Raw genomic sequence first — 57,671 nt, forward strand, 5'->3', positions numbered from 1 at the left:
GTCCGGCCGACGAGCGTCGCGCCGCCCTGCTTCTCGATGACCGCGAGCGTGTCGTCGACGCTGTCGACGTCGAGCACGATCACCGGGCCCGACGCGGGGCTGAACTCCTTCGCCAGCATGCCGCCGTTGATGTAGCCCGGCTCCGAGGGCATGCCGGTCTCGGCGGTCGGCCCCGAAGCGACCATCGTGTAGTCCATCCCGGGCATCGTGTCGGCCTTCCAGCCGAAGACCTCCCGGTAGAAGCCGCGTGCGCGTTCGCCGTCCTCGAACGGAATCTCGAAATGCACGACCCGTCCGGCCATGGTCATCAACTCCTGTCGTGGCGTCGGATTCGGAACGCCACCAGCCAATAACCGCCGGACCTGGCGCGCTAGAGGACTTCGCCCTCTCCGAACCACCGGCGCAACGCCTCGGCCAGCTCGTCCTGGTCTTCGCCCACCCAGGCCACGTGTCCGTCCGGGCGCAGCAGTACCGCGGGTACCTCGAGTTCCTCGCTGGTGTCGACGACGTGGTCGACCCGATCCGCCCAGCCTCGCGCCGAGAGCGAGCCGGTCTGGTCGAGCAGCAGGCCGCGGCCGCCGCGGGTCAGTCCGTAGAGGTGGCCCTGCTTGAGCTCCAGATCCCGCATGCGGCGGCCGAGCAGTTCGTGTCCCTCGCCGAAGTCGTAGCGGATCGCGGTCGCGGTGATCTTCTCGGTCAGATACCGGCTGACGTCCTCGAAGTCCATCAGTTCCGCCAGTAGCCGCCGGACCGCCTGCGAGCCCGGATCGAGCGACATCAGCTGCATCTGCGCGCGGGTGTTGTCGAGTACCGCTGCGGCCACGGGATGCCGTTCGGTGTGGTAGGTGTCCAGCAGGTCGTCCGGCGCCCAGCCCTTGATCGCGCCCGCGAGTTTCCAGCCGAGGTTGAAGGCGTCCTGCACGCCGAGGTTGAGCCCCTGCCCGCCGACCGGCGGGTGGATGTGCGCCGCGTCGCCCGCCAGGAACGCGCGTCCCGCCCGGTAGCGCTCGGCCAGCCGTGTCGCGTCGCCGAAGCGGGAGAGCCAGCGTGGCGAGTGCACGCCGAAGTCGCTTCCGGCGACCACTTTGAGCTGTCGTTTGATCTCGTCGAAGGTCGGCGGGATCCGCGGGTCCTCGGCGAGGCCTTCGGCGGGCACGCCGACCCGGTACACCCCGTCGCCGATGGGGGAGAGGCCGAACCGGAGCTGGGTCTTGCGGACCTCGGTCATCACGGCGAGCACCGTTTCCCAGTCCTCGGTCAGTTCCATCTCGCCCAGGAGTGTCTCGGCGGTGGCGGGCTCGCCGGGGAAGTCGATCCCGAGGAGCTTGCGCACGGTGCTGCGGCCGCCGTCGCAGCCGACGAGGTAGCGCGAACGCAGCCTCGTCCCGTCGGCCAGTTCGACGTCCACGCCGTCCTCGTCCTGCGTCAGGCCGACCACTTCACAGCCGCGCCGGATGTCGACGCCGACCTCGGCGGCATGGTCGATGAGCAGGCGGTCGGTGACGGTCTGGGGGATGCCGAGGATGTAGGCGTGCGCGCTGTCCAGCACGGGCGCCGGTTTGATGATGCCCGCGAAGGAGCCGCCGACCGGATACTTCTTGCCGTGTTCGAGGAAGCGCTCCAGCAGACCGCGCTGGTCCATCACCTCGATACTGCGCGCGTGCAGGCCCATCGAGCGGACGACCTTGGACTGTTCCGGATCCTTTTCCAGGACGACGACCTGCACGCCGTGCAGTCGCAGTTCGGCGCCCAGCATCATGCCGGTCGGTCCGCCGCCGGCGATGATCACGTCGATCAAGAGTTCCCCCGATTGTCGAGCTCGTGTTGTCCGGCGGGGGATTCTGCGGCATGACCGGGGTCTTGCCGCAAGCCCCCAGGTGCGTTATACGTTAGAAGTGGCAGGGAGAGTCGATCTCTCTGCCGTTGTCGTTTTCAGTCCGCGGTGGACGGACAAACCCCCGTTGGAGGCAGCAGGGCATCGCTGTGACCTGTGACGAACTTGTTCGTAACGAACATGTTCGCTACAGTGGTGGCATGGCACCTGCGAAGAGCCGCCGGGAGCGACCGGCCAAACCCGCGCTGACCCGCGACGGCATCGTCGCCGCCGCGGTCGCGATCCTGCGCGAGGAAGGCCTGCGCAAGGTCACGATGCGCCGCCTGGCGCAGGAACTCGACACCGGCGCGGCCTCGCTCTACGTCTACGTCCGCAACACCACGGAACTGCACGCGGCGATCCTGGACGAACTCCTCGGCACCATCACGCCGCCGCCGGCCGAAGGCTCCTGGCGTGACCGGCTCGAACGGCTGCTCACGGCCTACACCAAAACGCTGCTGGAGTACCCCGGTCTCGCCCTGTCCGCGCTGGTGGCCCGCCCGAGCGGCGAGAACTACCTCGGCCTGGTCGAGAACCTGCTCGCCCTGCTCGCCGAGGGCGACGTGCCCGCCGAGCGGCGCGCCTGGGGGATCGACATCCTCCTGCAGCACGCGACGTCGACCGCGGCCGAACACGCCGAGCAGGACTCGCCGGACGACTGGGACGCACTGGCCCGCGCCGTGCGGGACGCCGACGAGACGACCCACCCCCAGATCGCCGCCCACGCGGCCGACCTGCTCACCGGACGGCCCGAGCAGCGGATGTCGTGGGGACTGCAGGTGCTGATCACCGGAATCACGCACACCGGCCTGCCGCCGGAAAGGAACCCGACATGACCACACACCACCCGATCGCGATCATCGGCGCCGGCCTCGGCGGACTCACCCTGGCCCGCGTCCTGCACGTCAACGGCATCGAAGCCGCGGTCTTCGACCTCGACGCGTCGCCGTCCGCCCGCACACAGGGCGGCATGCTCGACATCCACGAGGATTCCGGACAGGTCGCGTTGCGCGCCGCCGGTCTCCACGACGAGTTCCGCACGCTGGTGCACACCGGCGGCGAGGCCATGCGCATCCTCGACCGGCACGCGGTCGTGCACCTGGACGAGACCGACGACGGAGACGGCGGGCGCCCTGAAGTCGCCCGAGGCGACCTCCGCGACCTGCTGCTCGGCTCCCTGCCCGACAGCACCGTGCGCTGGGGCGCCAAAAGCACCGGCGCACGCCCGCTCGGCGACGGCAGGCACGAGGTGACCCTGACCGACGGCACATCGTTCACCACGGACCTGCTGATCGGTGCCGACGGCGCGTGGTCCAAGGTCCGCCGCCTGGTCTCAGAGGCCGAACCTGCCTACGAGGGCATCTCCTTCGTCGACATCCACCTCCACGACGCCAAGGAACGCCACCCCGCGAGCGCCGCGCTCGCCGGCGACGGCATGTTCTTCGCGCTCGGTGCGGACAAAGGACTTCTGGGGCACCACGACAGCACCGGCAGCCTCCACGTGTACATCGCGCTCAAGATCGCCGAGGACTGGATCTCCACCATCGATTTCAGCGACACCGTTGCCGCGAAGGCCACCGTATTGGACCACTTCGACGGCTGGGACGCCGGTCTGCGCGCCCTGATCACCGACGCCGACGGCGAACTGATCCCTCGGCTGATCCACGCGCTGCCCATCGGTCACCGCTGGGATCGGATACCCGGTGTCACCCTCCTCGGGGACGCCGCCCATCTGATGTCGCCGTTCGCCGGCGAGGGCGCCAACCTCGCGATGCTCGACGGCGCCGAACTCGGCCTCGCGCTCGCAGCGCATCCTGGCGACGTCGAAGCCGCACTGAAGGCCTACGAGACGGAACTGTTCCCGCGCAGTGAGGCGTCGGCGGCGGAATCCGCCGAAAGCCTCGTCCTCTGCTTCACCGAAGACTCCCCGAAGCCGTTGCTGGAGCGCTTCGCGTCCTACCGCTGAGCCGACCCCGCCGGCTGGGAGCGCCTGGCGTAGGCGCGGGCGGCACGGGCCCGGTCGCCGCAGCGCACGGAACACCACTGGCGCCGCCCGTTGCGCAGGAAGAACCGCGTGCACGGCGGGGAACCGCAGGCCGCGATCCGCTCCGCGTCCGGCCCGGTCAGCAGATCCGCGGCGTTGGCGGCGAGGGTCGCCAACGCGTGCTCGACGATCTGGGTGATCGGATGCGACGCGGTGCGGTACAGCCCCCGGGCCGGGTCCCAGCGCAGCAGTTCGGCGGTGGGCGCCTTGCTCAGCGCCTCGTTGACGGCGTTGAGCGCGCTCTGCGGAGCCGGATCCGAACAGGAACGCGACGCGAGCAGGATCCGCACCTGCTCACGCAACGAGCGGACCAGGCCGGCGCACAGCTCCTGAAGACCGGCGTCGACCGGGGCGAGGCCCCGTTCGGCGAGCCAGTCCGTCGCGGCCGCCGGAGTGCCGAGCAAATCGGTGAACTGGCCGCCGGGCAGCGCGATCGTGGTGTTGGCGAGCGCCAGCGCGACGTACTGCTCGGCGCCCGGGGCAGGAGGAAGGGCAGCGGTGTCGTCCACGTTCTCATGGTAGGCGCTGAGTTCATCCATGAGAACTCTCACGGAAGTAGTTGCGGTCTTCCGTGACAACTGGATAAGGTCACTCACGGAAAGAACAATACCTATCCGTGAGGTGAATGATGAACCAGATCAGCGACCAGCTCTCCGTCCAGGTCTTCGGCGGGCCGACCGCCCTGATCGAGTACGGCGGCCTGCGGTTCCTGACCGACCCGACCTTCGACGAGCCCGGCCACTACCCGAGGCCCAACGGGAGACCCGGCCTCACCAAGACGGCGCCGTCGTCGGCGAACCCCGCGGACCTCGGCCACCTCGACGCCGTCCTGCTCTCCCACGACGAGCACCCGGACAACCTCGACCACTCCGGCCGGAAACTGCTCGCCGACGTGCCGCTGACCCTCACCACGGCCAGCGGGGCGGGAAGGCTTGGAGGCACCGCGAAAGGGCTGGAGAACTGGGAAACCGTCGAACTGGACCGGCCGGGCGGAGGAGTCGTGACCGTGACCGCCGCACCCGCGGTCCACGGACCTTCAGCGGACAAGGTCAGCGGTGACGTCGTCGGCTTCGTGCTCACCGGCGACGGCCTGCCGACGGTCTACGTCAGCGGCGACAACGCCTCGCTCGACGTCGTCCGGGAGGTCGCGGAACGATTCGGGCCGGTCGACACCGCCGTGCTCTTCGCCGGGGCCCCGCGTCTGAAGCCGGTCTTCGACGGCGCCCTGCTCGTCCTCGACAGCGAGCTTGCCGCCGAGGCGACACGCATCCTCGGCGCCCGCACGGTCGTCCCCGTGCACATCGACAGCTGGAACCACTTCACCGAAGGCCGCGACGAGCTGGTGGCCGCGTTCACCACGGCCGGGCTGGCCGATCGGCTGCGCCTGAGCCGGGCTTGATCGTCTACGTTCGGGGGACGCCGACGAGAAAGCGAGCACCGCCATTCCCTCCGCCACGCTGAGCATCCCCACTCCCGACGGCCGGTCCGACGCCTTCGCCGCCTACCCCGGGCAAGGCGGAACGCATCCGGGTCTCCTCCTGTACCCGGACGCGTTCGGGCCACGCCCCGTCCTCTGGGACATGGCCCGCGAACTGGCCGACCACGGCTATTACGTCCTGGTTCCCAATGTCTTTTACCGGCACCGCCCGGCGCCGGTGTTCGACCTTCCCGACCACATCACCGCCGAGCATCGACCCGCGCTGTTCGGCCAGATCATGCCGCTCATCGAGGCGCACACCACCGAACGCGCCCTCGGCGACGCAGGCGCCTACCTCGACTTCCTCACCGCTCAGCCCGAGGTCGGCGCCGGACCCGTCGCCGCGATCGGTTACTGCATGGGCGCGGTCCTCGCGATGCGCACCGCGACGGCCCATCCCGACCGGGTCGCCGCCATCGCCGGATTCCACCCAGGCGCCCTCGTCACCGACCAACCCGACAGCCCGCACCGGCAGATCCCTGGCCTCACCGCGAAAGTGCACCTCGGCCTCGCCGAGGGCGACATGACACCCGAGGCGATCGCCGAGATCAGCCGCGCGTTCGACGCCGCCGGAGTCGACTACAGCTGCGAGATCTATCCCGGCACGGTCCACGGCTACACGATGTCCGACACCGACGCCTTCGACGCCGCCGGATCGCGACGCCACTGGGAGCGGCTGTTCGCCCTCCTTGAAAGCACGTTCAAGGCGTGAGTTCTTCTGGGCGACAGCGCAATCTCTCCGTGACGCGGTCGAGCGGGGAGGATTCGGGACGTTGAGCGCCCCAAACCCTCCCCGCTCGAATCACCTGACCGGTCCGACTTGACTGCTCGGCGTGCCAGGTGTCGACGATGTGGGAATTGGGACGTTGAATGTCCTAATTCCCACATAGTCGGGGGCCGCACGGGTCTCGAAGCTTGATCAACGGAGGATTCGGGACGCTCAACGTCCCGAATCCTCCGTTGATCAAGCTCCCGCCCAGCGGGCGGGCAAATACAGGTCCACCAGAACCGTCCTTGCCACTCACGACCACCCAGCGGAGTGCTAGGTCAGGGCGCGGCCGACGGAAGATCCATGATGCCGGTGGCCTGCGACCAGACACAACGCCACGTGCCGCCGGCGTCGGTGTACACGTCGGTGTGCCAGGCCTCGTGCCGCGGGATGTCCGCGCCGTCGACGGTGAGTTCGACGAAGCACCGGTAGCGGAGGACGACGACGTCGGTGCCGACGATGGCGTCCACGTCACCAGTCAGCTCCAGTTCCCGGTAGACGACCCGCCCGGTGGTCAGGAGATCCAGGTACTCGGCCTTCGTCCACACCGTGCCGGTCGGGTTGCACAACCGGTACTCCTCGGTGTGCAAGCGATCGTAGGTGCCGCGATCCACGTCGAGGAGACATCGGATCCGATCCCGCTCGGCCTTGATCACCCGGCCGGCCACATCGTCAGTCATACCCGCTCCTGTTCACTCGTTCTTGGTCACGGCGAGGACAATCCGGTCGGCGGCCCACAACGCGACGCCGATGACGCCGGGCCAGGTCAGCCCGACGGCGATCAACCCGGCCCCGACGCCGAGGAACAGCGCCGTTTCCAGGACGAACCGGATCGACTCTGCCAGCACGACGCGTGCCTTCTCGGCGAGGAACAGTCCCCAGAACACCGCGACGGCGAGCGGAGCGAGGACCACGGCCACCCACCGCCATCCGTCCGGCCCCAGCCGCCAGGCGACGACCGCCGCACCGGTCAGCATGGCGAGTTCGAGGAGGAACCGCACGATCAGCGCGGCACCGCGCACACCGTGGAGTGGTTCGGACAGCTGCTCGCTCATGGCTTCCCCTGTGTGCTCAGCCGAGGTGGACAACGGTACCGAGCCCCTCCTCCCGGGCCTTCGCGGAGACCGCCGCGTACAGCGCGACATCGAGGACTCCCATGCCGAACGGGTTCAGCACCACGTACGGCGACGCGACCCCGTCCGCGCTGTGCCGTCCCGTGAGGATCCCGCCCAGCGTGCCGTCGAGGGGACGTGCGGACCCGGCGGAACCGGGGCGTCCGAACATGCCTTCCGCCATCAGGCGGCCCAGCGGCCGGCGCGGGTTGTCGGCGACCAGGTCCACGTCGTCGACGTACACCGCCGCCGCGTCGCGGAACGCCGCGTCCGTCAGGTCGCCGAGGGAGACGTTGATCAGCAACGCGCTCGGCGACGCCCAGTCCGGCTCGACGTAACCCACGTCCATCGTGGTCGTGAACACGGCGATCTCGGCCGCGGACACCGCTTCCCGCGCGGTCGGGCAGACCTGCGCCGAAATCCCCGGCAGGGTGGCGGCCAAGGCCCGCGCGGCCTCCGGGGACCGGTCGTACAGCATGATCTTCCGCACTGACGGCAGCCGTTCGGTGAGCAGCGCCGCGTGCATCCGGCCCTGCGCGCCGCATCCGACGACGGCCAGCGAAACCGCGCCGCCGTACCCGAGCGCGTCCACCCCCACCGCGCTCACCGCCGCCGTCCGGACCGCGCTCAGCAGACCGGCCTCCAGGATCGTGGTGATACGGGCGGTCTCCGCGTCGAAGCACAGGCCGATCCCGCCCGCGCGTTCCAGCCCGCGGGCGGGGTTCGACACGCTGGCGTTGATGATCTTCATGCCGTACGACGACCGCACCGCGCCCGGCATCCCGATCGACCGGGTGTAGGCGCCTTGCGAGTTCTCCCAGCGCAAGTACGCCTCGGCGGGCAGGAGACCGACGCCGCGGTCGTGGTCGGCCAGGGTTTCGCGGACGACGTCGACCGGGTCGAGGTTCGTCAGGCATTTTCGGACCTCTTCGCGGGACAGCATCGTCACCTCGCCCGCACCGGACAGGCCGCTGTCGGCCACGTCGAACCAGCTCATGCCAGGTCCTCTCCGCCACACCACTCGAGCGCGGCCATCGCGCTGTACAGCTTGTTCTCCGCCTGGGCGAAGGCGATGGACCGCGGCCCGTCGAGCACGTCGGCCGTGACCTCCTCGCCCCGGTGCGCGGGCAGGTCGTGCAGGAACACCGCGTCCGGGCTGGTCCGCCACAGGTCCGCCGTCACCTGGAACGGCGCGAACACCGTGCGCCAATCGGGATCCGGTTTGGCCGTTCCCGTGGTCTGCCATCGGGTGGTGTAGACGATGTCGACGCCGCCGGGCAGATCGTGGACATCGTGTCGCTCCACAAGGGACGAACCATGGCGGGCGGCGTGCTTGCCCGCGCGCTCCAGGACGTCCGGGTCGACGCCGTAGCCCGGCGGGGTGCGAAGGTGCAGTTCGGTGCCGGGGAACCGGCTCAGCGCCAGCGCCAAGGCCGCCGCCGTGTTGTTGCCCTCGCCGACGTACAGCATGCGGACGCCGTCGACGCGGCCGAAACGCTGGACGATCGTCGTCAGGTCCGCCAGCGCCTGGGTCGGATGCTCGTCGGCGCTCATCGCGTTGACGACCGCCATCCGGTCCTGCGCCGCGATGGCCCGCAGCTCCGCCGGATCGGCCGCGGTGCGCGCCACCAGGAAGTCCAGCATCGACGACAGCACCCGTCCGGTGTCCTCGATCGACTCCCCGGTGTTGGTCTGCAGATCGTTCGGGCCGTACGCGATGATCCGGGCGCCCAGCCGCAGCGCGCCCGCGGAGAACGCGGTGCGCGTGCGGGTGGAGGTCTTGCGGAAGTGGATGCCGACGACCGCACCGTCCAAAGTGGAGTATGTCGCGCGCGGCCGTTCCGCCAGGCTGACGGCACGGCGGACGATGGCGCGCAGGTCGTCGTCGGTCAGGTCGTCGAGTGAGATGAGGTGACGCAAGGGAAGGCTCCTCAGGAGATGGTGGCCAGGGCGCGGGCGGTCACGTCAGGCACTTCGCCGAAGTGACCGCGGACCCACGCGTCGGAGTAGATGGTGTCGAGATAGCGGTTGCCGTCGTCGGGGAAGACGAGCACGCACCGGGAGCCGGGCGGGATGCGGTCGCGCAGCTTCGCGAGCGCGGCCACGGTCGCGCCGGAGGAACCGCCCGCGAGGATGGCTTCGCGCGCGACGAGCGTCCGGCAGGCCCGCACGCATTCGAGATCGGTCACGTGCACGACCTCGGCCACCGCGGACGTGTCGACCAGCGGCGGCCGCCGTCCGGCGCCGTGGCCCGGGATCCGGCGTTCTTCCGTCGGCACGTGGAAGATCGCGCTGCCCGCGGCGTCGACCGCGATCAGTTTCGTGCTCAGCCCTTCGCGCCGGATGTGGTCGGCGCAGCCGCGCATCGTGCCGCCGGTGCTGACCGCGCAGAACAGATAGTCGACGCGGCCGTCGAGCGCGTCCGCGATCTCGCGCATCGTGTGCTCGTGCGCCGCCGGGTTGAGCGGATTCGCGTACTGATCGGGCCAGAACGCGTCCGGCAGCAGCGCGAGGAGCTCCCGCACCCGGGCGATCCGGGCGCCGAGCAGGTCGCCGTCCAGCGGGGCGGTGACGACCTCGACCGTGGCGCCGTAGGCCCGCAGCAGCGCGAGGGTCTGCGCGGTCGTACGGGTGTCGACAACACACACCAGGTCGAGCCCGAAATATGCGCACATCTGGGCGAGGCCGACGCCGAGATTGCCCGACGTGGACTCGACGACCACCGATCTGCCCGGCACGAGCCTGCCGGAGCCGATCTCGCCGCGCAGCATGTTCAGCGCGGTCCGGTCCTTCACGCTGCCGCCGGGATTGAACTTCTCCAGCTTCGCGAACACCCGGGAACCCGCCAGTGGGACGACCCGGTCCAGGGCGACCAAGGGAGTGTTCCCGATCGTGGCGAGCACACCGCCGATTTCAGCCGTGCTCAACGGACACCTGCTCTCTCCTTGCCCCCAGTGGTGGCGCGGCGACGTTCCCGCCGGAGACGACGGCGACCGTCGCCCTTCCCGACGACCCGGCGCGCCCGGTCAGATGGGCGGCGGTCGCCACCGCACCGCTCGGCTCGGCGACCACGCCGAACCGGTCGAACAAGAACGCCTGCGCGGCGACGATGCTCTCCTCGTCGACCGTGACGACGTCGTCCACGAGCGTCTTGACGTGCTCCCACGCCAGCTCGCCGAGCACCGGGGCACGCAAGCCGTCGGCGATCGTCCGGTAGGTCCGCGAGACCGGCCAGCGCGCCAGGCGGCCGGTGCGGAACGAGTCGGCCGCGTCGGCGGCGAGTTCGGGCTCCACGCCGACGACCCGCGTCCCCGGCGAGTACGCCTTGACCGCGACGGCGACGCCCGCGAGCAGGCCGCCGTTGCAGACCGGGACCAGGACGGTGCCCGCGTCCGGCAGATCCGTGACGATCTCCGCGCCGACCGTGCCGTGGCCGGCGATCACCGCGAAATCGGCCGACGTGATCAGCGTGGCACCGGTGCGGGCCAGCAGTTCGGCCGTCGCGGATTCCCGTTCACCCGGTGGCACGACGACCACCTCGGCACCGAGCGCGCGGACCGCGTCGACCTTCAACGCGGGCGCCGTTTCGGGCAGCACCACCGTGGCCTTCACCCCTTGGCGGGCCGCGGCGTAGGCGACCGCGCGGCCGTGATTGCCGGACGACTGGGCCAGCACGTGGCCCGTCAACCCGTCGACCGCGTTGAGCGCGCCACGGACCTTGAACGAACCGGTCCGCTGCCGGTTCTCCGGTTTGATCCACAGTCCGTCGACCGGCCCGAGTACGGGGGTGCGGCGCACGGAGTACCGGATCCGGTCGGCCGCCCGCGCGACGTCGTCCCCGGTCACCAGGCGCGTCATCGGGCCACCGCCCGGTCGGCGAGCGCCTGGACACGGTCGAGGTCGGCGTCGACCTCGGTGGGCGGGGCGGCGTCCGGCAGGAGGTCCTCGATGTCCCGCAGCCGCCGGTACCGCAGCCCGAGCACACCCCAGACGACCAGGACGATCCCGGAGAACACCATCAGCGCGGCGACCCCGGCGTGGGCATCGTTGGCCGTGACCGGATCCAGCGCGCCGATCCCGCGGGCGAGCGGACCGAACCAGTCGGACAGCGCACCGGCGGTGAGGAACCCGAGCGGCGACATGGCCGTGGCCAGCATGACGTTGATGGCGAGCACCCGGCCCTGCAGATGCTGGCCCACCTTCGTCTGGATGATCGACAGCCAGTGCGCGTTGCCGATGCTCATACAGGCCAGCCGGATGAACAGGCCCGCGGCGATGACCAGAGCCGACGGCCAGATCCCCATCAGCAGCACCCCGAGACCGGAGCCGATGACGAACCCGATCATCCCGGTGGCGCGGCGTTTCGTTCCGCCCCACCAGATCACCACCACGGCTCCCACCGCGGCACCGACACCACCGGCGGCGCTGACGAACCCGAGCTCGCCGGGACTCCCGATCGACAGCACCAGCGGCGTGATGACCACCCACATCAGCGCGGTGAAGTAGTTGACCACGGCGAAATAGCCGACCATCGCCAACAGGGGTTTGCGACGCAGCACGAACAGGAAGCCGCCGGTGAGGGCCTTGCGGAACGGCTCCTGGCGGGTGAAAAAGAGCCGGTCTGGGAAGCGCACGGCCAGGAGTGTCACCACGCCGACGGCGAACGTGGCGGCGTCGACCACGACGACCGAGGTGAGACCGGACAGTCCCATGAGGACACCGCCGAGGATCGGTCCGAGCACGGTACCGAGCCCGATCCCGATATCGGCCAGCGCGTTCGCCTGCGGCAGGTACGGCTTCGGCACCAGCTGGGCGATCGCGGCGAGGTACGCGGGCCGGTGGAACGCCGACGCCAGCGACGTCACCCCGACGATCACGCAGACCGTCGGCAGGTCCAGCCGCCCCAGCGCGACGAGGACGGCGAGCGCGACCATCGCCGCCCCGCTCACCAGATCGCAGGCCAGCATGATCCGTCGGCGGTCGAACCGGTCGGCCAGCGCGCCGCCGACCGGGGTCAGCAGCATGCTCGGCAGCCGGGCCAGGAGCACCACGAGCGCGAGGTCGAACACCCGACCGCTGCGTTGGTAGGCCCAGACACCGAGTGCGAACGAGCTGAGTTCGTTGCCGATCATCGACATCGCCTGGCCACCGGCGACGGTGTAGAACGCGCGCAACCCGCGGCGGCCGTCGGCCACCGGGACGTCGTTCACCCGCGGCGGCAGTTCCCCTGCGGCCCACTGGGTAAGCCGCGTCCGCAAGATGCCGGCGACCTCCGCAGCCTGGTGGCGAAGGAAGTAGTGGCCCGCCTTCGGGAGGACGGCGAGATCGACGCGGTCGGCGAAGGCACCCCACTCCCGGTGGCGTTCCCGATACAGCTCGGTCGCCGGATCGCTCGCTCCGACCACGCACAGGATCGGCGCGGACAGCCGGGTCTCGGTACCGAGTTCGCGGCCGAACCAGGCCTGCGCCTGCGCGGCGTCGTGCCGCAGGCCCCGCAGCATCGCGGTGCTCGCCTTCTCGTCCATGTCGTCGAGGAGGCCGCCGCCCGCGCGGAGCGTGTCTCGGTAGAGCCGGTCGGACACCCACCGCTCGCGCGGGAACTTCCGTTGCAGCCAGGCGGAAAGACGGCCAGGCAGGCGGGCGGCCGGGAAGCTGCCCGCGACGACCACGCCCAGGACGGTCCGGCCGTCGGCCTCCAGCCGCGCGGCCAGCGCCGTGGCGACCGCCGAACCGACGCAATGCCCGTACACCGCGACGGGCCCGGTGACCGTCCGGCTGATCTCGTCCGCGAGGGCGGCCACGATCTCGTCGATCGTGCCGAACTCCTCGTCCGGGCGGGCGACGTCGTGGCCGGGCAGTTCGACCGCGCGGACGTCGACGCCGTCCAGCTCGTTGGCCAGGGGCTGGAACACCGCGGCCGAGGCACCGCCGTACGGCACGCAGATCAATGTCGCCTCCGCCGCGCCCGCCCGCGCCGGGGAAAGACGGTGGAGCATGCCGCCGGTCTCCTCGCCCGCGTCGAGGTAGGCGGCCAGTTCGCGGACGGTCGGGCGCAGGAACAGGTCGATGACGCGCAACCGCTCGTCGAGCAACCGCACCGCGCGCACCGCGGTGAACGAATGCCCGCCGAGCGCGAAGAAGTCGTCGTCGACGCCGACCTCGGGCACCTCGAGCACCTGCGCCCACACCTGGGCGACCCGCTGTTCGGACGGTGTCGCCGGGACGCCGCCTCCTCGCTTCGCTGCGGCGGGGACGGCCGTTTCGCCGGGGACGACCGTGATGCCGATCGTGGAGTCCACATCGGACAGAAGAACTTCGAGCAGATCTTGGAAGTCCGCGACGATCCGTTCTGCGGTCGAGGAGTCGAAGAGATCGGTCCGGTAGGCGAGTTCGCCCGAGTAGGTGTCGCCGACGTTGACCAGCGCCATGCTGAGGTCGAATTTCACGCGTTCGGTGGCCGAGGGCAGCGGCGTGACGTCGAGGCCGGGGATGACCGGCTCCGGCGCGGGCTGGTCGAGGACGTTGAGCAGCACTTGGAACAACGGCGTCGCGGACATCGTTCGGTCCGGTCTGAGCCGCTCGATGATCGCTTCCAATGGCGTTTCCGCGTGCGCGAACGCGCCGAGCACGGTCTCCCGGACCCGGTCGAGGAGTTCGCGCACGGTCGGGTCGCCACCCAGATCGGTGCGGAGCACGAGCGTGTTGACGAAGCAGCCGACAGTGGCTTCGACGCCCGAGTGATGGCGTCCGGCCTCCGGCACGCCGATGGCGACGTCGTCGGCGCCCGCGAGCCTGCCGAGCAGGACCTGCCAGCCGGCGAGCAGCACCATGAACGGGGTCGTGCCCGTCTCGCCGGCGACACGGCGGAGCGTCGCGGTGAGACCGGCGGGCAGCGTGTAGCGGACGTGCCCGCCGGACCAGGCGGCCACCGGCGGCCGGGGCCGGTCGGTGGGCAGGGTGAGCAGGGGCGGAAGCCCGGCGAGGCGCTCGCACCACCAGTCGAGGTCTTCCGGACGTTGCCGCGTGGCCTGCCAGACCGCGTAATCCGCGTACTGCACGGGAACCGGGTTCTGTACCCGGCCGCTGTAGGCGGCCGCGAGGTCGGTGCCGATGATGCCCCGTGACCAGTTGTCGGTGGCGATGTGGTGGATGGTGATCGCCAGGACGTGGTCGTCCTCGGCGACACGGAACAGCTTCGCCCGCCATGGTGGCTCACGGTCGAGCGCGAAGGGCCGTTCCACCTCGGCCTGATACGCGGCCATGGCGTCATCCGTATCCACAATGGACAGTTCGATCACGTCCGGGGGCAGCGGAACGGCCATCGGGGTGCCGTCGCGGTCTTCGATCACGCTGCGCAGCACCACATGCCTGGCCGCGACCTCGCGCACCGCGCGGGCCAGGGCGTCGGTGTCCAGTTCGCCGCGCAGGCGCAGCACGATGTCCCTGTTGTAGGCGGATCCGGGCTCCAGCAGATCGAGGAACCACAGCCGGGCCTGCGCGGAAGACAGCGGAGCAGGCGCCTCGGGATCGGGGCGCACGGGGATCGGCGCGCCGCCGGACACCCCGCCGGTGTCGGCCTCCAGCACCGCGGCCAGATCCGCGAGCACCGGATACTCGAACAGCGTCCGCACCGACACCTCCCGGAGCAGCGCCTCGCCGAGCCGTCCGGCGACCCGGACCGCGGCGAACGAATGGCCGCCCACGGCGAAGAAGTCGTCGTCCGCGCCGACGTCGGACCGGTCGAGGACCTCCGTCCAGACGCGGGCGACCAGCCGTTCCGCCGGGGTGGCGATCGGGCGGCGCACCGCCGGGGCGGGCGCGGAGGCCTGAGGGAGCGCGGCGCGGTCGATCTTGCCGTTGGCGTTGAGCGGCAAGCGTTCCAGCACGGTCAGCGAGGCGGGCACCATGTAGTCCGGCAGGCGTTCGCGCAGTGTCCGGCGCACGGTCGCCACGTCGAGCCCCGGCCCGACGAGCCACGCGGCCAGACGCCGGTCGAGGCCGTCACCGACCGGCAGCACGACGGCCTCGGCCACTCCGTCGACGTCCCGCAGCGCCGCGGTGACCTCACCCAGCTCGACCCGGTGGCCGCGCACCTTCACCTGGTCGTCGGCCCGGCCACCGAACTGCACAGTGCCGTCGGCGCGCACACGCAGCAGATCCCCGCTGCGGAAGCACCGGACCCCCGCGCCGAGCGGATCCGGCCTGAACCTGTCGGCGGTCTGGGTGTCGTCGCCGAGATAGCCCCGCGTGATCTGCGGTCCGCCGATCACCAGCTCGCCGGTCATCCCGGGCGGCACCACCGCACCGGTGCGGTCGACGAGGTAGCCGACCACGCCGGGCAGCGGGGTGCCGAGCGGTACGTATCCGGTGCGTTCGTGCGGTGGGACGGTCGCCACGTCGCACGTCATCGAGATCATCGTGCTTTCGGTGTGCCCGTAGTGGCTCTGCACCCGCAGCCCCGGACGGGCCGCTTCGGCACGTTCGACCAGCGACCACGGGCAGGCCTCGCCCGCCAGGATGAGCAACGCACGCGGCAGCACCGAGGCCAGATCCCCATGCCGGGCAAGGAGTTCCAGGTGACTGGGCACGCATTTGAGCACGTCGACCGGATGCCCGGCCAGGTAGCGGGCGAAGGATTCCGGGTCCATCGCGGTGTCCCGCTCGACCAGATGCACCGTGCCGCCGGTGGTCAGCGCGCCATAGACGCAGGTGAGGCCGAAGTCGGCCGCCGGGGTGGAGACCACGGCGAACGACGCGCCCGCCACGTCGCCGAGCCGGGGCAGCATGCCCGACAGGTAGTGCGCGACGTTGCGGTGCTCGACCGCGACACCCTTAGGAGCGCCGGTCGAACCGGACGTGAAGATGACGTGGATCAGGTCGTGCCCCGCGACCGGGACGTCCGGCCTGGTGCTGGGCTGGGCGGCGACGGCGTCGTCGATGGTCAGGACGGTGACATCGGGAACGGTGATGTCGAGGCCGGGTTCGGCGAGCAGGATCCGGGCCTTCGCGGTGGCGAGGATGGCCGCCACACGCGACGGCGGGTAGGTGGTGTCCATCGGCAGATACGCGCCACCCGCTTTCATGATGCCCAGCACCGCGACCGCGACATCGGTGCCCTGCTCCAGCAACATCCCGACCGGCTCGTCAGCGCGCACGCCCAGTTCACGCAGCCGGTGCGCGAGCCGGTTGGCCCGCTCGTCGAGCTGCCGGTAGGTCAGCGAACCGGTCCCGCCGACCACCGCGACCGCGTCCGGGACGCGGTCGACGGTCCGCTCGATGAGCACGTGCACCGGCGGGTATTCGGTGGTCTCCGGCGCGGGCCCGGCGAGAACGGGGCCGGTCACCGTTTCGAGGGGGACTGCGGCGACCGGCCGGTCGAGGTCGGCGGTGACGCCGTCGAGGAGCGCGACGAACCACCGGGTGATCCGTTCGGCCGTGCCGGGATCGAACAGGTCCGTGCGGAAGGACAGACCGCCGCGGTAGGCACCGTCCACTCGGGACAGTGCGAGATTCAGATCGAACTTGACGCCGCGCACCGGCGCCGGGAGCACCCGAGCGTCGAGCCCGGGCCACTCGGGCGTGCCCGGCGGGTCGTCGAGGACGTTGAGCATGACCTGGAAGATCGGTGAGGCGTCGAGGCTCCGCTTGGGCGCGAGCCGTTCGACGATGCGCTCGAAGGGCACGTCCGGGTGCGAGAAGGCGTCGAGCACGGTGTCGCGGACGGCGGCGAGCAGGGTGCGGCCGGTGGTGACGCCGGAGAGATCCGTGCGCAGCACGAGGGTGTCGACGAAACAGCCGACGACCCGTTCCGATCCGGGCTGCCGTCGTCCCGATTCCGGGACACCGACCGCGACGTCGTCCGTGCCCGCGAGACGTCCGAGCAGTGCCTGCCAGCAGGCGAGAAGGACGGCGAAGGGCGTGCAGCCGGTCTCCCTGGCGACGTCCTGGATCCGGTCGGTGAGCCCCTGCGGGATCTCGACGGGCACCTCGGCGCCTTCGCCGGAGGCGACGACGGGACGCGGCCGGTCGACGGGCAGTTCCAGCACCCCCGTCCCCGCGAGCTGCCGACACCACCAGGCCAGATCGTCCTCATGCGGCAGGGGAGGCGTGAAGTCCGCGTACTGGCGGTCCGGCGGTTCAGGTGCGTTACGGAGGCCGAGCCGGGCGGCATAGCAGGCGGCGAGATCTTCGAGCACGACGTCGACCGAGGCGGCGTCCATGGCGATGTGGTGGAAGGTCAGTTCCAGCAGGTGACGGTCTTCCGCGGCCGGGAAGAGCGTGGCCCGCATGGGCGGCTCGTCGGCGAGCGCGAAAGGCCGGTCGGTTCCCGTGCCGAGGACGTCCACAGTGGACACAGGGATCTCGTCGGCGGACCGGGGAACGGCGCGGGGTTCGCCGTCGATCTCCCGATGGAGACTGCGGAGGACGACGTGCCGCCGTGCGACGTCCCGGACGGCGGCGAGAAGCGCCGTGGTGTCGACGGGTCCGGTGAGTTCGAGGGTGACGGGGATGTTGTAGGCGTGCCCGTCGGGTTCGAAGCGGGCGAGGAACCACAGCCGGGCTTGCGCGGGGGAGAGCGGCGTGGGGCGCTCAGTGGTGTCGCCGCGCAAGGCGGCTGCGGCGCGCTGCGCGAGAAGGCTGGAAAGGTGCGGTGCCGCGGTCATGTGGTGCCTTTGGTCGATGGTCATGCCGTGCCGCCCGTGGGCACGGATTCGAGGGCCGTCATGGCCATGGCGTTCAGTGCCTTGGCGAACTCGCGCAAGACCGGGTGCTCCAGCACGCTCCCCGCCGGGATCGGGAAACCGAGCGCCGCCGACAGGCGGTCCGCCACCTGGGCGGCCTTCGCCGGATCGCCGCCGAGTGACGGGAAGTCGTCCAGCGCGCCGACCCGGTCGTGGCCCAGTGTCTGGGCCCAGACGACCGCCACCAGTTCTTCGACCGGACCCGCCGGTTCCGCGCGCAGGCCGCCCAGCTGGGCGGTGAAGTCCGACAGCACCGGGTGGTCGAACAGCGTCCGCACGGTGACCCGGTGGACCGCCCGCTCACGCAGCGTCCCCACCACCCGCGTCGCCGCCAGGGACCGGCCGCCGAGGGCGAAGAAATCGCTGTCCGGGCCGATCTCGCCGACGTCCAGGCAGGATCGCCAGACCTCGGCGACCACTTCCTCGTCCGCTGAGAGCGGGGCCGCCGCGGCGGTCGTGGCGGACGGCACCGGAGGCAACCCGCGCCGGTCGAGCTTCCCGTTGGGCAGCAACGGAAGCGCGTCGAGCGTCAGCCAGCGGCTCGGCACCATGTATCCCGGCAGCAGCCGTCCGACGTGTCGCTGGGCGGCCGACGGGTCGGCCGACGCCGGCGTGAGGTAGCCGGCCAGGTGGGCGTCGACGCCGTCCGCGATCACCGCGACCGCCGCGTCGTCCACATCGGACAGTGACCGCAGGGCGGCCTCGATCTCGCCGAGCTCGAAGCGGTTGCCGCGCACCTTCACCTGGTCGTCGGCGCGACCGAGGAACTCCAGCGTGCCCTCCGGCCGCCACCGGACGAGGTCGCCCGTCCGGTACCAGCGGCCGTCCTCCTCGGTGACGAACGCGGCAGGCTCCGGGTGCCCGCGGTAGCCGCGCGCGACGCCGCTCCCACCGATCCACAGCTCGCCGATCGCGCCTGCCGGGACAGGCCTGCCGCCGACGTCGCGTACGGACAGGCGGGCGCCGGGCGTCGGTTCGCCGATCGGCACCCAGGTGTCGCCGGGCGTGACCCGGTGCGCGGTCGCCGCGACTGTCGCCTCCGTCGGGCCGTACCCGTTCCACAGCTCGCTCACCAGCGGCAACACCCGTGCGGCGAGGTCGGGATCGAGTGCCTCACCGCCGAGCAGCAGCCGCAAGGACGGGTCGCCCGGCCAGTCCGCCGCGAGCAGCATCCGCAGGCTCGTCGGCGTCAAATCCGCGATGGTGACGCCGTTTTCTGCGATCCACCGGGCGAGTTGGTGGCCGTCGACAGCCTGGTCGCGGTCGGCGATCACACACCGCGCGCCCGAGGCGAGCGGCCACCACAGTTCTTCGACGGAGACGTCGAACGCCAAGGGCGCGATCGCCGCCATGGTGTCGCCCGGCGCCATGCCGTGCGACACCTGACGAGACTGGACGAAGGCGTGCAGGTTCGCGTGCGTCACCTCGACGCCCTTCGGCCGCCCGGTCGAGCCGGACGTGTAGAGCACGTAGGCCAGCGAGTCACCGCTCGGCACGACCAGCTCCGCCTCGGCGTCAGGGACCGAATCGGCGTCGAGCACCGTGCCAGGCAAGGCGATGTCGCGCGTGCTGCCGCGCGTGAGGACGACGTTCACACCCGCCTCGGTGACGAGCTGGGCGAGCCGGGCGGGTGGCAGGTCGGGGTCCAGCGGCAGATACCCGGCGCCTGCCCGCCATACGGCCAGCAGCATCGCGGGGAGCAGTTCGTCGCGGGGCAGGCACACCCCGACCGCGTCCCCTCGCCGGACGCCCGCCGCGACCAGGGCGCGGGCGACCCGGTCGGCACGCGCGACCAGCTCGCGATAGGTCAGCGTCGACACCGCGAGCGCGTCCGGGACGCGTGCGGCGTGGCGCAGGACCGCGTCCGGGACGCTGATCGCTTCGGACGGCGGTAGCGGGGCGCCGGTGCCCCATTCCGTGAGCTTCGCGCGTTCTTCGTCGCCGATCAGGTCCAAAGTAGACAATTCGGCGTCCGGAGTGGACAGTGCGGACCGCAGGATGTGCAACAGAGACCGGGTGAACCACTGCGCACGGGCGGGAGAGAGCAGCGCCGGATCGTGCTCGAGGATCAGCTCACCACCATCGACGTGCTCGTTCACGAAGACCGTCAGCGGGGCGTGGCTGCCGCCGGTGGGCAGTTCGCCGAGCAGGTCCAGCCGGGTGCCCGGCCCGTGGACCGACACCGGCAGCCCGGCGGGCTGCACCGAAAGCGACACCGGGGCGAGCGGCATCCCCGCCGGACGGTCGCCGCCCCAGAGTTCGGTGAGCTCGCCCGACGACAGGCCGCGGTGGTCGATGGCCCGCACGGTGGTCGTCATGGCGGTGCGCAGCAGGTCGCGGAACGAACCGGCCGGATCCGGGCGCAGCCGGACGGGAAGCACGTCCACCAGCGGGCCGACCGTATGGGCGAGATCGGCGGAATCCCGCCGCGCCGCGGCCGTCCCGAGGAGGACGTCCGAGCCGTTCACCAGCGAACCGGTCAGCACACCCAGTGCGGACAGGTAGACCGCGAAGGGCGTGACCCCGGAGGCCGAGGCGAGCCGGTCCACCGCCGCGCGCAGGGTTTCGGGCAGGGGAACGGTCACCCGCTCGCCGAGGAACCGCTGTGTTCCGGGGGCGGGCCGGTCGAAGAGCGCGTCGGGCGGGACCGCTCCGGCCAGTTCGGCCGCCCAGTACCGCGTCAGCCGGTCGTCCCGCTCGAGTGCCTGTTCGCGGAGGGCGACGTCGCCGATCTGCGCCCCCGGCTCCGGCGCGTCCGCACCCGCCAGACCGGTCATGAGCTCGCCGATCGAGACACCGTCGGTGGCGATGTGGTCGGAAACGACGATCAGCTCGGTGACTTCGTCGGCGACCCGGAGCGCCGTGATCCGCAGCAACGGCGTTTCGGTGCGCAGATCGAACGCGTGCCGTGCCGCGGCCGATCCCTCGCCTGCCTGGAGGACGTCGAGAGGAACCCGGGCCGGGGGACCGATGACGAGCACCGGCTCGCCGTCGTGATCCTGGACGGTGCCGCGCAGTGCGTGGTGCCGGGCCACCAGCGCGTCCGCCGCGCTCTGGATCGCCTCGCGTGAAAACTGGCCATGGTGACGCAGGCGCCAGGCGGCCGTCGTGGCGGTGCCCGTCGGGCTGAGCTGGGCGAGGGTCCACAGGTCGCGTTGCGTGTGGGTGAGCGGGAAGACCTCGCGGCGCGGGTCGCTGACCGGTTCCGCCGCCGGTTCGACGACCGGGGCTTCGTCGAGCCGCCGCGCGACGGTGGCCACCGTGCCGTCGGTGAGGAAGTCCTCCAGGCTGATCATTCGGTGGGTCGTTTCGCGCAGCCGCGCCACCGCTCGCGCCGCGGCGAGCGAGTGACCGCCGGAGTCGGTGAACCGGTCGTGCACGCCGATGTCCGTCAGCCCGAAGGCCGCCGTGACGGCTTCGGCGACCAACCGTTCGGTGTCGGTGCGCGGAGCGACGAACTCGGCCGAGGCGTCGCGATCGAACACCCAGGCCGCCAAAGCCGCCCGGTCGGCCTTTCCGGTGGTGCCGAGCGGGATCGCGTCGAGTACGGCGATCCGGGAAGGGACGAGGTGTCCGGGCAGTCGTGCGCGCAGCCAGGCGAGCAGCGCGGCTTCGGTCGGCCGGTCGCCGTCCGGTTCGGCGAACCCGATCAGCCGTCGTTCCCCGGATTCGTCGGCCGGGGCGAGCACGACCGCGTTGCCGACCGCCGGATGGGTCAGCAGCACCGCCTGAACCTGGCCGGGTTCGACCCGGAACCCGCGGACCTTCACCTGATCGTCGACACGGCCCGCGAAGTGGTGGACGCCGTCCTGCCGCCGGACGAGATCACCGGTGCGGTAGTACCGGACGCCGTTCTCGGTCACGTACTTGCTCGCGGTGAGCTCGGGCCGTCCGAGGTAACCCCGGGTCACGAGCGCGCCGCTGACCCACAGCTCGCCGGTTTCGCCGTCACCGAGTGGACGGCCGTCCCGGTCGCGTACGGAGAATTCCGCGCCGGGCAGCGGGATCCCGATCGGCGGGTCGGTCCGTTCGTCGCGGCCGACCTCGTAGGACGAACAGTTGACGGTGGCCTCGGTCGGGCCGTAGCAGTTGACGATCCGCCGGACGCCGTCGTTGCGGTGGATCCGGTCGACGAGCGCGCGGCTCAGCGGTTCGCCGGCGATGGCGACGGTCCGCACCGAAGGCGGGAGCGGTGTGCGGGTCAGGACGGCGAGCACCGACGGGACGCCTTGCACGAACGTGACTTCGTCGCGAAGACCCGGCAGCGCCAGCAGGTTCTCGGCGAGGACGAGGCTGCCGCCGGTGACCAACGGCGGGAACAACTCCGCGACCGACGCGTCGAAACACACCGAGGCGGCGCCGAGCACGCCCCGCAGTTCGTCGTCGGAGTAGGTGGCGGCCGCCCAGCGCAGCAACGCGAGCACGTTGCGGTGTTCGACTTCGACGCCCTTGGGCCGTCCGGTCGAGCCGGACGTGTAGATCACGTAGGCGAGGTCCGAACCCGCGCCGGTGACGCCGGGGGACGTGGTGCGCGTGACGTCGATGTCCGCGACGGCGAGCACCGGTGCCGGTTCGTCCGCGCCGGGTTCGTCCACCACGACCAGCCGCAGCCCGGAGTCCTCGACGATCTCGGCGACCGCCGCACGCGGGGCGGCCGGGTCGAGCGGCACGTACGCGCAACCGGCCTTCAGTACCCCGAGCAGCACCGGCACCAGCCACTGTCCGCGACGCAGGCGCACGCCGACCAGGGCGCCGCACGACATCCCGCGTTCCAGCAGCGCGTGCGCCACGGCGTTCGCGGCCTCGTCCAGCTCCCGGTAGGTCGTCCGCCGGTCTCCGGCGACGACCGCCACGCGGTGCGGGGTCCGGCCCGCCTGGTCCTCGAACGCCTCGTGTACCCGGCCGGCCCTGCCCAGTTCTGCCCGCAACTCCGCCGAACTCCTTTACGCCCCAGTCGGTCCGAAGTGGACCTCGGCCGATTCAACTGGGGCCGGACCGGCACGGTCCATGAACAACCGACCGGAACTTCGACGCCGGAAGTTCCGGTCGGCGAACCGCGCTCACCAACCGGAACCGCGGGCACACGGACCGCGATCGAGCAGCGTGCTTGAACGACGATCACACGTGATTAGACGGCGATCATGCGTGATTGGGCGGCGATCATCGTGTTCGCCGCCCAATCACGCGAGTTCCGCTTCCAATCACGCGTGTGCGCTTTCTGATCACGTGTGATCGCTTATTGCTCAGCCCGAGATGCCCATGGCGTCGTACAGGGCCCGTGCGCGATGGCGGTACGGACGGGCCTTTTCGGTCTCGCCGGCGTCTTCGTAGGTCGCCGCGATGCCGTCCAGCGCCCGCGCTTCCTCGTGCTGCTCGCTGGTCAGCTGGGCGACGTCGCGGGCACGCAGGTAGTGCGCCAAAGCCGCCGCACGGTCGCCGCCTGCCCGGGCGTTGTCGCCCAAGCCGTTGTGCGCCAGTGTTTCCAGCGGGCGGATACCGGTCGCGGCGGCGATTTCGAGGGCCTTCTCCTCGTACTCGCGCCCGGTCACCGGGTCGCCGAGGTGCAGGTGCACCAGCCCGAGATACACGAGCGCGTAGCCCTCGGCCTCGCGGTGACCCGCCGCACGGCTCACGATCAGCGACCGGTCGAGGTGCTCGCGAGCCTCCTCGTAGCGGCCGAGCGCACGGTAGACGTCGCCGAGGTTGTGCAAGGAGATCGCGACGGCGGCGTTGTCGCCGATCCGCTCCGCGATGTCCAATCCCCGCTGATAGCTCCCCAGCGCGGCATCCAGCTCTCCCAAATGCTCGTGGACGAACCCGAGATTGCCGTAAGCCCGGCCTTCGTTGAGCGTGTCGCCGACCTCGCGGGCCAGTTCAACGGCCTCCCGGAGGTGCTGGGCCGCTTCCGGGTACCGGCCCAGTTGGGCGTACACCGTGCCCAACGTGGTGAGCGCGCGGGCGGTCGCCGTCCGGCTGCCCGGTACTTCGAGGCAGGCGGTGAGGCGCTCGACGGCTTCGTCGTATCGGCCGACGCGGGCGCAGATGGCGGCCACGTCGGTCAACGCCTGCTGTTCGCCGAACGGGTCCCCAGCCCGTCGTGCCTCGGCGAGCGCGAAGCCGTGCAGTGTGTGCAAGGCGTCGTAGTGGCCGTGGAGCCGCAGCGCCTGCCACAGCACGGTGGACAGGTCGCGGGCGTACGCGGTGCCGCCCGCGCCCGCGGACTCCTCGGCGATCGCGAGCAGCGTGGGCAGTTCGGTCGCCAGCCAGGAAGCCGCCTCCTCGGAACCCTCGAACGTCCGGACGCCGACCTCCGGGGTCAGGAGTGGTCGCCGGTTCGGGTCCCTCGCCGCGATCGCGTCCGCGGCGGCGGCCGCGCCGGACAGGTAATGCCCGGCGAGACGGCGCATCGCGGCCGGCCGCCGACGGTCGGCGAGGCTGCGCGCGTAGTCGCGGACCAGGTCGTGGAATTCGTGACGCCCGTCCACGCGGTGCTCCAGGAGATGCCCCGCCACCAGCGCCCGCAGCAGCCGCCGCGTCTCGGCCGCGTCGGCGTCCAGCAACACCTCCGCGGCGGTCGCGTCCCAGTGCTGCCCGGGGTGCAGACCCAGCAGCCGCAACGCACTCGCGACGTCGCCGGGCAGTGCTTCGTACGACCACGACAGCACCGCCGGAAGCGACGTCCTCGCCTCCTCGGTGGTGAACGCGTCGAGCCGGTCGCTCGTCGACCGCATCGCCGCGGCCACCTCCGCCAGGCCGCGGTCGTGCGCCAGCCGTTCGCCGACGATCCGCAGCGCGAGCGGCAGCCCGCTGCAGCCGGACACGACCTCGGCCAGCGCGGTCTCGTCGGCGCCGAGCCGGGCCTTGCCGGTGAACCGGCCGAGCAGCGCGACCGACTCGTGTTCGTCGAGCGGCGGCACGGTGACCCGGTGCGCGTCGTCGCTGACCGCCAGCCCCTGCAACGTCGAGCGGGTCGTCACGACCACGACGCAGCCGGCGTGCCCGGGCAGCAGCGGCCGGACCTGGTCCGCCGACCGCGCGTTGTCGAGGACGACGAGCACCGAACGCGTGGCCAGCACGCTGCGCAGCAATGCCGAACGGCCGTCGAGGTCCGTCGGCACCTCCGCACCCGGCACGCCGAACGCGCGCAGGAACGAATGCAGCACCTCGGCCGGGTCGGCAGGCGCGCCCGGGCCGTAGCCGCGCAGGTTCGCGAACAGCTGACCGTCCGGGAACTCCGCGCGGACCGACTGCGCCCAGTGCACGGCCAGCGACGTCTTGCCCACCCCGCCCATGCCTTCGAGGACGGTGACGACCACGGCCCGGTCACGGTGGGCGGCGAGGTCGTCGAGCATCGCGAGCTCGTCACGCCGTCCGGTGAACGACGTGCTGCCGGACGGCAGTTGGGCGGGCACGGAAGCCGAAGGAGGCGGACTGGCCGGCCGCGGAGCGGGGTCGGCGTCCGGCAGATAATGCCGCACGAATCCGGCGATCTGGTCGTTCCGCAGCCCCAGCCCGCGAGCCAGGGCCTCCAGCGACCGCCGCCGCGGCCGGGCGACGCGGCCGCGTTCGATGTTGCTGATCCCGCGCACCGTCAGCCCCGTGCGTTCCGCCAGCTCCTCCTGCGTCAGTCCGGCCACACGCCGCAATTCTCCGAGCAGGTTCGTCCCAGGCTGACCGTCCACTGCGGCAGGCTAGTCCGCTTTCACTGCGGGACAGGGGAAAACGGGCCGATCCGGCCGCCGCGTGACCGTCCGCAGCCGGTCCGGCACCGTCAGCCCGTGACTTTCGACGGATGCGCCGCCAAGGGTGTGACTTCGATGTCCATATAGGGAAACAACGGCAAACCGGACAAAAGCGTATGCAGCTCGTCGTGATCCGCGACGTCGAGGATCGAGAAGTTCGCGTATTCGCCCGCGATCCGCCAGATCTGCGGCCACTTCCCTTCGCGTTGCAGGCGCTGGCTGTACGCCTTTTCTCGCGCGATGATGTCGGTCCGTTCCGCCGGATCGAGGTCCGGCGGAAGGCGAACGTCCATGCGAACGTGGTAAAGCATCGATCACTCCAAAAAGGACATTCGGGTCAGGAACGTTCGGGGTCGAGGACGAAGCCGTACTCGATGGCCTCGCCGTCGCCCGACGGACGCGGGTCCAGCACCAGTTCCGGTTTGACCGCCGAAGCGATGTCGTCGTCGTTGTGCTCGTCGCCGGGGAAGTACAGCTGCGCGGTGAGCAGTTCGTGGCCGGGCGCGGAAACCTTGACGTGCAGATGCGCCGGACGCCACGCGTGCCAGCCCGCCGCGGCGATGAGCTTGCCGCAGGCGCCGTCGGTCGGGATCTGATACGGGGCGGGACGCACGGTGTGGATCTCGAACCGGCCGCCGTCATCGGCGGTGAAGCTCGCGCGCAGGTTCCACTCCGGGATGTTCGGCGCGAACTGGGAGTAGAAGCCGTCGGCGTCGGCGTGCCACAGCTCGACCTTCGCGCCCGCCAGCGCGGATCCGTCGGTCGAGGTGACCCGGCCGGTCCAGACGAGTGGCGTACCGGACTCGTCCTCACGCATCGGGACCGAACCGCGGGCTCCCTGCTCGGGCGCGTCGGGCACGTAGTACGGGCCTTCGATGGTGCCCTTGTTGCCCTCACGGTGCTCGGTCGCGACCTCTTCGACGACGTGCTCCACCCACACATCGAGGAACAGCGGCCACTCGCCGTCCTCGCCCACGCTGATCAGCCACGCTTTGAGCGCGTTGTACTCGTCGTAGGTGACCTTGTGCTTCCGGATCGTGCCGTGCACGGCCTCCAGCACCTCGCGAGCCAGCAGGCTGACCCGCTCCTTGGGCGTTCCGGCGACCCCGGCGAACTTGTCGCTCTTGAACCGTTCGGTCGCGTTGGCGCCGGACGCGGCCGCGGTGGCCGTCTCGTGGATGGCGGTCATGAATCCTCCTTGATTCGTGGTGGGGCGTCAGTGGTCCTGGCGGTAACGCCGGAGCTTTTCGGGATCGATCTCGGCGCCGAGGCCGGCACCGGGGCGGACGGTGAGTTCGCCGTCGGTGATGCGCAGCGGCTCGGTGAGCAGGTCGTCGCTCATGTCGAGGAAGTTCGACAGCTCGCCGGGACGACGGGACGTCAGCTCGTAGGCCGAGCCGAACGCGACCGTGCACAGCGAGCCGAGCTGGCCGTCGATCTGGTTGCCCATCACGACCTCCAGCCCGAGTCCCTCGGCGAGGTGATGCGTGCGCTGCGATCGGGTGAAGCCGGTGCGGGCGGTCTTGATGCTGATCGCGGTGGCGGAGCCGCCGAGCACCTCACGGGTGACGTCGGCCGGCGTCACCGCGGATTCGTCGGCGATGAACGGAACGCCGATCTGCCCCACGAGCCAGCGCCTGCCGAGAACGTCGTCGGCCGGGCAGAGTTCCTCGGCGAAGAGCAGCCCGAGGTCGGCCATCTCCCGCATCGCACGGGCGGATTCGGCGGCGGTCCAGCCGCGGTTGCCGTCGATGTAGAGGTCGACGCCGTCGCCGAAATGCTCCCGCAGTGCGCGCACGACAGCGGTGTCGAGCGACACGGGACGCCGGCCGACCTTGACCTTGAAGGTGCTGATGCCGTGGGTGTCGCGCATCTTCTCGGCTTCGGCGACCATCGCGGCCGGCTCGTCGAAGCCGAGCATGTGGGACACGCGCATGCGATCGGTGTAGCCGCCGAGCAGTTCGGTCACCGACACGTCGAGGCTGCGGCCGAGCGCGTCCCAGATGGCCATGTCGATGGCGGATTTGGCGGTCGGGTTGCCGACCGTGCGGGCGAGCCGGGTGCGCACCGTTTCGCGGTCGAGCAGGCTGAGGCCGACGATCTGCGGGGCGAACAGGGAGTCGATCACCGCGATGATGCCCGCCTGGGTCTCGCCGTAGGTGAACGGCCGCGGGGGTGCCTCGGCCACGCCGACGATGCCGTTGTCGGCGTGCACCCGCACGAGGACGTGCTCGGCGACGTGCACCTCTCCCGAAGCGAACTTCAGCGGTTTTCGGTACGGGATGGCGAACGGGATCGCCTCGATTCGCGTGATCTTCATCAGGTGCCCCCTGTGGACGGTGCGGTGGAAGGAAAGACGTCCTCGAGCGCGTCGAGGACGGTCGTGACGAGCGGGGACGGGGTCTCGCGATGCCAGGCCAGCGCCAGCTCCACGGTCGCCGCTCCGGCGAGGTCGCGGAACACGACACCGGCCAGGGGGAGGGCACGGGCCGAGGCGGGGACCACGCCGACCCCCAGCCCGCCGGCGACCAGTGCCAGCAGGACCGCGGTCCCGGAGGCTTCGTGCAGCTGATGGGGCGTGAGCCCGGCCTCGCGGCAGCTGCGCGCGACGGCTTCGTACACGACCGAATTGCGCCGGTCGTAGGTCACGAGCGGTTCGGTCCGCAGATCCGCCATCGCGACGACGGGTTCGACGGCCAGCCGGTGGTCGGCCGGGACGGCGAGGATCAGCGGCTCGCTCTCGATCACCCGGAAGTCGATGTCGTCCCCGGTGACCGGCGGGCGGAGCACCCCGATCCCCAGCGTGCCCGTGCGCAGGCGTTCGCACTGCTCGGCGGTCAGCAGATCGGCGCGGATCTCCAGCTCCACCTGTGGCACCCGCTGCGCGAGCGCCCTGGCCAGATGCGGCAGATGGGAGAACGCCGCAGTGCCGGTGAACCCGACCCGGAGCAGGCCCAGTTTGCCTTCGCCGATGCGCCGGACCCCGCGGACACCCACGTCCAGCCCCGCGAGCACGCGCCGGGCTTCGGCCAGGAAGAACTCACCAGCCGGCGTCACCCGGACCTGCCGGGTGGTCCGGGCCAGCAGGACGACACCCAGTTCGTCCTCTAATTGCCGGATGGTGTGCGAGAGCGCCGGCTGTGCGACGTGCAGCTGCTCGGCCGCCCGGCCGAAGTGGCATGTCTCGGCGACGGTGACGAAGTAACGCAGGTGACGAAGCTCCATGAGACGTCTCCTCCCTGCCTCTGTCGCCGATTCGTTCACGGTAGGAAGCAAAATCATCGAAGACAAAGACTTTATTGCGGTCTATTGATAAACAGCGGTTATCAATAGCACCCTAGGTCTTGCCACTCACGAGGCGTGCGGCGGAGGACGAGCGACAGGAATCCCCAGGTCTCCCGGTAGACACGCAGCCATTCGGTCCGGCGGATGGTCGCCATCGAGAGCGCTTCCTTGCCGTTCGGGCCTTCAGGATGGTCAAGTGCCCACGACGCCAGTGATCCCCAGCATGCCCACTCGTACTCGTCCAGTTCGTGGCGTGTGCTGACGTGTCCGTGGATCGGGGTCCATCCGTCGGCGACCACGCGGTCCACTGTGGTGGCCAGGTCGGCGAAGTCCCCGAGCATTTCGACGGCTTCAGGGGAGGGCGTGCGGCTCCAGAAGCCCTCTCCGATCAGGACACGGCCTCCTGGAGCCAGATGACGCCGGGCCGCGGCCAGGGTGGGCAGCAGTCCGCCGAAGGCATGCGAGGATCCGACGCTCAGTACCAGGTCGAACGGCTGTGCCGAGACGAAACCGTCGGCCTCGCGGTGGTGGAGGACGAGGCGATCGGCGACGCCGCGATCGTTCGCCGCGCGACGCGCGTCTTCCAAGGCGCCGCCGGAGATGTCCACGCCTTCGGCGAGCAGATGTGGCCGCGTGGCCAGGGCGCGCAAGAGCCATTCCCCGGTGCCGCATCCGAGATCGAGGACGCGCGCGTCGCCCCGGGAAAGGCTTCGGTTCAGGAGCCGGCCGACCGACGCGTCGTCCAATGGCGACTTGATCGGGTGATCGGCATGGGCGATACGGGAGATTTGTTCGCGGTTCACGTGTGGGTTCCTTCGACAACGGGTTCGGTGCTGGGTCGGGTCATGCCCGGTTTCGTTGTCGACCACCCACGAGGGGCGTCGCGTGGCGGCTCAGGATCGAGACACCCTGTGGCTCATCGCGAAGTGCGGATCGCCGAAACCGGGTGCGACAGCTCGACATGTGTGCGCATGTGCTGCACACCTCCCTTTCCGCGATGGTCCGGCCTGATGCGGTCGGCCGGACCCTAGCCAGGCGAGGAACGGGCACGCAATCGAGATTTCGGCGGCCCGCCCGGCTCACATCCGGCGGGGCGGTTTCGTCGTAGTACCGAGAACGCTTTCCCTCATCCCGCCAGGAGCCCCAGCATGACGACCGTGACCCCGCTCAGCGAACTGACCGGCGACTACTCGCTCGACGCCGTCGGTACGACGCTCGCCTTCATCGCCCGGCACACCATGGGAAGCCGGGTGCCGGGTCATTTCGACGAATTCGACGGCAGCGCCCACCTCGACGGCGACGATCCGGCCAGGTCCAGCGTCCGGCTCACCATCAAGGCCGCGAGCATCGACACCGGCAACCAGAAGCGCGACGACCACCTGCGCACCGCTTTTTTCGACGTGGCAGGACATCCGGTCATCACCTTCGTCTCGACCGCCGTCCGGCACGTCGGCGGCAGCGGGTTCGAGGTCACCGGCGACCTGACCATCCGAAGTGTCACGAAACCGGTCCGCGTCGCCGTCGAGCTGGTCGACGCCAGGCCTGGCGCGGACGGTGTCCGTACCGGCTTCACGGGCGCAGTTTCGCTCAACCGCCTCCGCTGGGGTGTGAACGAGAACCTCGCCACCAGGCTCATGGTCGGCTCGAAGGTGACCCTGCAGCTGACCGTCGCCGCGAGCCGCCAGGGCGGTTCTCCGGCGCGCTGAGCACGAAGCGTGCCGATACGCCGTTCGCCGTAACGCCTGGTCGTGGGCGGACGACAACTCAGGCACGAAGAGCCGATCGGTGCACGCGACCGCGGTGGAGGTCACTGATGCTTACGGACGATGTGACCGGCACCGTCGGAGGTATTCCGATGGGCATGGCGCGCGTGCCCGGCCGTTCGGTGCTCGAGGGCGCGTTCGCGTTGCTCGAAGTGCTCGCCGCCGCCGACGCCGGTGCGGGTCTGGGGTTGACCGAGGCGGCGCACCGGGCGGGCCTGCCCAAGTCGACGGCGCACCGGCTGCTGGAACAGATGTGCGGGATCGGCGCGGTCGAACGGCTGTTGCGTGGCTACGTCGTCGGCCCGCTGGCGGGCAGGCTCGTCCAGGGCCGGGGACGGCTGCACGCGAGGATCCGCGCCGCCGCGGGGAAACCGGCGATCCGGTTGGCGAAACTGACCAGGACCGACGTCGCGGTCTGCGTGCTGGCGGGGTCCGACGTCCTGGTCGTCGCGGCGGTCTCGGGACACTCCGCCAGCGTGCCCGCCGTCTCGCCGGGCACGGTGCTGCCGTCCTCGGCCGCGGTGGCCGGGGTGCTGCTCGGCGGCGCCGCGCACGGTGCCGCCGCGCCGATCCGCTGCCCGGAAGGCCGCATCGTGGCCGCGATCGGCCTCCTGACCGCCCCGGCGAGCGACCTCGCGGTGATGCGGAGGCTGGTCGACGCCGCCGCGCTGGAGGCCGGTCACGAGTTGACCGAATCCGCACACTGATGGCCGGGAAGTCACCAGTCCGCTGAGCGGACCGCCCTCTTCACGTGGATTTCACCTTTGGTCAGCCTTCTCCGAGTGAACGGCGCGTCGTCGCGCGCCCGTGAACGGGGAGGTGCCCGATGGGCTCACGTGCCGGCTCAAGGTGGCTCGCATCGGCGACGGCGTTCGCCGTCGCGATCGGGGTGGGCGTGGTCATCACCCCACCTCCGGCACGGGCGGCGAGCCCTGGCGTCGGCACGCTGGTCAACGCGTTGGCCGGGCCCACGAACAGCTTCGCCACCTGGAGCAAGGGCCTGGGCACGATCGGGCAACTGGCGAAGGCGCTGCCGGCCGTGCAGACCAGTCCCGGCGCCGCGCTCGGGTTCGACACCCTGGCCCAGGAGGCGTTCAACACCGGCGCCAAGAAGCTTTCCGCCGCGGTCGACGACGCGGATCTGGACATCGACCAGCCGATCACGTTGTCGGCCGACCGGGCCGGGACGCTCAAGACCACACTGAGCACCGTCGGCGAGGACAAGAGACTCGATCTCACCCTGTCCGTCTCCCGTGTACTGCTGAACCAGGCGCTGAACATCCCGGTCCCGATCGGGGAGGGCGGCAACGCCCCGCAGTCGGCGTTCTCCTCCACCGGCGGCGTGCGGCTCACCGTCGGCACCACGGTGAAGCTGACCCTGATCTGGGACAAGGCGCACGACAAGGCCTACATCCTCAACGACGGCACGACTCCGGCGTTCACCGTCGACGCTTCGGCCGACTTCCCCGACGCGAACGCGATCAAGGCCGTCAACGCCGCGATCGGTGTCCTCGGGGTGAAGCTCGTCGAGACCGACACCTCGCTGGACCTGAAGGCGCATTTCGCCGCCACGATCAACGACCCGGACAACGACGGGCGGCTGGCGTTCCTCAACAACGACGGCACCGCGGGCGAGCTGGCCCAGAACGGTTCGCTGGCCGGTTTGGTCAGCTTCGGCTTCGCCGGCCCGGCGGGATCGCTGAACGGTTCGCTGCACCTCGTGGCCGCGCCCGCCGCTTCCTTCTCGCTGAACCTTCCCTCGGTGGACGCCAAGATCGGCCTCAGCTGGCCGGACATCGCCACCGGGACGCCGGAGATCAAACCGGAAGGCATCGGCACCGTCGGCCCGTTCCTCAACCTGACCCCGCGTGATCTGGCCACCGGCCTCGCACAGCTGGCGACGACGCTGACGTCGATCCAGCGCGCGAAGTGGGGCGACGCGGCGAACCCGATCGGCAACCTCGACCTGCCGTTCCTCAAGGGCACCCTCGCCGACGCGATCCAGCTCAACGAGTCGATCAAGAAGTTCCTGCAGGACAACACGAAGACCGCGGCGGACCCGACACAGGCCGGTGAACCGCTGTTCGTTTCGCTGCAGCAGATGCTCGACAAGCTCAACACCGCGGCGAACCTGCCCGGCGGTGGCAAGATCGGCATCTCCGACGTCCACTTCCCGCCGGGTTCGACCAAGCTCGATTTCAAGATCACGTTGTCCCGCAAGGCCCCGGCGACGGCGGTGGATCTCAATGCGGCCGCCGCGGCGGCGTCCGGACCGGCGGGCAACCCGGCGAAGACCAGTTACACGCAGACCACCCTCAAGGACGAGAACCAGAGTTGGAAGCCGGGGGAGTTCGCGGGGCGGCGCGTCGTCGCCGGGGCGGCAGGGGCGACCGTCGAGAACAACGACGGGAACACGCTCTTCCTGCAGGCACCGGGCTGGACGCCGGTGATCCCGGCCGCCAACGCGCCGTACACGATCTCCGGGATGCAGGGCGACGTCGGCGTCGTCCAGCTCGGCAACGACCTGAAGAGCGGCGGCCGCGGCGTGGGCGAGGCCAACGCCGTCAACGCCACCGCGAAGGTCAAGCCCAGCTACGACGCCGCGGTCACCCTCGTACTCGACCTGCAGAACCCGACCGTGCACAACCCGCCGATCGAGCAGAAGAACCCGGACGGCAGCACGACCCTCGTCGGCGCGACCCCGACCGGGCCGGACCGGGTGCTGCTGCGCACTTCCGGTGCCCCGTCGCTGTTCACCGCCGACTTCCCGATGGACGCGGGCATCGACCTGTTCGCCAACGCCGGATTCCTCCAGGTGCAGCTGAAAGGCGTGGCGCACGTCTGCCACCCGAACGCCGGTGCCGACTGTGCCGGGACACCGGGCGCGGACGACCACATGGCACAGGTGAAGTTCAAGGACCTCGGTGACCTGACCTTCGGCGCGGTCGTGGACAAACTGCTGCACGACCCCGGTGCGCTGCTCGACTTCCAGGTGCGTGTCCGCGGTGCCGGCGGCGTCGACGCCAGCGCACCGGGTACCGGCGACTTCCTGAAGGGCGCCTCGGCGCACGCGGGATTCACCTGGAACGACCTGACCAAGACGACCGGTCCCGACGGGCCGCAGTTCAGCACGAGCGACCTGTCGGAACTGGTGAACTTCGACTTCGACCCGGCCAATCCGAAGGCGCTCTTCTCGATCCTCCTGAAGACGCTGCAGACCCTCGATGCCTCCCTCGGTGACGCCTCGCCGTCGGGCGCCGCGGTGTTCGGCACGAAGATCCCGCTCGTCGGCCGTTCGCTCAAGGACCTGTTGCGGGCCGACGAATCCGGCTCCGGCCCGACCGTGAGCTACGGCCCGAACTCGGTGAAGGACATCGCGCGCACCGTCGAGAAGGGCAACGCGTTCCCGCCCTCGCTCGTCGGCCGCACGGTCGTCGCCGGTACCCAGGTGGGCATCGTCGGCAGCGTCACGCCGGACACGCTCGTCCTGGCCGGACCGTGGGCCAGCCGGCCCTCGCCGTCGACGTCGTACGTGATCCGGTCCGAGCTGGACGACGTGATCTCGTTGCTGGAGGCGGCGCCGTCCGACAACCTGCAGCGCCTCGTCCAGACCATCAACACGCGGTTCAAGGACAGTGTCCCGGTGACGTTCGAGTACGCCGAACCCGGCGGAACGCCGTCGCTGATCATCCGGTTGGACTGGAAACGCGCGTACCACACCAGCACACCGGTGCAGTTCGACTTCAGCCTGCCGTCCGGTGGCCAGCGGGTCGCCGGGGTGCAGGGCGACGGCTCGGTCTCGCTCGGCGTCGGCGGTCAGGTCAAGATGGGCCTGGTCGTCCCGCTGCAGCCCGGTGCGGGCCCGGCCGACGCGAACGCGCTGCGCGTGCTCGACGACTCGAAGATCGGCGTGAAACTCGACGCCACCGTGGAGAACGCCACCATCGCGACCACCTTGGGCCCGCTGAGCGTGTCACTCGGCGACCCCAAGTCGGCGGACAAGGCGACCGCGAAGGCGTCCTACTCGATCGACCTCGCCAAAGGCGGCGGCACCGGCGCGCCGGTCAGCTTCACCGACTTCCTCGGCGCCGTCGGCCCGACGATCAACGCCGGGAGCACCGCCGTGGGCTGCGGCCTCGACGGCGGGACACCGCTGGCCTTGTGCGCGAAGCTGCCGTTGTACATCAGCGAAGACGGCGGTGCGACCTACAGCAAGGTGATCACCGACGCCACGAAGTCGAACAACTTCGCCTTGCGCCTGCCCAAATCGACCGCGGCCGACGACTACTTCAACCTCGGCGGCGCGGCGATCGACGGGCATCCGCGGCTGGAGACCCCGGATCCGGCGCTGCTGGCGGACGCGCTCGCGGCCAAGCTGATCGACTTCGGCAGGCTCGACGGTCTCGACAGCTACCTCAACCTGGTGGAGCAGGCGCTCAACACGGCCAGTTTCGGCGGCAAGCTGCCGCTGCTCGGTGACGACCTCCAGCAGGGCGCGGACTTCATCGGCAAACTGCGCGCCGCGATCCACACCGCGCTGGAACAGCTGCCTGCGAACGGCCACTTCACCGACATGGCGGCGGTGCGCGGCTGGGTCAACGACCAGCTCGGCGGGAAGCTCGCCGCTGCGGGTCTGAACCCGGACACGGTCACCGTGGACACCCTGTGCAAGACACCGCTGGGCACCGTCGGCGCGCCGACGGTGAAACTGCACGAAGGCGCCACGGCGGCGGACAAGACCTACCGCTACGTCGTCGCGTCGTACGTGATGATCGACGGCGCGAAGAAGCAGGCCAAAGCGAGCGACCCCGGCGAGATCACCACCGGCCCCGCCGCACTGTCCACAACGGACTCGCTCGACATCGCCTGGGAACCGGTCACCAACGCGGCCGGCTACCAGGTGTTCCGTGAAGAAGGCGGTGCCTTCAAGCTGATCGCGGTCTCGCCGGTGAGGAGCAGGCCGTGTGGGGAGGATTTGGGACGCTGAGCGTCCGAAATCCTCCCCACACGCGTCGCATCTCAGGAACACGGCGGGCTGTACGGCAGCTCGGCCGACACGAACTTGTCCCACATCTCGCGAGTGAGTGTGTTCCCCGTGATGGCGCAGATGCTGTGGATGGCTCGGGGAACGGTCATGTCCCACAGCCGCACGGTGTGGTCGCGGCCGCCGGTGGCGAGGGTGGCGCCATCGGGGCTGAACGCCACCGTGTCGACGTCGGCCTGGTGCCCGGTGAGCGGCTGACCCGACTGCGTCCGCTCGGCTGTCCGCCAGAGCCGCACGGTGTTGTCACTGCTGCTGCTGGCCAACGTCTGTCCATCCGGGCTGAACGCCACCTCCGAGACGGGGTTGGTGTGGCCGGCAAGGGGTTCGCCGAGCGGTATGGCGTGAGCGGGATCGGTGACGTCCCACAGCCGCACCTGCTCGTCGTCGCTGCCGCTGGCCAAGGTCCGCCCATCCGGGCTGAACGCGACCCGGCGGACGTCGTCCTTGTGCCCTTTGAGGGGGCCGGTCAGCAACGTGGGCTTGGCCGGATCGGAAACGTTCCACAACCACACCGCGACGTCGCTGTATTCGGTGCCCGTCGCCAGGGTTCTTCCGTCCGGGCTGAACGCCACCGCCAAGGCGTTGGCGTCCGATCCGATCACGATCCTGGCCAGCAGCACGGGTTCGGCCGGGTCGGCGACGTCCCACAGCCGCGCGGCGTTCTCGTCCTTCACGTCGCCGCCGGTGGCCAAAATACGGCCGTCCGGACTGAACGCCACCGATCGGACGCCGTCGGTGTGCCCGGTGATCGGCGCGCCGATGGGTGTGGGGTGGGCTGGATCGGCGACGTTCCACAGCCGCACGGTCCGGTCGCCGCCGCCCGTGGCCAGGACGCGGCCGTCCGGACTGAACGCCAAGGTGTTGATGTCGCCCTGGTGGCCGGTGAGCGGCCCGCCCAGCTGCCGCCGATCGGCCGTCGTCCACAACCGGACGGTCCGGTCGCCGCCGCCGGTCGCGAGGATGCGCCCGTCCGGGCTGAACGCCAACGTTTTGACTTCGCTCGTATGTCCGGTCAGGACAGTGCCGGGGATGTTCCAGAGCCTTACCGCCCGGTCGCCGCCGGCGGTGGCCAGGGCGCGACCGTCCGGGCTGAACGCTATCGACCGCACGCCGTCGGCGTGTCCGGTGATCGGCGCGCCGATGGGTGTGGGGTGGGCTGGATCGGCGACGTCCCACAGCCGCACGGTGTAGTCGTCGCCGCCGGTGGCCAGTGTCCGCCCGTCGGGCCCGAACGCCGACGACCAGATCGCGCCGGCATGCCCCGTGATCGGCCGGCCCAGCGCCACCGGGCGAGCCGGGTCGGTGACGTTCCACAGCCGCACCGTCCGGTCGTTGCTCGCACTGGCCAGCGTCTGTCCATCGGGACCGAACGCGACCGAATGAATGGCCCCGGTGTGTCCGGTCAACGGTGACCCGGAGGGTTCGGCCCGGTCCGGCGCGGCGATGTCCCACAGCCGCACGGTCCGGTCATCGCTGCCGGTGGCCAGAGTCCGGCCATCAGGACTGAACGCCACGGAGTAGATGGTGTCGGTGTGCCCGGCCATCGGCAGGCCGATGGCCGAGTGCCGAACGGGGTCGGTGACGTTCCACAGCCGGACGGTCCGGTCTTCGGCCGCGCTGGCCAGCGTCCGCCCGTCAGGACTGAACGCCAACGACCGGATCGACTTGGTGTGCCCCGTGATCGGCGGGCCGAGCGCCTCCGGGCGGGCTGGGTCGGTGACGTTCCACAGTCGCACCGTGTTGTCGGCGCCGCCAGTGCCCAGAGTGCGGCCGTCCGGGCTGAACGCCAGCGCACGGGTCGCTTCGCCGTGACTGATGGTTTCGTTCAGCAGCACCGGGCGGGCCGGATCGGCGACGTTCCACAGCCGCACGAGTCTGTCACCGCTGCCGCTGCCGGTGGCCAGCGTTCGCCCATCGGGGCTGAACGCCACCACACCGGCGCCCTTGCTGCCCGAGGGCAACATGGCGGACAGCGGCGCGTTCGCGTCGACGATCAAGTGGGTGCCCGTGTCCGGATCGGCCGGGCGCATCCGGTGGGCGACGAGATCGAGCTGGGCCGCGAGCGACACGTCGACGGCCCGTATCCGGTTCGCCTCGGCGGTGACCTTGTTGAAGATCGCGGCGTCACGTTGTTCGTGGGCGATGTCGCGTTGCTGGAAGGCGTACACAGCGGCAAGGGACGCGACGAGGCTGAGAACGGCCAGCATGGTGACCGCGGTTCGACGAACTCTTCTCCGTCGGCTTTCGTGCCGGATCGAAGCGCCGAGGAAGGCCGCTCCGAGCGGCGTGAGGGCGGCGCGGTGCTCACTCCTGGACTGCCACCCCCTCGCGATGGCCAGCCGATCGCCGCGATACAGCGATCCGACCGGTTTCCCTTCTCTCTCCCATTGTTCGGCGGCCTCGATCAACTGTTGCCGGATGACCTGATCGTTGCGGCCCGTCTCGATCCAGGTGCCGAGCCGCGGCCACGCCCGCAGCAGCACTTCGTGGGAAAGCTCGACGGCGTTGTCGTCCAGCGTGACCAGACGTTTCTCGATCAGCCAGCCGAGCACCGTCTCGGCGGTCCGCGGTGCGTCGAAACCCTTGACGAGGTCGGCCGGATCCGCGCGCCGCCTGGCGGGCGGTGCGTCGTGCCTGACCACGACCAGATGCATGAGGATGTGCTGGAAGATCACGCGCTGCTCGGTCGTGGAGCAACGCGCGTAGGCCTCGTCCGCGGTAGCCGCGATCGCGCCGTGGATCCGCCCGGTCCGGTCGTAATCCGCCAAGGTCAGCTTGTCGCCCGTGCGCCGCTGCCAGGTGACGGCCAACGCGTGGGCCAGCAGGGGGAGCCCGCCCGCGTCCGTCCCGATCTCGTGCAGGAGGACTTCGACGAGGCTCGGCTCGACGTCGACGCCGATCTGCCGAGCCGGCCGCTCGATGGCCGCTCGCAACCCGGCCGGAGTCATCGCCTGGAGGTTGAACTGGCTTGCCGGCAGGAACTTCGCGAGCTGATCATCGGCGAGGCAGTGGTCGTAGAAGTCGCCCCGCACCCCGAGAACGGCACGCATCGCGATCAGTGCGGCGATGAAACGCCGCCGCTCGGCCTCGCCGGCGCAGAGGGTGAACACCTCTTCGAACTGGTCCACCACGACGACGGTCCCGTCAGGCAGCATGCTCGCCGGCAGGGCGGGATCGGATCCGACCGCCGAGAGCACGGCATCCACGTCGCCGCCGATGAGCTGCGCGACCTGCTGTGCCAGTGTTTCGCAGGGCTTCCTCGCCGGGGTGAGCAAGAGCCATGGGCGTCCGCTGCCGGCCACCGCGGTCGTCACGCCTGCTCGAAGCAGCGACGACTTGCCGACGCCGGACGGTGCGACGACGAAGACCGGCCCGCCGCGGTGATCGATCTTGTCCATCAACACCGACAAGGTCGCCTCGCGGCCGAAGAACCACCGCGCTTGGTCAGGTTGGAACGCGCGCAGACCCGGATAGGGGCAGACGTCTCCCGGCCATTCCGCCTGGCTGACGTCGGGCGGGTACGGGTCGTCCGGCAGGCAGATCCACCCCAGCGCCTCCGTTTCCTTGACCCGGATGCGTTGGGGCCGATAGCGGGTCTCGTCGGCGGCGCTGTGCCAGACCACTTCACGGAACAACCAGTCGGAGGTGATCACCGCGAGCACGCCGGCCGATCCGGCGAGGGCATCCTTCAACGGCGAAGCGTCGAGCAACCGGAACGTGTGGTTGATCGCGACGCCGGTCGCGCCGTGCGCGTCGAGCAGAACCTCCCCGGCATGCACCGCCATCCTCAGCCGGATCTGTTCGCCGGTCCCGTGCGCCCGGTTGTGCCTGTTCAACGCTTTCACCAGACGACCGGGCACCTGCTCGACGAACAGCCGCTTCGGAATCTCCGCCGGTGCCAGAAGAAGCACACCGTCACCCCGGTCTTCGTGGTAGCAGGTGTTCCAGTGCGAGCCGAGCGCGTGAGCCAAGGCCGCATAGAGGGCGCTGCGCACGTTCCTCTGTTCCGGGTTCTTCCGGCCGCTGAATCGCTCCACGTCCACAACCAGAACAGTGCGATGCAACGCATCAGGCGACACGAAACCTCCGCAGATCACGTCACGTCGGCCAAAGATGCCGCCCATAGTCCCCGCAGCCTCACAGAGGCTGATGAGCTTTCACTCGTTCGCGTGAACCGATTGACGTTCTGCGGAGCGGAGGGGGCGTTCAACGCTCGCATGAGCCTGAACGCCCCCTCCGGGACCTATCCGAGGAGCCTGCTGGTCAGGCCATCGGAGGCTGCTCGCGCCACCAGCGCTGACCGGCTTCCGGCAGCGTCGAGATCGGGTCGTAGTACGGGTACCGCCGCTGCAAGGCTTCCGGGTCCTCGTGCTCGATCCCGGTCCGGTAGTTCTTGGTCCAGTAGGAAATCCCGAGCTCGCGGTCATATTCGGCGAGCTGGTGGACCCAGCGCTTCCCGACGTACGGCACGTCGCAGACGATCCGCGGGGTCGCGTAGCCGGGCAGGTAGCCCATGATCGCGTGCTGCAGTTCCTGTGCCTCGTGCACGGAAACCCGCCAGTGCTCGGCGTTCGGGATCATGTCGCACATATAGAAGTAGTACGGCAGGATGTTCGCCTCGCCCTGCAGCGCGAAGCACAGATCGAGCAGGTCGGCCGGGGTCGCGTTCACGCCCTTCATCAGCACGCCCTGGTTGCGCACGTCGCGGACGCCGACGTCGAGCGCGGTCCTGGCGGCCTCCGCGACCAGCGGGGTCACCGACTGGGCGTGGTTGACGTGGGTGTGGATCGCGAGGTTGACACCGCGGCGCTGCGCGGTGCCGGCGACGCGTTCGAGACCTTCGACGACCTTCGGCTGGATCCAGTGCTGCGGCAGGGCGGCGAGCGCCTTGGTGGCGAGCCGGATGTCGCGGACGGTGTCGATGTCCATCAGTCGCATCAGGAACGACTCGAGCTGCGGCCACGGCACGTTCGCGACGTCGCCGCCGGAGACCACGACGTCACGTACGCCGGGGGTCTTCTTCAGGTACTCGATCATCGCGTCCTGGCGGTCGACCGGTTTGAGCGAGAGCTTGTGCTTCTCGACCTGTTCGGTGGAGTTGCCGACCAGGTCCATCCGGGTGCAGTGCCCGCAGTACTGGGGGCAGGTGGAGATCATCTCGGCGAGGACCTTGGTGGGGTAGCGGTGGGTCAGCCCCTCCACGACCCACATCTCCGCCTCGTGCAGCGAGTCCCGCTCGGAGTGCGGGTGGCTCGGCCACTCGGTGTCGCGGTCGCTGCGCACCGGGAGCATGTAGCGGCGGATCGGGTCGGCGTACCAGGCTTCGGTCACCTTCGCCGGGTCGGTGCCCGCGTTGGGCGCCATCGTGTTGATCATCTGCGGCGGCAGGAGCATCGACATCGTGGCCATCTCGCGCTGGTCGGCGAGCATGTCCTCGTAGAAGCGCTCCTCGAGCTGATCGCCCATCAGGGCGCGCAGCTGCTTGGCGTTACGGATGCAGTGCACTCGCTGCCACTGCGCGTCGCGCCACTCTGCCTCGGTCACGTCGTGCCAGCCGGGGAAGCGGCGCCAGTCGGGTTCGGTCAGCTCGACACGGGTGTAGTCGTAGGGCTGATCGTAGGCGGCCACCGGCGAGGTCGGTTCCTGGATCGCAGTCACTTGTACTCCTCGTCGTCGGAAACGCGTGAAAATATCCTGTCACATCGTTCGGAAGACGTAAATATTCCTGTCCTGCGGGGTGTGTCGAAATCTTGCCGACCCGCCGGTCACGTGGGCTTCCGCACGCTGCAAACTCAGGAGGGTGACGAACGCGCGAACGACGCTCCTGCTCGGCGGGCGCATCTACAGCCCCTCGGCTCCCGACGCCACCGCCATGGCGATCACCGACGGCATCGTCGTCTGGGTGGGGCAGGACGGCCCGGCCAAAGCACTGCATCCCGACGCCGAACCGGTCGACCTCGACGGCGCCTTCGTCGCCCCGGCCTTCGTCGACGCGCACGTCCACGCCACCGCGACCGGACTGCACCTCACCGGCCTGAACCTCGCGAACGTCCGCGGCGCGGGCGAACTGCTGGCCGCGGTCCGCGACGCCGTCCGGCCCGGTCAGGTGCTGGTCGCACACGGCTGGGACGAATCCCGCTGGACCGACGGCAGGCTGCCCAGCCGCGCCGAGATCGACGAGGCCGCGAACGGCACCCCGGTTTACCTGAGCCGGGTCGACGTCCACTCCGCACTCGTCTCCAGCGCCCTCGTCGCGCTGGCCGCCAGCGTGCACGACGCGCCGGGCTGGTCGCCCGACGGACCGCTGACCCGGGACGCCCACCACCTCGTGCGCGCCGCGATGCGCGACGCCATCACCCCGCAGCAGCGCCGCGAGGCCCAGCGCGCGTTCCTCGCCGAAGCCGCCGCGCGCGGTGTCGTGAGCGTCCACGAATGCGCGGGCCCGGACATCTCCGGCGCGGAGGATCTCACCGACCTGCTCGCGCTCGCGTCCGAACCCGGTCTACCGGAGGTCGTCGGCTACTGGGGTGAGCGCCGCGGAGTCGACACCGCCCGCGCGCTCGGCGCCAGGGGAGTCGCGGGCGATCTGTTCGTCGACGGCGCGCTCGGCTCCCGCACGGCCGCGCTGCACGAGCCGTACGCCGACGCCCACGGCACCACCGGAACGCTCTACCTCGACGCCGCCGCCATCGCCGAACACGTCGCCGCCTGCACCGAGGCCGAACTGCAGGCCGGTTTCCACGTCATCGGCGACGCCGCCGTGGCCGAGGTCGTCGAAGGATTCCGGCGCGCGGAGAAGATCGTCGGCCGTCGAGCGCTGGCGGCCCGGCACCACCGGCTCGAGCACGTCGAGATGATCGACGCCGGTCAGGCGAAGGAGCTCGCCGGCTGGGGCGTGGTCGCGTCGGTCCAGCCGCAGTTCGACGCGGAATGGGGCGGCGAGCACGGCATGTATGTCGACCGTCTCGGCGGCGAACGGGCTCCGAAGCTCAACCCCTTCGCCGCCATGGCCGCCGAAGGGCTCCTGCTCGCTTTCGGCTCCGACGCTCCCGTCACACCTGTCGACCCGTGGGCCACCGTCCGCGCCGGGACCTATCACCGCACGCCGGGTTCGGGTCTGTCCGCTCGTGCGTCCTTCACTGCCCACACCCGCGCGGGACATCGCGCCGCCGGGGTGAACGACGGTGTCACCGGCAGCCTGGTCCCGGGCGCTCCCGCGCACTACGCGATCTGGGACGCCGAGGATCTCGTCGTCGCGACGCCGGACTCGCGGGTGCAGCGCTGGTCGACCGACCCGCGCGCGGGGGTGCCCCCGCTGCCGAACCTGGCCGAGGGGGCGACGCTGCCCCGGTGCCTGCGCACGGTCCGCGACGGAGAGGTCATCCACGATGTGTTCACCCGCACGGCCTAGGGTTCAGGGGTGTCCTCGACCGTGACCGATCCGGACCCCGAAGCGGCGCCCCGGAAGCGGTTCTCCCGCGCCTGGCTCCTGCGTTTCCTCGTCGCCGCGGCGTCGGGTTTCACGCTGTACCTCAGTTTCGCGCCGCGTCCGCTGTGGTGGCTCGCGCCGCTGGCGTTCACCGGCTTCGCGCTGGTGGTGCACGGACGCAGGTTCCGGGGCGCGTTCGGCTACGCGTTCGTGTTCGGGATGGGGTTCTTCCTCCCGCTGCTGACGTGGCTGCTGGACTTCCTCGGCCCGGATTTCGGGCCGTGGCCGTGGATCGCGCTGTCGATGGCGCTGTCGGTGTACCTCGGTTTCGGCGGCGCGTTCGCCACCGTGGTGTGGAGGCTTCCGCTCAGACCGCTGTGGGCCGCGTTGGTGATCATCGCGCTGGAGACACCGCGGGCCTGGTTCCCGTTCGGCGGTTTCCCGTGGGGCCGGGTTGCGTTCAGTCAGCCCGAGGGCGCCTTCGTCTCGCTGGCCTCGATCGGTGGCGCTCCGCTGGTCGGTCTCGCCGTCGTGCTGACCGGTTTCGGGCTCGCGGCGCTGTGCCTGCGGCTGAGGGGCGCCGATCCGCGGCGTTCCCTGATCGCCACGTCGGCGCTGACGCTGGTGCCGGTGGTGGCGGGACTCGCGGTGTGGCCGACGATCGGCACCGAAGCCCAGGACGGCGAACTCACCGTCGCCACGGTGCAGGGCAACGCGCCGGACATCGGCCTGGCGCTGGAAGGCCGCCGCGACGAACTGCGGAGCAACCACCTCACCGAAAGCGCCCGCCTGCTGGAGAAGCTGAAGGCGGGCAACACCAAGGTCGATCTGCTGGTGTGGCCCGAGACCGCGATGGCCATGCGCACCGGTGACGCCGGCGTCGACCAGATGGTCCGCGACTACGGCACGCAGGCGATCATCGGCGCGCTGGTCCGGCTGCCCGACGGCACCGCCCAGAACTCCGCGCTGGTCTGGGATCCGGCGACCGGCCCCGGTCAGCGCTACGCCAAGCAGCAGCTGGTCCCGTTCGGCGAGTACGTCCCGGCCCGCGAGGTCGCGAAGCTGGTGACGCCGTTCGTCGACAGCGTGGCGAACATGACACCGGGTGACGGCGCCAACGCCGCGCTGTCGGTCGCGGGGACCAAGGTCGGCGTCTTCATCTGCTACGAGACCGCGTTCGACTACCCGGCCCGCGAATCGGTCGCCGACGGCGCGGAACTGCTCGTCGTGCCGACCAACAACGCCTGGTACGGACCGGGGGAGATGAGCTACCAGCAGCTGGCGATGTCGCGGCTGCGGGCGGTCGAGCACGGGCGCGCGGTGATCGTTTCGGCCACCAGCGGGGTCAGCGCGATCGTCGCGCCCGACGGTTCGATCAAGGCCTCCACCAGCCTGTTCACCGCAGACTCCCTGGTGGGGCGCGTACCGCTGAGGCAGCAGACTACGCTGTCGGATCTACTCGGTGTGACGACGGAGTACGGGCTGCTGGCCCTGGCGATCGCCGGGGTTACCGGCGGGTACGTACTCCGTTTCCGCACCCGGCGCGCGAGCGCCGCCAAGGCAACGAGGGAAGCGGCGGGCTGACCCGCCGGAACACGGAGGAAAAGCGGATGGCGCAGGCGCCGCGGGGGGCCCAGGGAATCGACCCGGTGCTGGTGGTGGTCCCGACGTACAACGAGCGGGACAACATCGGCCCGATCCTGGAACGTCTGCTCGAAGCACTCCCGGACGTGCACGCCCTCGTCGTCGACGACGGCAGCCCGGACGGCACCGGTGACGTCGCCGACGAGCTCGCGAAGGCCGACGAGCGGATCCACGTCATGCACCGCACCGAGAAGGCCGGCCTCGGCGCCGCGTACGTCGCGGGATTCCGCTGGGGGCTCTCCCGCGACTACGCCACCATCGTCGAGATGGACGCCGACGGCTCGCACGCGCCGGAGGATCTGCCCCGGGTGCTGGCGGCCCTCGAGGACGCGGACCTGTCCATCGGCTCCCGTTACGTTCCCGGCGGCAGCACGGTGAACTGGCCGTTCCAGCGCAAGGCGCTGTCGTGGATGGCGAACTTCTACGCGAGGGTCGCGCTCGGCACGAAGATCAAGGACATCACCGCCGGTTTCCGCGCGTACCGCCGCACGGTGCTGGAGAAGCTCCCGCTCGACGAGATCGCCTCGCGCGGTTACTGCTTCCAGATCGACCTGGCGTTCCGTACGGCGCTCGCCGGGTTCGAGGTCGTCGAGGTACCGATCACCTTCACCGAACGCGAGGTCGGTCAGTCGAAGATGAGCGGCTCGGTCGTGCGCGAGGCGATCGTCCTGGTCGGGCTGTGGGGGCTCAAGCGTCGCTGGCAGCAGCTTCGCGGGCTGGCCAAGAAGGGCTGACGCCCAGCACGCTCACCCCGAGTTTCCCCAGTTCCTTCACCGTCGGCTCGTCCGGCGCGGCGTCGGTGATCACGCCCGCGACGTCGGACAGGGGGAGCACGGTGAACGGCGAGGCCGCGCCGATCTTCTCGGAACTGGCCAGCACGTAGGTGTCGGCCGCCCGTTTGGCGAGCGTGCGTTTCATCGCGGCCTCGTCGGAGTCGCCGGTGGTGAGCCCGGTTTCGGGATGCACCCCGGTGACGCCGAGGAAGAACAGATCGGCGTTGATCCCCATCGCGGCCTCCGCCGCGGCCGCCCCGCAGGTGACGGCGGAGTGTTTGAAGAGCCGCCCGCCGATGAGGAACACCTCGACCCGCGGATGCGTGACGAGCGCGGCCGCGACCGTGGGGCTGTGCGTGACGATCTTCGCTTCGAGGTCGACGGGGAGCGCCTTCGCCAGCGCGAGCGCGGTCGTCCCGCCGTCGAGGATGGCCGTCGAGCCGAGCCGGATCAACGCTGCTGCACGTTTCGCGATCCGTTCCTTGCCCGCGACACTGACCGCCATGCGCGTCGCGTAGTCCGCGGTGGCGGGTGAGACCGGCAAGGCTCCGCCGTAGACCCGTTGGCAGAGTCCGGCGTCCGCGAGTTCTCGCAGGTCACGGCGAATACTGTCCTCCGACACGCCGAGTTCGGCGGCGAGGTCCTTGGCCACGATCCGGCCTTCGGTCTTGAGTCGTTCCATCAGCAGGTCTCGACGCTGCGCAGCCAACATGTGCACGTTCCTCCTTGTTCCTGCCGATTGTTGCACATTATGCTTCGTCGCATGAGCAAACCTCTGATGATCCTCATCGCCGGACCGTTCCGTTCCGGCACCGGCGACGACCCCGAACTTCTCGCCCGCAACCTCGCCCGGCTCGAAGAGGCCGCCTGGCCGATCTTCCGCAGCGGGCACGTGCCGATGATCGGCGAGTGGGTCGCGCTGCCGGTGCTGCGCGGCGCGGGCGGGAAGACCGTCGCCGATCCGGTCGCCAAGGAGGTCATGTACCCGACGGCCGACCGGCTGCTGCACCACTGCGACGCCGTCCTGCGGCTGCCTGGCGAATCCACCGGCGCCGACCAGGACGTCGCCATCGCCCTGTCCCGCGGGCTCGACGTCTACCACCGCGTCGAGGACATCCCGGGGTATCAAGCCGCATAATTCGTGACTTGATCGAATGTGACGTTTTGAGGGAAGGTGAGCCGTGACCGGGAAGGTCTGCGGGATATGCGAAGGCCCGCTGCCGTCGAAGGCGGATTCGCGCGGGCGCACGGCCGTCTACTGCTCGGCCGCGTGCCGCCAGCGGGCCTACCGGTCACGGCGCGAACCCGCCCCCGACGTGCAAGCCCTCATCGCCGAGGTCGGCCGCGTCGCGAACCGGCTGACACCTCAACCGCCGGAGGCGTTCCTCGCCGATCTCACCTCGCTCACCTCCGACGTCGGCAAGCTGCGGCGCATCGCTCGGCTGGCGCAGCGGACCAAAGACGAAAACGTCACACCGGCGCCCGTGACGGAAACCGTCGACGAGGTCGCCTTCGCCGGGAGTCTCGAAGAGCACCAGCGAGAGCTGCGCGTGCACTGCTACCGGATGGTCGGGTCCTACGACGACGCGGAGGACCTGGTCCAGGAGACGTTCCTGCGAGCGTGGCGCGGCCGGGAAGGGTTCGAAGGCCGGTCGAGTTTCCGCGCCTGGCTCTACCGCATCGCCACCAACACCTGCCTCGATTTCCTGCGGCGCAACAAGAGGGTCCCGCGCCCCTACGACCCGATGCCCGGTGTCGACCAGCTGGGTGAACCGCCTCAATTCCTGCCCTGGTTGCAGCCGTTCCCGGACGACGTCGCGGAGATCGCCGAGACGAGGGAAACGATGGAACTCGTCTTCCTCACCGCCATCCAGCACCTTCCGCCGAAGCAGCGGGCCGTGGTGATCCTCAACGACGCCCTCGGCTGGAAGGCCGCCGAAACCGCGGACCTGCTGGAAACCACCGTCGCGTCGGTCACCAGCGCCCTGCAACGCGCACGCCCCACGCTGCGCGAACGCCTGCCCGAACGCCGCGCCGACTGGGCCCGGACCGTGCGGCCGACCGAGGAGGAGCAGGCGATCCTGCGGCGCTACATGGCCGCCGCCACCGCCGACGGGGACAGCCGGGTCATGGCCGAGCTGCTCAGGGAGGACGTGCTGGTCACGATGCCGCCGAACCCGCTGTGGTTCTCCGGCCGCGACGTCTTCCTGAAGTTCGTCGCCAAATCCCTCGATCCCGCCTCGCCGATGTACTTCGGGGAGTGGAAACACCTTCCGGCCGTCGCCAACGGGCTTCCCGCCGCGGGCGGCTACGTCCGGCGGCCCGGCACCCGCGTCTACCGGGCGCAGGTGCTCGACGTGCTGCGCATCGAAGACGGGAAGGTCGCCGAGATCACCGCCTTCGAGCCGCATCTGTTCCCCGCGTTCGGGCTGCCGCTGACGATCACCTGAGGACCGATGAGCCCCACGCCCCTTCCGCGTCTCAATGGTCGAACCGACCAAGCGGAAGGAAAACCCATGAGCCTCCAGAACAAGAACGCGATCATCTACGGCGCCGGCGGGGCGATCGGCAACGGCGTCGCCAAGGAGTTCGCCGCGCGCGGGGCCCGCGTCTTCCTCACCGGACGGCACCTGCCGGCGTTGACGAAGCTCGCGGGTGAGATCGAACAAAGCGGGGGACTGGCCGAAGTCGCGGTGGTCGACGCCCTGGACGAGACCGCGGTCGACGAGCACGCGGCGGCCGTGGCCACCGAGGCGGGCAGCCTCGACATCTCGCTCAACCTCGTCCCGCGTGGCGACATCCAGGGCATCCCGCTCGTGGAGATGTCGATCGAGGACTACATTCGCCCGATCACCGTCGGCATCACGACGAACTTCATCACCGCACGGGCCGCCGCCCGGCACATGACCGCCCAGGGCTCCGGCGCCATCCTCGCCCTCGACAGCGGATCCGCCCACGGCAGCCCGATGATGGGCGCCACGGGCTCGGTCGACGCCGCGCTGGACACCTTCATCCGCAATCTCGCCGTCGAGATCGGACCGCACGGCGTCCGCGCGCTCGGCATTTGGGTCGCGGGTATCCCGGAGACCCTCACGCCCGAGAAGCTCTCCGCGGTGAACGACCAGCTGCCGGCGAGTCCCGAGATGGTGCAGAACGTCCTCGGCGGACTCGCCGAGGCCCGGCTGACCAAACGCTCACCGCGCCTCGCCGAAGTCGCCTCCACGCTGGCGTTCCTCGCCTCCGACGACGCCATGGGGATCACCGGCACGTTCGTCAACGTGACCAGCATGTACCCCAGCTGACCGAGCCGCCCCGAGCTCCGTCAGCACCGCCCGGATCGCGGGACTCGACTCGGCACTGCGGCGCCACGCGGCGTGCACCTCGCGCGTCGGCGGGCGCCGGAGCGGCCGGGCGACGAGCCCCTCGGCCAAGGGCGGGCGCGCCAGCCGCGGGATCAACGCGACGACCTCGCCCGAGGCGACCAGCGACAGCTGCGTGGAAAAGTCGTCGACCAGATGCCGCACGTCGGGTTCTTCCGGAAGGCCTGCGAACACACGCCGGAACCACTGGTGGCAGACCGTGCCCGGCGGACTGGTCACCCACGCGTGCCCGGCCAGGTCCTCGCCGTCCAGCGGCGGCGAGGATCTGGCCAGAGGATGAGTCTCGGCCATGACGACGTCACCGAGGTCGGTGTGCACCAGACGCCGCGACAGCGCGGGGGACAGCGGCACCGGCAGACCGTCGGCGTCATGCAGGAGCGCGAGGTCGGCCGTCCCGGATTCGACCGAATGCAGAGCCTGGTCGGGATCCTGCTCGGTGATGTGCAGCCGGAGGTCGGGGTAGCGCGCCAGGAGCCGCGGATGGACGGGAGCGAGCAGGCCGCGGATACCGGTCGAGAACGCGGCCACCCGCAGGACCCCGCGTGGCGCGCCCTCCGCGACCGACTGAGCGGCCTCGGCGCACCGTTCGAGTGCCTGGAACACCTCCAGCGAGGAGTCGACGACCGCCTGGCCCGCCGGAGTCAGCACGACACCGCGGCCCGCCGGAGCGAGCACCGGCATCCCGATCTGGCGTTCCAGCCGCTTGATCTGCTGCGACACCGCGGACGCCGTGAAGCCCAGCTCGTCCGCCGCCCGCGCCAACGTCCCCAACGCGGCCACCGACCGCAATGCCCGCAGGGCCCCGACCTCGATCATGAAGCCAGGCTACGCAATACCATCCAAAAACCATCGCTGGACCGCAGGTATCGGCGCGGACAGGATCGACCGCATGACCGGAACACTCTTCGGCTCCAACCTCGTCGCGATGGTCACCCCGATGGAACCCGGCGGCGCGCTCAGCGAACCCGGCCTCACCGGCCTGGTCGACCACCTGCTCGCCACCGGCTGCGACGGCATCGTCGTCGGCGGAACCACCGGGGAGTCACCCACCCTGACCGACAACGAAGCCGCGCGGCTCGTCCACACCGTGGCGAACCGCGCCGGGAACCGCGCACGCGTGATCGCCGGAGTCGGCACCTACGACACCACCGCCTGCATCCGCCGCGCGAAGGAAGCCGAGGCGGCCGGCGCCGACGCGCTCCTGCTCGTCTGCCCCTACTACTCCAAACCGACCCAGGCCGGGATCGTGGCCCACTGCCAAGCGGTCGCCGACGCCACCGACCTGCCGGTCATGCTCTACGACGTCCCGGCCCGCACCGGAACGGCCATGGAAGCGGCCACCCTGATCGAACTCGCCCGCCACCCCAGGATCCGGGCCGTGAAGGACGCCAAGGGCGACCTGTTCGAAGCGATGACCGTCATGGCGCACACACCGCTGGCCTATTACTGCGGCATCGACGAGCTCAACCTGCCCTATCTCGCCGCCGGCGCCACCGGCCTGGTCAGCGTCGTGGGCAACGCCTTCGCCGACCGCAACGCCGAGCTCATCGCCGCCGTACGCGGGGGAGACCTCGAGACCGCGCGCTCGCTCAACGCCGGGTTGCTTCCCCTGGCGGAGGCCGTCATGCGCACGTCGCAGGGGGCGATCATGGCCAAGGCCGCACTGGCCGAACTCGGCGTCATCCCGCACGCGACGGTCCGGCTCCCGCTGCTCGAATCGCCGCCGGAGCACCTGCGGCGCCTTCGCGACGCGTTGGCATCCCTCGGCGCCGGGGCTCTCGCGGTGTCTTAGCCCCCTACGCTGCGGCTGATCCCCGACTGGGATCCGTTTCGTCGTGTGGTCGTGGGCGATGGGCTCGATGCCCCCAATGTGGCATTGGGGACACCGAGCGCCTCCAATGCCACATTGGGGGCATCGAGCTGCGAGGAGGAGCGTCTCGGGCCCCTCAATGATGGTCGTCGGTAGGTAATGAAGGCCTCCTTGAGGGACTCTGGGTCCCTCAAGGAGGCCTTCACGGACTGGAAGATCGCCACGTGCGCCCCAGTGGCAACAGTGGTCGCGCCGAGCGCAAGGAAGGGCCCCTTCCCCAAGTACATGAAGGCTCCCTTCCTTGCGCTAGACGCAGTGAAGGGGGCCTTCACGTACCTATGCCGAGCAGGACCCCAAGACACGGCGAAGCCCCCGCGGAGGGAGGTCGCGGGGGCTTCGCCGGTTCGTGGTGGGGCTAGCTACTTGTGCCGTGCGTCAGGCGGACCGGGTGGTCCTGCGTCCCTTCAGCTCGGCGAGACGTTCGTTGAGCAGATCTTCGAGCTCCGGGATCGAACGGCGCTCCAGGAGCATGTCCCAGTGCGTCCTCGGGGGCTTGACCTTCTTCTGCTCCGGCTGCCCGCCGTCCACGATCTCGGACTCGCTGCCGTGCAGCCTGCACTCCCACACCGAAGGGATCTCGGCATCGTCGGAGAAGGGCACCTCGAACTCGTGGTTCTTGGGGCAGGCGTAGCGCACGGTGCGCCGAGGAGCGAGGTCGTGGTTGCGGTCGGTCTCGTAGCTGACCGCTCCCAGCCGGCTTCCACGGAGAACACGGTCGGCCATGATGGGGGTCCTTTCAGTCAGCTCCGGGTGGAGCCAGGGTGATGCTCACCCTATGCAACGACGATGAGCCCCAGGAGATTCCCTGGACAGCATGTCCTTGCTCACGATGAGCTGTGTCACCCGGTGGCAACAGCTTCTCCTAGTAGGAGTGGTTTCGCGCTCTGGCGTGACGTCAATCCGGCCATCTTGGTGCGGATATCCCCCAGATGGGCTAGTAGTACGCCTGTCACGTCAACCGTAACTGACCGTGTTGGGCCGAGGTCGGCCCCAGGTCGCCCAGTCGAAAGTGCCGACGGCACAATACCTGATAACGGACAGTGTTCGGCTCACCCTCGGAACGTGATGCCGATGAAGTTTCAACTAGCGCCTGCTCGGTATCCGCGACCACCACGGTGTCCCCGGCCCGCAGCACCTCGCCATCGGAAACCCGCGCGTTGAACCGCCCCGTCTGCCCGCACCAGCACAACACCTCGACCTGGACCGGCTGCAACTCGTCCGCCAGCTCGAACAACCGCGCGGCACCCGGGAACAACATGCTCCGGAAATCCGTCGCGATTCCGAAGCAGTACACGTCGATCTGGACGTCATCGGCCAGTTCAGCCAGCTGATCCACCTGATCGGGCGACAAGAACTGCGCCTCGTCGACGATCAGATAGTCCACATGCCGCCCGGCCGCCCACTGCTCACGCACCAGCAACCGCAGATCGGTCTCGTTCCCCACCTCGATCGCCTTGCGCGTCAGCCCGATCCGGCTGGTGATCTGCGGCTCCCCGGACCGGTCATGCCGCACCAGCACCATCCCGCGACGACCCTGCCTCGCGTGGTTGTGGTCGATCTGCAACGCCAGCGTCGACTTCCCGCAGTCCATCGGCCCGTAGCAGAACTTCAACTTCCCGACGACCGGCACACCCCGCCGTGAACCCGCCACCGGCACCGACGACAACGCGTCCGTGGGATCCGGGCCACTCTCCTTCAGTACGGTCACGACGCTCGACCCTATCGGCACACTCCGCCGTCACAGCACCGCCGGTGGTCGGTTACCCGCCGCCTCGATCGCCCGGCGCACCGGGACCAGCCACACGAACACGAAACCGAGCACGAAGAAGACCACCAGGGCGATGATCGCGTACCGGAACGAACCGGTGATCTGCCCGACCGCGGCGAACAACAGGGGACCGAGCCACGACGTCCCCCGCTCACCGACCACGTACAGCGAGAAATACTGCGCGTCCTTGCCCTCCGGGATCATCTGCCCGAACAACGACCGCGACAACGCGTTCGTCCCACCCAGCACCAACCCGATCCCGACCGCCACCGCGTAGAACTGCAACGGCTCACCGGCCTCGATGAAGTACGCGAAGCACAACACGACCACCCAGGCCACCAGACTGCCCAAGATCGTCTTCTTCGCCCCGATCCGGGCCGCGATCGCGCCATGGATCATCGCGCCGGCGTATGCCAGGAACTGGATCACCAGGATCGTGACGATCAGCACCTGCGTGCTGTACTTCAGCTCGTCCTTCCCGTACTGCGCCGACACCGCCACCACCGTCGTGATCCCGTCGGTGAAGACCAGGTAGCTGCCGAGGAACGCCAGCGTCAGGGGATACGCCTTCGCGTCCTTGATCGTCCGCCCCAGCTCCTTGAACCCGGCCGTCAGCACCGACAGACCCCGCTCACCCGACTTCGGCACATGAGTCTGGGGGAGTGCCCGCACCGCCGGGATCGTGAACACCGCCCACCAGATCCCCGACGTCAGGAAGCAGATCTGGATCGCCAGCCCTTCGCTCACCCCGAAGAACTCGTGCCCCATGAAGAACCCGAGCTGCAACGCCAGCGCCAGGCCACCGCCGAGATACCCGAACGCCCACCCCTTCGACGACACCGCGTCCCGCTCGTCCGGCTCCGCGATGTCCACCAGGAACGAGTAGTAGACGACCAGCGCGCCGCCGTAACCGATGTTCGCCAGGATGAACGTCCAGACACCGACCTCCCAGTTCGTCCCCGCGATGAAGAACATCAGCGCCGAGGCCACCGCGCCCAGGAACGCGAACCCGCCGAGGATCCGCCGCTTGTGCCTGCTGCGGTCCGCGATCGCGCCGGCGATCGGCAGCACCAGCACCTGGGTCACCGTCGCGATCGACAGCAGATATCCCCACAGCGAACCCGCCGGGAACTCCAACCCGAACAACGAGACGTCGCAGCTCTGCAGGGTGCTCGAAGCTCCACTCGAATCGGTGCACGCCCTGTCCCCGTTAAGGGTGAAATTCGCCTTCGCGTCCGCGGACGCGATCTCGCTCAAATAGAGCGCTCCGAAGACGGTGATCACCGACGAATAGAACGGCGAATTGGCCCAGTCGTAGAGGTACCAAGCCCGCCACACCCGCTTGCGTTCACGGGTCACGGCCACCGTCATGCACAGCTCCTGAAGTAGAGAACGTCGAGGTCAGCGGGAGACTACTGGTGATCACACCCGCCTGTCCGGCACGAGTCCGGACCGTGTTCGTTTCGACGCGAGACGAACTCTCGCCGGACACCTTCCCGACCATCGTCGGCGTGTCGCTGCCACGATCCCCGTGTGTTTCGTGTGAGGCTGGTGAGCGAGCTGTGACTCTTGTGAAGCAAGTGTCCGGTATTTACTGTTCCGCTCATGAGGACCCATCGCCTTCGCACAGCACACCGCGTAGTGGCGAGAACGCTCCTGCTCGCCCTCGCCGTGACGGGCCTGCAGATCGCCACCACCGGATCCGCCGCCGCGGATCCCCACGGCACCTACTGGTCCAAGCTCCGCATGTGTGAATCGAGCGGGCGCTACAACATCAACACCGGCAACGGCTACTACGGCGCCTACCAGTTCGACCTGCCCACCTGGCGCAGCGTCGGCGGCCAAGGACGACCCGACCAGGCCACCCCTCGCGAACAGGACTACCGGGCCCTCTACCTCTACCGCATGCGCGGCTGGCAACCCTGGGAATGCGCCGGCAAACTCGGCTTCCGCAACGACAGCGACGGCCGCAGCAAACGCGTCCCGTCCTACGCCGACTCCGCCTACATCGGCGGGGGAGGACAGCCCGCCCCGCCGCCCGCACCCAAACCGAAGCCCACTCCGCCCGCTCCGCCCGGCGGCCCCAAACCCGCCTGGCCCGGCGTCGTCTACGCCTACGGCGACTGCGCCGTCGCGCTCAAGCAGTTCCAGCTGCGGATGAACGCCTTCGGCTACGGCTTCACCGGAACCGGCTGCTACTACGACAAAACCCGCGAAGCCGTCCTCGCCCTCCAGCGCGCCAACGGCATCAACGACTCAGGACGACTCGGCCCCAAGACCTGGGACGCCGCCTGGAACGGCAAACCACCCCGCTGACCCCCACGCGTTTAGTCCTCTGAATGCGTGTGAGCGCATTCAGAGGACTAAACGCGGGATCAGGAAGGCCAGGAACCCCGCTCCCGAAGCACCTCACGCAGCAGATCCGGCCGATCCGTCACGATCCCGTGCACCCCCAGATCCAGCAGCAACCGCATCTCCGCCGGATCGTCCACCGTCCACGTGTGCACCTCGAAACCCCCGCGCGTCGCCTGCCGCAAGAACGCCCGATCCACCACCTTCAACCGCCCCTGCCGCACCGGCACCTGCGCCATCGCACCCCGCGACAACGCCCGCAACGAGAACAGCGGCAAGAACCCGTTCGCCCACATCACCGCCACCGAACGCGGCCCCATCGCCGTCACCAGCTTCGGCCCCGCCAGCTTCCGGATCCGGGCCAACCGCGCGTCGGAGAACGACGCCGCCGCGACCCGGTCATGCGCACCGGTCCGCTCGATCGCCCGGACGAACGGCTCCACCGCCTCGTTCGACTTCACGTCGATGTTGAACCGCGCCTCCGGCAACTCCTCGAGCACGTCCTCCAGCCGCGACAGGGGCGCACGACCCCCGATCTTGACCGACCGCAGCTGCGCCCACGTCTGCCGCGAGATCAACCCCGCGCCATCGGTCGTCCGATCCAACGACGCGTCGTGATGCACGACCACCACGCCGTCCGACGTCGCGTGCACGTCCGTCTCGAGATAGCGGTAACCCTCAGTCACCGCCTGCTGGAAGGCCGGCAACGAGTTCTCCAGTCCTTCCAGGTCACCGAGGTGCCAGCCACGATGGGCGAAGGCGCGCGGAAGCGGATCGGCGAGGTACGGAAACAGTGTCGGCACCCCACTAGTGTGCACTTCGGTCGTGGCCCCGGCATGATCGTCGGGTGGCCAGCTAGGGTCTGAACCGTGAGGGAAGTGGCCGAACACCCGAAGACGTCCGCCGAAGAGGTGTCCGAGCTACGCCGCGCGGGGGCACCCAAACACTGCGGATGGTGCGGCCGGCGCCTCGAACAAGGCGGCAACGTCGGCAGACGCCGCCGTTACTGCGGGCAATCGTGCCGCCAGCGGGCTTACGAACGCCGGACCGCCCTCCAGCGCAGCGGCCTCCCCGAAGACGCCGTCGTCCTCTCCGACACCGAGATCGCCACCCTCCAGGACCGGCTCTTCCAGCTCCGCTGCGCCGCGGAAGACGTCGTCACCGCGGCCGACGACGGCGCCTCCGTCGCCGAACTCCGGAACCTGGCGGGCGAAATCGCCCAGGCGGCCAAGGACCTCGAACAACTCCGCTGACCTACACGATCCCGTCCAGCGCCCGGTACGTCCGATTGCTCGCGGCCGCCGCCCGCTGCTCACGACCGGTCGCCTCGATGTAGTTCTGACTGGTCGCCAGGCTCGCGTGCCCCAGCAGCGCCATGATCTCCGACGCGGTCGCGCCGTCCTCCGCCAGCCGGGTCGCGAAGGTGTGCCGCAACGCGTGGAGATTCGCCCCGACCGGCACCCGGTCGTGCAGGCCCGCCCACCGATAGCAGGATTTGACCAGGTACTCCAGCGCCCCGCGGCCGATCGGCTCGCCGGCACGATCCCGGAGGAGGGGAGTGGAGGGCCCGAACCGCTGCTGCGGGAACCGGCGGCGGCAGGAAGCGAGGTACTCCTCGATGATCTTCTCCATGATCGGCTGCACCGGGATCGACCGGTCCCGGCTTCCCTTGCCATGGACGTGCAACCGCATCTCGCCCTGACGGCCCACCAGCGACCGCGCCGTCAGCGCCCGCATCTCCGCGGCGCGCAGCCCGGCGACCAGCCCGAGCGCGATCACCAGGACGTCCCGCTCCGGCCACGGATCCCGCGCGCGGCGCGCACCGTCGGCGGCGGCCGCGAGCAACTGCTCCGGGGTTTCCTCGCCCCGCAAGGGTTTCGGCGTCAACGGAGGCGCCTTCGGCCGGGCGACGGCGCCCATCGGATTGCCCGCGAGCAGCCCGTCGGACACACAGAAGGTGAGGAACTGGTTCCAGGTCGACCACGCGCGCAGCACCGAACTCTTCGCGTGGGTGTCCGCGAAGGCACCGAAGGCGTTGCGGAGCGCCTGGGCGGTGAGCATCTCGACCATGAGGTCGTCAGGGGAGCGGTCCAGCTCGCGGAGCAGAAGAGCGGTGATGCCGGCGAGGTCGCGGCGGTAGGCGTCGGTGGTGTGAGGAGAATCCTTACGGGGACGACGTGCGGCGAAAAAGGCTTGCTGTGCCTCGGAAACCCTCATGAACATCTTGTACCGCATGGCACCGACAGTCTTACACTGGGTTATATTCCGTTTCATGCATAATAGTGATTATGCATGAAACGGAGTGATGGGTCCGAAAACTCCTCGCGGGGGATCTCGGCGCTCCCGTCGCTCTCTGATGTGTCATGAAAGGGTCGTTCCTGACGTTTTTCGTCCTGAACGACCCTTTCATGACACATCGAGCCGCCAAGGTGCTCTGGAGCCCGCGGGGGTCGCCGACTAGGTCGGCTCGGCAAGATCTGCCAGCGACTGACGCCTCCGTTGATCATCATCGGCCGGGACGTCCGGATCAATTCGTCACAGTGACGTATTGGGGTCGGGTGATCGGACATCGGTTCCTCGTCCTCTGGGGGCGTCCCGAGGTGT

42 protein-coding genes (1 of these 42 running past the window's edge) are annotated in these 57,671 nt (G+C 69.9%); 16 read left to right on the top strand and 26 right to left on the bottom strand.

What is annotated here, in order from left to right; translation table 11 throughout:
• Both AMK34_RS04340 and rox read right to left on the bottom strand, forming a co-directional pair.
• On the bottom strand, positions 1-302 hold the 5' portion of the coding sequence (locus tag AMK34_RS04340) for a VOC family protein (protein WP_038523413.1). The gene continues 79 nt to the left of window position 1, outside the view; only the first 302 of its 381 coding nucleotides appear in the window; its start codon is at positions 300-302; its stop codon lies off the left edge, out of view.
• Between the two features lie 68 nt (positions 303-370).
• On the bottom strand, positions 371-1,798 hold the full coding sequence (gene rox / locus AMK34_RS04345) for a rifampin monooxygenase (protein ID WP_073843066.1): 1,428 nt from the start codon (positions 1,796-1,798) through the stop codon (positions 371-373).
• 236 nt (positions 1,799-2,034) lie between these two features.
• Here rox and AMK34_RS04350 point away from each other — a divergent pair, with 236 nt between their 5' ends.
• Together AMK34_RS04350 and AMK34_RS04355 are read left to right on the top strand one after the other, a co-directional pair.
• Positions 2,035-2,709 carry a TetR/AcrR family transcriptional regulator gene (locus AMK34_RS04350; RefSeq protein ID WP_073843067.1) on the top strand — a complete coding sequence of 225 codons (675 nt, stop codon included), beginning with the start codon at positions 2,035-2,037 and terminating at the stop codon, positions 2,707-2,709.
• Complete coding sequence (locus AMK34_RS04355) at positions 2,706-3,839, top strand: FAD-dependent oxidoreductase (protein ID WP_073843069.1); 1,134 nt, start codon at positions 2,706-2,708, stop codon at positions 3,837-3,839. The genes AMK34_RS04350 and AMK34_RS04355 overlap by 4 nt, the downstream gene beginning before the upstream one ends.
• Here AMK34_RS04355 and AMK34_RS04360 read toward each other — a convergent pair.
• Positions 3,830-4,456 carry a CGNR zinc finger domain-containing protein gene (locus AMK34_RS04360; protein ID WP_038513573.1) on the bottom strand — a complete coding sequence of 209 codons (627 nt, stop codon included), beginning with the start codon at positions 4,454-4,456 and terminating at the stop codon, positions 3,830-3,832. The genes AMK34_RS04355 and AMK34_RS04360 overlap by 10 nt on opposite strands.
• Positions 4,457-4,545: 89 nt before the next feature.
• Here AMK34_RS04360 and AMK34_RS04365 point away from each other — a divergent pair, with 89 nt between their 5' ends.
• Complete coding sequence (locus tag AMK34_RS04365; protein ID WP_143202331.1) at positions 4,546-5,316, top strand: MBL fold metallo-hydrolase; 771 nt, start codon at positions 4,546-4,548, stop codon at positions 5,314-5,316.
• 43 nt (positions 5,317-5,359) lie between these two features.
• Entirely contained in the window at positions 5,360-6,106 is a 747-nt protein-coding gene (locus AMK34_RS04370; RefSeq protein ID WP_073843072.1) for a dienelactone hydrolase family protein, read from the top strand.
• A gap of 335 nt (positions 6,107-6,441) precedes the next feature.
• Here AMK34_RS04370 and AMK34_RS04375 read toward each other — a convergent pair whose 3' ends face one another.
• The 14 genes from AMK34_RS04375 to AMK34_RS04440 all read right to left on the bottom strand — a co-directional run bounded on the left by AMK34_RS04375 (position 6,442) and on the right by AMK34_RS04440 (position 29,847).
• Positions 6,442-6,843, bottom strand: coding sequence for a nuclear transport factor 2 family protein (locus AMK34_RS04375; RefSeq protein WP_073843074.1), 402 nt, complete (start codon positions 6,841-6,843; stop codon positions 6,442-6,444).
• 12 nt (positions 6,844-6,855) lie between these two features.
• Positions 6,856-7,218: a YrdB family protein gene (locus AMK34_RS04380; RefSeq protein ID WP_073843076.1), complete on the bottom strand. Its 363-nt coding sequence runs from the start codon at positions 7,216-7,218 to the stop codon at positions 6,856-6,858.
• Positions 7,219-7,234: 16 nt separating this feature from the next.
• Positions 7,235-8,272, bottom strand: coding sequence for an ornithine cyclodeaminase family protein (locus AMK34_RS04385; protein WP_073843078.1), 1,038 nt, complete (start codon positions 8,270-8,272; stop codon positions 7,235-7,237).
• Positions 8,269-9,195, bottom strand: coding sequence for an ornithine carbamoyltransferase (locus AMK34_RS04390; RefSeq protein ID WP_073843080.1), 927 nt, complete (start codon positions 9,193-9,195; stop codon positions 8,269-8,271). The genes AMK34_RS04385 and AMK34_RS04390 overlap by 4 nt, the downstream gene beginning before the upstream one ends.
• A gap of 11 nt (positions 9,196-9,206) precedes the next feature.
• The gene (gene sbnA, locus AMK34_RS04395; protein WP_038513562.1) at positions 9,207-10,202 is read right to left on the bottom strand and encodes a 2,3-diaminopropionate biosynthesis protein SbnA; all 996 of its coding nucleotides are present in this window, start codon (positions 10,200-10,202) and stop codon (positions 9,207-9,209) included.
• Positions 10,189-11,133, bottom strand: a complete 945-nt coding sequence (locus tag AMK34_RS04400) for a threonine ammonia-lyase (protein WP_073843082.1) — start codon at positions 11,131-11,133, stop codon at positions 10,189-10,191. The genes sbnA and AMK34_RS04400 overlap by 14 nt, the downstream gene beginning before the upstream one ends.
• Positions 11,130-17,963 carry a non-ribosomal peptide synthetase/MFS transporter gene (locus tag AMK34_RS04405; RefSeq protein ID WP_083649736.1) on the bottom strand — a complete coding sequence of 2,278 codons (6,834 nt, stop codon included), beginning with the start codon at positions 17,961-17,963 and terminating at the stop codon, positions 11,130-11,132. The genes AMK34_RS04400 and AMK34_RS04405 overlap by 4 nt, the downstream gene beginning before the upstream one ends.
• A complete protein-coding gene (locus AMK34_RS04410; protein ID WP_073843084.1) occupies positions 17,960-22,945 on the bottom strand; it encodes a non-ribosomal peptide synthetase in 4,986 nt (1,661 codons plus the stop codon). Before AMK34_RS04410 ends, AMK34_RS04405 begins: the two co-directional genes overlap by 4 nt.
• A 315-nt stretch (positions 22,946-23,260) precedes the next feature.
• Positions 23,261-25,699 (bottom strand): ATP-binding protein, encoded by a 2,439-nt coding sequence (locus AMK34_RS04415; protein WP_073843086.1) that lies wholly within the window; start codon positions 25,697-25,699, stop codon positions 23,261-23,263.
• Between the two features lie 89 nt (positions 25,700-25,788).
• The gene (gene catC, locus AMK34_RS04420) at positions 25,789-26,070 is read right to left on the bottom strand and encodes a muconolactone Delta-isomerase (protein WP_037337899.1); all 282 of its coding nucleotides are present in this window, start codon (positions 26,068-26,070) and stop codon (positions 25,789-25,791) included.
• A gap of 26 nt (positions 26,071-26,096) precedes the next feature.
• Positions 26,097-26,948 (bottom strand): catechol 1,2-dioxygenase, encoded by an 852-nt coding sequence (gene catA / locus AMK34_RS04425; RefSeq protein WP_073843088.1) that lies wholly within the window; start codon positions 26,946-26,948, stop codon positions 26,097-26,099.
• Positions 26,949-26,975: 27 nt separating this feature from the next.
• Entirely contained in the window at positions 26,976-28,079 is a 1,104-nt protein-coding gene (locus AMK34_RS04430) for a mandelate racemase/muconate lactonizing enzyme family protein (protein ID WP_073843090.1), read from the bottom strand.
• On the bottom strand, positions 28,079-28,984 hold the full coding sequence (locus tag AMK34_RS04435; protein WP_073843092.1) for a LysR substrate-binding domain-containing protein: 906 nt from the start codon (positions 28,982-28,984) through the stop codon (positions 28,079-28,081). Before AMK34_RS04435 ends, AMK34_RS04430 begins: the two co-directional genes overlap by 1 nt.
• 101 nt (positions 28,985-29,085) lie before the next feature.
• Positions 29,086-29,847, bottom strand: a complete 762-nt coding sequence (locus tag AMK34_RS04440; RefSeq protein WP_073843093.1) for an SAM-dependent methyltransferase — start codon at positions 29,845-29,847, stop codon at positions 29,086-29,088.
• A gap of 345 nt (positions 29,848-30,192) precedes the next feature.
• On the opposite strand from AMK34_RS04440, the gene AMK34_RS04445 reads away from it, so the two are divergent.
• From AMK34_RS04445 to AMK34_RS04455, 3 genes are all read left to right on the top strand, one after another.
• Positions 30,193-30,750, top strand: a complete 558-nt coding sequence (locus tag AMK34_RS04445; protein WP_073843095.1) for a YceI family protein — start codon at positions 30,193-30,195, stop codon at positions 30,748-30,750.
• A 107-nt stretch (positions 30,751-30,857) separates the two neighbouring features.
• The gene (locus AMK34_RS04450) at positions 30,858-31,514 is read left to right on the top strand and encodes a helix-turn-helix domain-containing protein (protein ID WP_051972508.1); all 657 of its coding nucleotides are present in this window, start codon (positions 30,858-30,860) and stop codon (positions 31,512-31,514) included.
• Positions 31,515-31,633: 119 nt separating this feature from the next.
• Positions 31,634-35,794: a hypothetical protein gene (locus tag AMK34_RS04455; protein ID WP_073843099.1), complete on the top strand. Its 4,161-nt coding sequence runs from the start codon at positions 31,634-31,636 to the stop codon at positions 35,792-35,794.
• Between the two features lie 32 nt (positions 35,795-35,826).
• On the opposite strand, the gene AMK34_RS04460 is transcribed toward AMK34_RS04455, so the two are convergent.
• Together AMK34_RS04460 and AMK34_RS04465 are read right to left on the bottom strand one after the other, a co-directional pair.
• A complete protein-coding gene (locus AMK34_RS04460; RefSeq protein ID WP_073843101.1) occupies positions 35,827-39,894 on the bottom strand; it encodes an nSTAND1 domain-containing NTPase in 4,068 nt (1,355 codons plus the stop codon).
• A 220-nt stretch (positions 39,895-40,114) separates the two neighbouring features.
• Entirely contained in the window at positions 40,115-41,509 is a 1,395-nt protein-coding gene (locus AMK34_RS04465; protein WP_073843103.1) for a KamA family radical SAM protein, read from the bottom strand.
• A gap of 142 nt (positions 41,510-41,651) precedes the next feature.
• Here AMK34_RS04465 and AMK34_RS04470 point away from each other — a divergent pair, with 142 nt between their 5' ends.
• From AMK34_RS04470 to AMK34_RS04480, 3 genes are read left to right on the top strand one after another with little or no spacing between them, the layout of a single operon-like run.
• Positions 41,652-43,262, top strand: coding sequence for an amidohydrolase (locus AMK34_RS04470; protein WP_073843105.1), 1,611 nt, complete (start codon positions 41,652-41,654; stop codon positions 43,260-43,262).
• Positions 43,263-43,271: 9 nt separating this feature from the next.
• The gene (lnt, locus tag AMK34_RS04475) at positions 43,272-44,864 is read left to right on the top strand and encodes an apolipoprotein N-acyltransferase (RefSeq protein WP_073843107.1); all 1,593 of its coding nucleotides are present in this window, start codon (positions 43,272-43,274) and stop codon (positions 44,862-44,864) included.
• A 26-nt stretch (positions 44,865-44,890) separates the two neighbouring features.
• A complete protein-coding gene (locus AMK34_RS04480) occupies positions 44,891-45,658 on the top strand; it encodes a polyprenol monophosphomannose synthase (RefSeq protein ID WP_038513525.1) in 768 nt (255 codons plus the stop codon).
• On the opposite strand, the gene AMK34_RS04485 is transcribed toward AMK34_RS04480, so the two are convergent.
• Entirely contained in the window at positions 45,612-46,409 is a 798-nt protein-coding gene (locus AMK34_RS04485; RefSeq protein ID WP_073843109.1) for a DeoR/GlpR family DNA-binding transcription regulator, read from the bottom strand. The genes AMK34_RS04480 and AMK34_RS04485 overlap by 47 nt on opposite strands.
• Positions 46,410-46,460: 51 nt before the next feature.
• Between AMK34_RS04485 and AMK34_RS04490 the strand changes: the two genes are divergently transcribed.
• The 3 genes from AMK34_RS04490 to AMK34_RS04500 all read left to right on the top strand — a co-directional run bounded on the left by AMK34_RS04490 (position 46,461) and on the right by AMK34_RS04500 (position 48,999).
• Positions 46,461-46,835 (top strand): DUF4406 domain-containing protein, encoded by a 375-nt coding sequence (locus AMK34_RS04490; protein ID WP_228708280.1) that lies wholly within the window; start codon positions 46,461-46,463, stop codon positions 46,833-46,835.
• Between the two features lie 43 nt (positions 46,836-46,878).
• Positions 46,879-48,147: an RNA polymerase subunit sigma-70 gene (locus AMK34_RS04495; protein ID WP_073843111.1), complete on the top strand. Its 1,269-nt coding sequence runs from the start codon at positions 46,879-46,881 to the stop codon at positions 48,145-48,147.
• A gap of 66 nt (positions 48,148-48,213) precedes the next feature.
• Positions 48,214-48,999: an SDR family NAD(P)-dependent oxidoreductase gene (locus AMK34_RS04500; RefSeq protein WP_073843113.1), complete on the top strand. Its 786-nt coding sequence runs from the start codon at positions 48,214-48,216 to the stop codon at positions 48,997-48,999.
• Here AMK34_RS04500 and AMK34_RS04505 read toward each other — a convergent pair.
• Positions 48,892-49,893, bottom strand: a complete 1,002-nt coding sequence (locus AMK34_RS04505; protein WP_073843115.1) for a LysR family transcriptional regulator — start codon at positions 49,891-49,893, stop codon at positions 48,892-48,894. The genes AMK34_RS04500 and AMK34_RS04505 overlap by 108 nt on opposite strands.
• A gap of 73 nt (positions 49,894-49,966) precedes the next feature.
• Between AMK34_RS04505 and dapA the strand changes: the two genes are divergently transcribed.
• Positions 49,967-50,869 (top strand): 4-hydroxy-tetrahydrodipicolinate synthase, encoded by a 903-nt coding sequence (dapA, locus tag AMK34_RS04510; RefSeq protein ID WP_073843117.1) that lies wholly within the window; start codon positions 49,967-49,969, stop codon positions 50,867-50,869.
• A gap of 453 nt (positions 50,870-51,322) precedes the next feature.
• On the opposite strand, the gene AMK34_RS04515 is transcribed toward dapA, so the two are convergent.
• The 3 genes from AMK34_RS04515 to AMK34_RS04525 form a co-directional block, all read right to left on the bottom strand.
• A complete protein-coding gene (locus AMK34_RS04515) occupies positions 51,323-51,670 on the bottom strand; it encodes an RNA polymerase-binding protein RbpA (protein WP_005151365.1) in 348 nt (115 codons plus the stop codon).
• 226 nt (positions 51,671-51,896) lie between these two features.
• Positions 51,897-52,655, bottom strand: coding sequence for a thymidine kinase (locus tag AMK34_RS04520; protein ID WP_038513508.1), 759 nt, complete (start codon positions 52,653-52,655; stop codon positions 51,897-51,899).
• 30 nt (positions 52,656-52,685) lie between these two features.
• Entirely contained in the window at positions 52,686-54,086 is a 1,401-nt protein-coding gene (locus AMK34_RS04525; protein ID WP_073843119.1) for an MFS transporter, read from the bottom strand.
• 270 nt (positions 54,087-54,356) lie between these two features.
• On the opposite strand from AMK34_RS04525, the gene AMK34_RS04530 reads away from it, so the two are divergent.
• Positions 54,357-55,031: a transglycosylase family protein gene (locus AMK34_RS04530; RefSeq protein ID WP_038513504.1), complete on the top strand. Its 675-nt coding sequence runs from the start codon at positions 54,357-54,359 to the stop codon at positions 55,029-55,031.
• A 59-nt stretch (positions 55,032-55,090) separates the two neighbouring features.
• Here AMK34_RS04530 and AMK34_RS04535 read toward each other — a convergent pair whose 3' ends face one another.
• Complete coding sequence (locus AMK34_RS04535) at positions 55,091-55,870, bottom strand: glycerophosphodiester phosphodiesterase (RefSeq protein WP_073843121.1); 780 nt, start codon at positions 55,868-55,870, stop codon at positions 55,091-55,093.
• A 66-nt stretch (positions 55,871-55,936) separates the two neighbouring features.
• On the opposite strand from AMK34_RS04535, the gene AMK34_RS04540 reads away from it, so the two are divergent.
• The gene (locus tag AMK34_RS04540) at positions 55,937-56,320 is read left to right on the top strand and encodes a hypothetical protein (RefSeq protein WP_037337960.1); all 384 of its coding nucleotides are present in this window, start codon (positions 55,937-55,939) and stop codon (positions 56,318-56,320) included.
• 1 nt (position 56,321) lies between these two features.
• On the opposite strand, the gene AMK34_RS04545 is transcribed toward AMK34_RS04540, so the two are convergent.
• Positions 56,322-57,302, bottom strand: coding sequence for a tyrosine-type recombinase/integrase (locus AMK34_RS04545; protein WP_073843123.1), 981 nt, complete (start codon positions 57,300-57,302; stop codon positions 56,322-56,324).
• Positions 57,303-57,671: the final 369 nt, after the last annotated feature.

Source organism: Amycolatopsis sp. CB00013 (assembly GCF_001905755.1).
Lineage (GTDB): Bacteria > Actinomycetota > Actinomycetes > Mycobacteriales > Pseudonocardiaceae > Amycolatopsis > Amycolatopsis japonica.

Coding starts and splice junctions, on each gene's coding strand:
- AMK34_RS04360 (WP_038513573.1), bottom strand. CDS start 4,456: ATGGATGAACTCAGCGCCTACCATGAGAACGTGGACGACACCGCTGCC.
- AMK34_RS04490 (WP_228708280.1), top strand. CDS start 46,461: ATGAGCAAACCTCTGATGATCCTCATCGCCGGACCGTTCCGTTCCGGC.
- AMK34_RS04515 (WP_005151365.1), bottom strand. CDS start 51,670: ATGGCCGACCGTGTTCTCCGTGGAAGCCGGCTGGGAGCGGTCAGCTAC.
- dapA (WP_073843117.1), top strand. CDS start 49,967: ATGACCGGAACACTCTTCGGCTCCAACCTCGTCGCGATGGTCACCCCG.
- AMK34_RS04350 (WP_073843067.1), top strand. CDS start 2,035: ATGGCACCTGCGAAGAGCCGCCGGGAGCGACCGGCCAAACCCGCGCTG.
- AMK34_RS04505 (WP_073843115.1), bottom strand. CDS start 49,893: ATGATCGAGGTCGGGGCCCTGCGGGCATTGCGGTCGGTGGCCGCGTTG.
- AMK34_RS04435 (WP_073843092.1), bottom strand. CDS start 28,984: ATGGAGCTTCGTCACCTGCGTTACTTCGTCACCGTCGCCGAGACATGC.
- AMK34_RS04485 (WP_073843109.1), bottom strand. CDS start 46,409: ATGTTGGCTGCGCAGCGTCGAGACCTGCTGATGGAACGACTCAAGACC.
- AMK34_RS04365 (WP_143202331.1), top strand. CDS start 4,546: ATGAACCAGATCAGCGACCAGCTCTCCGTCCAGGTCTTCGGCGGGCCG.
- AMK34_RS04455 (WP_073843099.1), top strand. CDS start 31,634: ATGGGCTCACGTGCCGGCTCAAGGTGGCTCGCATCGGCGACGGCGTTC.
- AMK34_RS04480 (WP_038513525.1), top strand. CDS start 44,891: ATGGCGCAGGCGCCGCGGGGGGCCCAGGGAATCGACCCGGTGCTGGTG.
- AMK34_RS04405 (WP_083649736.1), bottom strand. CDS start 17,963: ATGACCATCGACCAAAGGCACCACATGACCGCGGCACCGCACCTTTCC.
- AMK34_RS04500 (WP_073843113.1), top strand. CDS start 48,214: ATGAGCCTCCAGAACAAGAACGCGATCATCTACGGCGCCGGCGGGGCG.
- catC (WP_037337899.1), bottom strand. CDS start 26,070: ATGCTTTACCACGTTCGCATGGACGTTCGCCTTCCGCCGGACCTCGAT.
- AMK34_RS04430 (WP_073843090.1), bottom strand. CDS start 28,079: ATGAAGATCACGCGAATCGAGGCGATCCCGTTCGCCATCCCGTACCGA.
- AMK34_RS04525 (WP_073843119.1), bottom strand. CDS start 54,086: ATGACGGTGGCCGTGACCCGTGAACGCAAGCGGGTGTGGCGGGCTTGG.
- AMK34_RS04355 (WP_073843069.1), top strand. CDS start 2,706: ATGACCACACACCACCCGATCGCGATCATCGGCGCCGGCCTCGGCGGA.
- AMK34_RS04445 (WP_073843095.1), top strand. CDS start 30,193: ATGACGACCGTGACCCCGCTCAGCGAACTGACCGGCGACTACTCGCTC.
- AMK34_RS04385 (WP_073843078.1), bottom strand. CDS start 8,272: ATGAGCTGGTTCGACGTGGCCGACAGCGGCCTGTCCGGTGCGGGCGAG.
- AMK34_RS04450 (WP_051972508.1), top strand. CDS start 30,858: ATGCTTACGGACGATGTGACCGGCACCGTCGGAGGTATTCCGATGGGC.
- AMK34_RS04380 (WP_073843076.1), bottom strand. CDS start 7,218: ATGAGCGAGCAGCTGTCCGAACCACTCCACGGTGTGCGCGGTGCCGCG.
- AMK34_RS04375 (WP_073843074.1), bottom strand. CDS start 6,843: ATGACTGACGATGTGGCCGGCCGGGTGATCAAGGCCGAGCGGGATCGG.
- AMK34_RS04400 (WP_073843082.1), bottom strand. CDS start 11,133: ATGACGCGCCTGGTGACCGGGGACGACGTCGCGCGGGCGGCCGACCGG.
- AMK34_RS04545 (WP_073843123.1), bottom strand. CDS start 57,302: ATGCGGTACAAGATGTTCATGAGGGTTTCCGAGGCACAGCAAGCCTTT.
- catA (WP_073843088.1), bottom strand. CDS start 26,948: ATGACCGCCATCCACGAGACGGCCACCGCGGCCGCGTCCGGCGCCAAC.